General features: G+C 74.2%; 52 protein-coding genes and 2 pseudogenes (1 of these 54 running past the window's edge). 28 read left to right on the top strand and 26 right to left on the bottom strand.

The window, feature by feature from the left end; genetic code table 11:
- On the bottom strand, positions 1-113 hold the start of the coding sequence (locus GC157_18055) for a biotin/lipoyl-binding protein (GenBank protein MBI1379359.1). The gene continues 1645 nt to the left of window position 1, outside the view; only the first 113 of its 1758 coding nucleotides appear in the window; its start codon is at positions 111-113; the stop codon falls past the left edge of the window.
- A 275-nt stretch (positions 114-388) separates the two neighbouring features.
- On the opposite strand from GC157_18055, the gene GC157_18050 reads away from it, so the two are divergent.
- Positions 389-1909: an acyl-CoA carboxylase subunit beta gene (locus GC157_18050; protein ID MBI1379358.1), complete on the top strand. Its 1521-nt coding sequence runs from the start codon at positions 389-391 to the stop codon at positions 1907-1909.
- Positions 1910-1935: 26 nt separating this feature from the next.
- On the opposite strand, the gene GC157_18045 is transcribed toward GC157_18050, so the two are convergent.
- On the bottom strand, positions 1936-2427 hold the full coding sequence (locus GC157_18045; protein MBI1379357.1) for a hypothetical protein: 492 nt from the start codon (positions 2425-2427) through the stop codon (positions 1936-1938).
- 164 nt (positions 2428-2591) lie between these two features.
- Here GC157_18045 and GC157_18040 point away from each other — a divergent pair, with 164 nt between their 5' ends.
- The 3 genes from GC157_18040 to GC157_18030 all read left to right on the top strand — a co-directional run bounded on the left by GC157_18040 (position 2592) and on the right by GC157_18030 (position 4162).
- A complete protein-coding gene (locus GC157_18040) occupies positions 2592-3419 on the top strand; it encodes a phytanoyl-CoA dioxygenase (GenBank protein MBI1379356.1) in 828 nt (275 codons plus the stop codon).
- A 2-nt stretch (positions 3420-3421) separates the two neighbouring features.
- Positions 3422-3766 carry a DUF1801 domain-containing protein gene (locus GC157_18035; GenBank protein ID MBI1379355.1) on the top strand — a complete coding sequence of 115 codons (345 nt, stop codon included), beginning with the start codon at positions 3422-3424 and terminating at the stop codon, positions 3764-3766.
- Positions 3767-3862: 96 nt separating this feature from the next.
- Positions 3863-4162, top strand: coding sequence for a hypothetical protein (locus tag GC157_18030; protein ID MBI1379354.1), 300 nt, complete (start codon positions 3863-3865; stop codon positions 4160-4162).
- 83 nt (positions 4163-4245) lie between these two features.
- Here GC157_18030 and GC157_18025 read toward each other — a convergent pair whose 3' ends face one another.
- Genes GC157_18025 through GC157_18010 form a run of 4 tightly spaced genes read right to left on the bottom strand, consistent with a single transcriptional unit; the run spans position 4246 to position 7528 of the window.
- Positions 4246-5040 carry a hypothetical protein gene (locus GC157_18025; protein MBI1379353.1) on the bottom strand — a complete coding sequence of 265 codons (795 nt, stop codon included), beginning with the start codon at positions 5038-5040 and terminating at the stop codon, positions 4246-4248.
- Positions 5027-5692, bottom strand: coding sequence for a septum formation inhibitor Maf (locus GC157_18020; GenBank protein MBI1379352.1), 666 nt, complete (start codon positions 5690-5692; stop codon positions 5027-5029). Before GC157_18020 ends, GC157_18025 begins: the two co-directional genes overlap by 14 nt.
- 10 nt (positions 5693-5702) lie before the next feature.
- Positions 5703-5921 (bottom strand): acyl-CoA carboxylase subunit epsilon, encoded by a 219-nt coding sequence (locus tag GC157_18015; protein ID MBI1379351.1) that lies wholly within the window; start codon positions 5919-5921, stop codon positions 5703-5705.
- Positions 5918-7528 (bottom strand): methylmalonyl-CoA carboxyltransferase, encoded by a 1611-nt coding sequence (locus GC157_18010; protein ID MBI1379350.1) that lies wholly within the window; start codon positions 7526-7528, stop codon positions 5918-5920. The genes GC157_18015 and GC157_18010 overlap by 4 nt, the downstream gene beginning before the upstream one ends.
- Here GC157_18010 and GC157_18005 point away from each other — a divergent pair.
- The 4 genes and pseudogenes from GC157_18005 (at position 7418) to GC157_17990 (ending at position 11402) form a co-directional block, all read left to right on the top strand.
- Positions 7418-8443: a biotin--[acetyl-CoA-carboxylase] ligase gene (locus tag GC157_18005; GenBank protein ID MBI1379349.1), complete on the top strand. Its 1026-nt coding sequence runs from the start codon at positions 7418-7420 to the stop codon at positions 8441-8443. The two genes, GC157_18010 and GC157_18005, sit on opposite strands and share 111 nt — an antisense overlap.
- Positions 8444-8511: 68 nt before the next feature.
- A complete protein-coding gene (locus GC157_18000; protein ID MBI1379348.1) occupies positions 8512-9057 on the top strand; it encodes a PH domain-containing protein in 546 nt (181 codons plus the stop codon).
- Positions 9054-10067, top strand: coding sequence for an adenylate/guanylate cyclase domain-containing protein (locus tag GC157_17995; protein MBI1379347.1), 1014 nt, complete (start codon positions 9054-9056; stop codon positions 10065-10067). The genes GC157_18000 and GC157_17995 overlap by 4 nt, the downstream gene beginning before the upstream one ends.
- Before the next feature lie 90 nt (positions 10068-10157).
- Positions 10158-11402, top strand: a pseudogene (locus GC157_17990) (diguanylate cyclase).
- A 70-nt stretch (positions 11403-11472) separates the two neighbouring features.
- Here GC157_17990 and GC157_17985 read toward each other — a convergent pair.
- Positions 11473-11643: pseudogene (locus GC157_17985) on the bottom strand (cellulose-binding protein).
- Between the two features lie 345 nt (positions 11644-11988).
- Between GC157_17985 and GC157_17980 the strand changes: the two are divergent.
- Both GC157_17980 and GC157_17975 read left to right on the top strand, forming a co-directional pair.
- Positions 11989-12672 carry a response regulator gene (locus GC157_17980; protein ID MBI1379346.1) on the top strand — a complete coding sequence of 228 codons (684 nt, stop codon included), beginning with the start codon at positions 11989-11991 and terminating at the stop codon, positions 12670-12672.
- 2 nt (positions 12673-12674) lie between these two features.
- Positions 12675-14108, top strand: a complete 1434-nt coding sequence (locus tag GC157_17975) for a HAMP domain-containing protein (protein ID MBI1379345.1) — start codon at positions 12675-12677, stop codon at positions 14106-14108.
- Here GC157_17975 and GC157_17970 read toward each other — a convergent pair.
- A complete protein-coding gene (locus tag GC157_17970) occupies positions 14039-14518 on the bottom strand; it encodes a GtrA family protein (GenBank protein MBI1379344.1) in 480 nt (159 codons plus the stop codon). The genes GC157_17975 and GC157_17970 overlap by 70 nt on opposite strands.
- Positions 14519-14725: 207 nt before the next feature.
- Here GC157_17970 and GC157_17965 point away from each other — a divergent pair, with 207 nt between their 5' ends.
- Genes GC157_17965 through GC157_17945 form a run of 5 tightly spaced genes read left to right on the top strand, consistent with a single transcriptional unit; the run spans position 14726 to position 20494 of the window.
- The gene (locus GC157_17965; protein ID MBI1379343.1) at positions 14726-15883 is read left to right on the top strand and encodes an acyl-CoA dehydrogenase; all 1158 of its coding nucleotides are present in this window, start codon (positions 14726-14728) and stop codon (positions 15881-15883) included.
- Positions 15880-16842, top strand: coding sequence for an aldose 1-epimerase (locus tag GC157_17960; GenBank protein MBI1379342.1), 963 nt, complete (start codon positions 15880-15882; stop codon positions 16840-16842). The genes GC157_17965 and GC157_17960 overlap by 4 nt, the downstream gene beginning before the upstream one ends.
- A complete protein-coding gene (locus tag GC157_17955) occupies positions 16839-18029 on the top strand; it encodes a 5-(carboxyamino)imidazole ribonucleotide synthase (GenBank protein ID MBI1379341.1) in 1191 nt (396 codons plus the stop codon). The genes GC157_17960 and GC157_17955 overlap by 4 nt, the downstream gene beginning before the upstream one ends.
- Positions 18022-18549, top strand: coding sequence for a 5-(carboxyamino)imidazole ribonucleotide mutase (purE, locus tag GC157_17950; protein ID MBI1379340.1), 528 nt, complete (start codon positions 18022-18024; stop codon positions 18547-18549). The genes GC157_17955 and purE overlap by 8 nt, the downstream gene beginning before the upstream one ends.
- 1 nt (position 18550) lies before the next feature.
- The gene (locus GC157_17945) at positions 18551-20494 is read left to right on the top strand and encodes a hypothetical protein (protein ID MBI1379339.1); all 1944 of its coding nucleotides are present in this window, start codon (positions 18551-18553) and stop codon (positions 20492-20494) included.
- 18 nt (positions 20495-20512) lie between these two features.
- On the opposite strand, the gene GC157_17940 is transcribed toward GC157_17945, so the two are convergent.
- The gene (locus tag GC157_17940) at positions 20513-20950 is read right to left on the bottom strand and encodes a CoA-binding protein (GenBank protein ID MBI1379338.1); all 438 of its coding nucleotides are present in this window, start codon (positions 20948-20950) and stop codon (positions 20513-20515) included.
- A gap of 9 nt (positions 20951-20959) precedes the next feature.
- The gene (locus tag GC157_17935; GenBank protein MBI1379337.1) at positions 20960-22306 is read right to left on the bottom strand and encodes a nucleotide sugar dehydrogenase; all 1347 of its coding nucleotides are present in this window, start codon (positions 22304-22306) and stop codon (positions 20960-20962) included.
- 185 nt (positions 22307-22491) lie between these two features.
- Between GC157_17935 and GC157_17930 the strand changes: the two genes are divergently transcribed.
- Positions 22492-23664, top strand: coding sequence for an acyl-CoA dehydrogenase (locus GC157_17930; GenBank protein ID MBI1379336.1), 1173 nt, complete (start codon positions 22492-22494; stop codon positions 23662-23664).
- Positions 23665-23686: 22 nt separating this feature from the next.
- Here GC157_17930 and GC157_17925 read toward each other — a convergent pair whose 3' ends face one another.
- The 7 genes from GC157_17925 to GC157_17895 form a co-directional block, all read right to left on the bottom strand.
- Entirely contained in the window at positions 23687-24373 is a 687-nt protein-coding gene (locus GC157_17925; protein ID MBI1379335.1) for a response regulator, read from the bottom strand.
- On the bottom strand, positions 24370-26862 hold the full coding sequence (locus tag GC157_17920) for a DUF4118 domain-containing protein (protein MBI1379334.1): 2493 nt from the start codon (positions 26860-26862) through the stop codon (positions 24370-24372). Before GC157_17920 ends, GC157_17925 begins: the two co-directional genes overlap by 4 nt.
- 47 nt (positions 26863-26909) lie before the next feature.
- Positions 26910-27497, bottom strand: a complete 588-nt coding sequence (kdpC, locus tag GC157_17915; GenBank protein MBI1379333.1) for a potassium-transporting ATPase subunit KdpC — start codon at positions 27495-27497, stop codon at positions 26910-26912.
- On the bottom strand, positions 27494-29554 hold the full coding sequence (gene kdpB / locus GC157_17910; protein ID MBI1379332.1) for a potassium-transporting ATPase subunit KdpB: 2061 nt from the start codon (positions 29552-29554) through the stop codon (positions 27494-27496). The genes kdpC and kdpB overlap by 4 nt, the downstream gene beginning before the upstream one ends.
- Positions 29551-31212, bottom strand: a complete 1662-nt coding sequence (kdpA, locus tag GC157_17905) for a potassium-transporting ATPase subunit KdpA (GenBank protein MBI1379331.1) — start codon at positions 31210-31212, stop codon at positions 29551-29553. Before kdpA ends, kdpB begins: the two co-directional genes overlap by 4 nt.
- A complete protein-coding gene (gene kdpF / locus GC157_17900; GenBank protein MBI1379330.1) occupies positions 31212-31301 on the bottom strand; it encodes a K(+)-transporting ATPase subunit F in 90 nt (29 codons plus the stop codon). The genes kdpA and kdpF overlap by 1 nt, the downstream gene beginning before the upstream one ends.
- A 259-nt stretch (positions 31302-31560) precedes the next feature.
- Positions 31561-32445, bottom strand: coding sequence for a LysR family transcriptional regulator (locus GC157_17895; protein ID MBI1379329.1), 885 nt, complete (start codon positions 32443-32445; stop codon positions 31561-31563).
- Between the two features lie 153 nt (positions 32446-32598).
- On the opposite strand from GC157_17895, the gene GC157_17890 reads away from it, so the two are divergent.
- A complete protein-coding gene (locus GC157_17890) occupies positions 32599-33459 on the top strand; it encodes an EamA family transporter (GenBank protein MBI1379328.1) in 861 nt (286 codons plus the stop codon).
- Positions 33460-33622: 163 nt separating this feature from the next.
- The gene (locus tag GC157_17885) at positions 33623-33976 is read left to right on the top strand and encodes a hypothetical protein (GenBank protein ID MBI1379327.1); all 354 of its coding nucleotides are present in this window, start codon (positions 33623-33625) and stop codon (positions 33974-33976) included.
- Here GC157_17885 and GC157_17880 read toward each other — a convergent pair.
- Positions 33957-35225 carry an EAL domain-containing protein gene (locus GC157_17880; GenBank protein ID MBI1379326.1) on the bottom strand — a complete coding sequence of 423 codons (1269 nt, stop codon included), beginning with the start codon at positions 35223-35225 and terminating at the stop codon, positions 33957-33959. The two genes, GC157_17885 and GC157_17880, sit on opposite strands and share 20 nt — an antisense overlap.
- Before the next feature lie 81 nt (positions 35226-35306).
- Here GC157_17880 and GC157_17875 point away from each other — a divergent pair, with 81 nt between their 5' ends.
- From GC157_17875 to GC157_17865, 3 genes are all read left to right on the top strand, one after another.
- Complete coding sequence (locus GC157_17875) at positions 35307-36479, top strand: aminotransferase class V-fold PLP-dependent enzyme (GenBank protein ID MBI1379325.1); 1173 nt, start codon at positions 35307-35309, stop codon at positions 36477-36479.
- Between the two features lies 1 nt (position 36480).
- Positions 36481-36927, top strand: coding sequence for a pyridoxamine 5'-phosphate oxidase (locus tag GC157_17870; protein MBI1379324.1), 447 nt, complete (start codon positions 36481-36483; stop codon positions 36925-36927).
- 83 nt (positions 36928-37010) lie between these two features.
- Positions 37011-38021 carry an SDR family NAD(P)-dependent oxidoreductase gene (locus tag GC157_17865; protein MBI1379323.1) on the top strand — a complete coding sequence of 337 codons (1011 nt, stop codon included), beginning with the start codon at positions 37011-37013 and terminating at the stop codon, positions 38019-38021.
- Positions 38022-38028: 7 nt separating this feature from the next.
- On the opposite strand, the gene GC157_17860 is transcribed toward GC157_17865, so the two are convergent.
- Positions 38029-38337, bottom strand: coding sequence for a DUF4031 domain-containing protein (locus GC157_17860; GenBank protein ID MBI1379322.1), 309 nt, complete (start codon positions 38335-38337; stop codon positions 38029-38031).
- A 15-nt stretch (positions 38338-38352) separates the two neighbouring features.
- On the opposite strand from GC157_17860, the gene GC157_17855 reads away from it, so the two are divergent.
- Complete coding sequence (locus GC157_17855) at positions 38353-38874, top strand: acyl-CoA thioesterase (protein MBI1379321.1); 522 nt, start codon at positions 38353-38355, stop codon at positions 38872-38874.
- Between the two features lie 7 nt (positions 38875-38881).
- Here the strand turns inward: GC157_17855 and GC157_17850 are convergent, their stop codons facing one another.
- Positions 38882-40312 carry a LytR family transcriptional regulator gene (locus tag GC157_17850; GenBank protein ID MBI1379320.1) on the bottom strand — a complete coding sequence of 477 codons (1431 nt, stop codon included), beginning with the start codon at positions 40310-40312 and terminating at the stop codon, positions 38882-38884.
- A 164-nt stretch (positions 40313-40476) separates the two neighbouring features.
- Here GC157_17850 and GC157_17845 point away from each other — a divergent pair, with 164 nt between their 5' ends.
- From GC157_17845 to GC157_17835, 3 genes are read left to right on the top strand one after another with little or no spacing between them, the layout of a single operon-like run.
- Positions 40477-41544: a glycosyltransferase gene (locus GC157_17845; protein ID MBI1379319.1), complete on the top strand. Its 1068-nt coding sequence runs from the start codon at positions 40477-40479 to the stop codon at positions 41542-41544.
- Between the two features lie 29 nt (positions 41545-41573).
- On the top strand, positions 41574-42530 hold the full coding sequence (locus GC157_17840) for a hypothetical protein (GenBank protein MBI1379318.1): 957 nt from the start codon (positions 41574-41576) through the stop codon (positions 42528-42530).
- Positions 42531-42555: 25 nt separating this feature from the next.
- Positions 42556-44946, top strand: a complete 2391-nt coding sequence (locus GC157_17835; GenBank protein ID MBI1379317.1) for a glycosyltransferase — start codon at positions 42556-42558, stop codon at positions 44944-44946.
- A 25-nt stretch (positions 44947-44971) separates the two neighbouring features.
- On the opposite strand, the gene GC157_17830 is transcribed toward GC157_17835, so the two are convergent.
- The 5 genes from GC157_17830 to GC157_17810 all read right to left on the bottom strand — a co-directional run bounded on the left by GC157_17830 (position 44972) and on the right by GC157_17810 (position 50307).
- Positions 44972-46048: a glycosyltransferase gene (locus GC157_17830; protein MBI1379316.1), complete on the bottom strand. Its 1077-nt coding sequence runs from the start codon at positions 46046-46048 to the stop codon at positions 44972-44974.
- Between the two features lie 9 nt (positions 46049-46057).
- Positions 46058-46852, bottom strand: coding sequence for an ATP-binding cassette domain-containing protein (locus GC157_17825; protein ID MBI1379315.1), 795 nt, complete (start codon positions 46850-46852; stop codon positions 46058-46060).
- Positions 46839-47717 (bottom strand): ABC transporter permease, encoded by an 879-nt coding sequence (locus GC157_17820; protein ID MBI1379314.1) that lies wholly within the window; start codon positions 47715-47717, stop codon positions 46839-46841. Before GC157_17820 ends, GC157_17825 begins: the two co-directional genes overlap by 14 nt.
- Before the next feature lie 5 nt (positions 47718-47722).
- On the bottom strand, positions 47723-48985 hold the full coding sequence (locus tag GC157_17815; protein ID MBI1379313.1) for a nucleotide sugar dehydrogenase: 1263 nt from the start codon (positions 48983-48985) through the stop codon (positions 47723-47725).
- Between the two features lie 107 nt (positions 48986-49092).
- Entirely contained in the window at positions 49093-50307 is a 1215-nt protein-coding gene (locus tag GC157_17810; GenBank protein MBI1379312.1) for a glycosyltransferase, read from the bottom strand.
- Between the two features lie 618 nt (positions 50308-50925).
- Between GC157_17810 and GC157_17805 the strand changes: the two genes are divergently transcribed.
- From GC157_17805 to GC157_17795, 3 genes are read left to right on the top strand one after another with little or no spacing between them, the layout of a single operon-like run.
- Entirely contained in the window at positions 50926-52032 is a 1107-nt protein-coding gene (locus GC157_17805) for a UDP-N-acetylglucosamine 2-epimerase (non-hydrolyzing) (GenBank protein MBI1379311.1), read from the top strand.
- A complete protein-coding gene (locus tag GC157_17800; GenBank protein MBI1379310.1) occupies positions 52029-54377 on the top strand; it encodes a hypothetical protein in 2349 nt (782 codons plus the stop codon). The genes GC157_17805 and GC157_17800 overlap by 4 nt, the downstream gene beginning before the upstream one ends.
- Entirely contained in the window at positions 54374-56593 is a 2220-nt protein-coding gene (locus GC157_17795; protein ID MBI1379309.1) for a glycosyltransferase, read from the top strand. Before GC157_17800 ends, GC157_17795 begins: the two co-directional genes overlap by 4 nt.
- A gap of 141 nt (positions 56594-56734) precedes the next feature.
- Here the strand turns inward: GC157_17795 and GC157_17790 are convergent.
- Positions 56735-57395: hypothetical protein (locus GC157_17790; protein MBI1379308.1), on the bottom strand; the 661-nt coding region annotated here is incomplete at its 5' end.

Raw genomic sequence — 57395 nt, 5'->3', positions numbered from 1 at the left:
GCGTCGCGGTCGGGGTCGGCGTAGACGGCGACGCTCGACAGCCCGGAGTCGCGGCAGGCCCGCGCGACGCGGATGGCGATCTCGCCTCGGTTGGCGATGAGGACCTTGGAGATGGTCATCGCAGGTGCGCTCCTGACGCCGGGTGCCGATCGGTCGGGCGGGTCGTGGCCCTCGCGGAACCGCGACCGACCCCCCGTCACCTTGCCAGAACGGGGCCCCGTCACGCGGGGCGGGGCGCAGGTCCGTGCGCCCGCGCCGCGCGCACCCGCCGGGTGCCGTCCGCGCGGCCCGGAGGGGCTACGGTCGCGGTGCGGGCCGACGACGGAGTCGGCCGCGAGGTCGGGCGGGCGGCCACGGCGTCCCGCCCCGGTCCGGAGGGGGTCGACCCGTGAGCGACGACGCGATCCGGGCCGCGCGGGAGGCGACCCTCGCGGTGCCCCCCGCGGCGGCCGCGAAGCTCGCCGCCGCCGGCAAGCTGCACCCTCGCGAGCGCCTCGCGGTCCTGCTCGACCCCGGCTCCTTCGTCGAGGACGGCCAGTTCGCCCACGCGCTCGTGCCCGGCCTGCCGGCCGACGGCGTCGTCACCGGCCGGGGGACGGTGGACGGGCGGCACGTGCTCGTGGTGGCCAACGACCCGACGGTCAAGGCCGGCTCGTGGGGCGCCCGGACGGTGGAGAAGATCGTCCGCGTCACCGAGGTGGCGCTGCGCGACGAGCTGCCGGTGTTCTGGTTCATCGACTCCGCCGGGGCGCGCATCACCGACCAGGTCGACCTGTTCCCGGGCCGGCGCGGGGCCGGTCGCATCTTCCGCAACCAGGTGGCGCTGTCGGGCCGGGTGCCGCAGATCTGCTGCCTGTTCGGGCCGTCGGCGGCGGGCGGCGCCTACATCCCCGCGTTCTGCGACGTCGTCATCATGGTCGAGGGCAACGCGTCGATGTACCTCGGCAGCCCGCGGATGGCCGAGATGGTCGTGGGCGAGAAGGTCACGCTCGAGGAGATGGGCGGGGCGCGCATGCACGCCACCGTCTCCGGCTGCGGGGACAACCTCGCCCACGACGACCACGACGCGATCGAGCAGGCCAGGCTCGTGCTGTCCTACCTGCCCGGCTCGTGGCGCGAGCAGCCGCCGGTGTACGCCGCGGAGCCCCCGGCCCGCGAGCTGACCGCGGAGCTCGTGCCCATGCCGGAGTCCAAGCCCTTCGACGTGCACCAGGTGGTGGAGGCGCTCGTCGACCACGAGTCGTTCTTCGAGATCAAGCCGCTGTTCGCGGCCGAGATCGTCGTCGGGCTCGCCCGCATCGAGGGCCGGCCGGTCGGCGTGGTCGCCAACAACAGCGCGGTGCGCGGCGGCGTGCTCTTCGGCGACAGCGCCGACAAGGCCGCGCGCTTCATCTGGTGGTGCGACGCGTTCAACGTGCCGCTGGTGTACCTCGCCGACGTCCCCGGCTTCATGATCGGCTCGCGGGTCGAGCGCGAGGGGATCATCCGCCACGGCGCCAAGATGATCACCGCGGTGTCGGAGGCCACCGTGCCGCAGGTGTCGGTCGTGCTGCGCAAGGCCTACGGCGCCGGCCTCTACGCGATGGCCGGCCCGGGGTTCGGCCCGGACGCCTGCCTCGCGCTGCCCACCGCGCGCATCGCGGTGATGGGCCCCGAGGCCGCCGTCAACGCCGTCTACGCCAACCGCATCGAGGCGATCGAGGACGACGCCGAGCGGGCGGCGTTCGTCGCCGAGCGGCGGGCCGAGTACGAGGCCGACGTCGACCTGCTGCGGCTGGCCAGCGACCTCGTGATCGACGCGATCGTGGAGCCGGGGGAGCTGCGCCGCGAGATCGCGCTGCGCCTGGCCGCCGCCGCGGGCAAGGACCGGTCCTTCAGCGCCCGGCGGCACGGCGTCCCCCCGGTCTGACCCGGCTGCCCACGGCGTCAGCGCGGTCAGTGCGGCTTGAGCAGGATCTGCAGCCCGATCACGAGCAGGCCGACGACGCCGCCGCTGGCCGCCGCGGCCCACCAGCGCCAGCCGGTGAGCCCGGCCATGCGCCCGGCGACCCCTGACACCACGACGAGCGTGGCCACGGCGGTCCACAGCAGCACCCGGATCGTGCTCAGCACGTCCAGGGGGCTGAGCCAGCCGATGCCGAGCACCACCAGCGGGGGCAGCGCCGCGACGAACCACGGCGCCTGGTCGACCGTGAGCTCCCACCACTCCGGACGGGTGAGCGGCCTGCGGAGCTCGGCGTGGGCGTGGAGCACCTCGGCGAACAGGTGCGCGAGGGCCAGGGCCACGAGCGGACCGAGGATCACCCCGAGGACGCCGAGGAACGTCGCCAGCCCCTGCCAGCCGTCGTAGACGGCGAGCACCGACATCAGCACGACGGTCGCGTACACGAGCCGGTCGAGCCGGAGCCGCCACGCGCCGATCTGCACGCCGACGTCGTCACCATGGTCCACGCGGGCATTGTGTCCCCACACCCGCGGCGGTACGGACGGACCCACGAGTCCCCGGCCGCATCCACCGGTCCGGAGCCTCCGCGGACGCGACGCGGCGGTACGGCTGCCCCTAGCGTGGGCCGCGGCCCGAGGAGGAGCCCATGACGACCGCACTCGACCTGTCCGTGGTCGACGACGCCAGCGTGGCGCAGTTCCGCGCGCAGGGGGCCACGGTGGTGCGCGGCCTGTTCGACGCCGACGAGGTGGCGACCATCGAGCGCGGCATCGAGCGCAACCTCGCCGAGCCGGGTCCGCTGTTCCTCACCGCCAGCCGCGATGACGACCCCGGCCGCTTCGTGGAGGACTTCTGCGGCTGGCAGCGGATCGAGGAGTACCGCGACATCGCGTTCGGCTCGCGCGCCGCCGACGTCGCGGGGGCGCTCATGGGCAGCCGCGAGGTGCGGCTCTACCACGACCACATGCTGGTGAAGGAGCCCGGCACGCGCCAGCCCACGCCCTGGCACCAGGACCAGCCCTACTACAACGTCGACGGGACGATGACCTGCTCGATGTGGGCGCCGGTCGACCCGGTGCCGCGCGAGTCCACCCTCGAGTTCCTCGCCGGGTCGCACCTGCAGGGGTGGCGCATGCCGCGCACGTTCCTCGACGCCCAGGCGAAGTGGTTCCCGGAGGGCAGCCTCGCCGAGCTGCCCGACATCGAGTCCGACCGCGCCTCCTACGACATCCTGGGCTGGGAGCTGCGCCCGGGCGACGCCGTCTTCTTCCACATGCTCACGCTCCACCACTCCTACGGCGTCCCGGGGCCGGGCAGGCGGCGCGCGTTCTCGCTGCGGTTCCTGGGCGACGACGTCACGCACGCCCCGCGGCCCTGGCGCACGTCCCCGCCGTTCCCGGGGCTGGAGGACGAGCTCGCGGCCGGCGCCCCGCTCGACCACCCGCTGTTCCCTGTCCTGCGGCGCCGGGGCTGAGCATGGGCACGGTCGACGACTACCTGGCCGGGCTCGACGAGCCCGCGCGCGCGGCGTTCGCCCGCGTCGTCGAGATCGCCTGCGCCGTGGCGCCGCAGGCCGAGCAGGGCACGAGCTACGGCATGCCGGCGCTGCTCGTCGACGGCCGGCCGCTGCTCGGCGTCAAGGCCGCCTCGGGGCACCTGAGCGTGTACCCGTTCAGCCCGGCCGTGATCGAGGCCGTCGCGGACCGGCTCGCCGGCTTCGCGCTGAGCAAGGGCACGCTCCGGTTCTCGGCCGAGCGGCGGCTGCCGGACGACGTCGTGCGCGACGTCGTGCGCCTGCGGCTGGCGGAGATCCTGCGCTGAGGCCGCGGACTCACCCGTCCGGCGGGTCGGTCGCGCGGCGCGGGAGGTCGATGTCGGAGGGGTCCGCGCGTCCTACCCCCGGAGGAGGCCCCCCCCATGAAGCGCGCCCCCCTTGCCGTCGCCCTCGTCTGCCTCGCGGCAGCCCTCACCGTCCCCGCCGGCGTCGCGCTCGCCGACGACTCCGGCCGCACCGGCGGCGCGATCACGACCCCCGAGTCGCCCATGCCGGCCAACGGCGGCGACCAGGGCTGGGGCAACTGCGGCCACAACTCCAGCGGGGGCAACCCGCACACCGGCGACAACGGCAACGGCGGCGGCAACGGCGGCGACGTGAAGGCCGACTGCGTCACGGCCACGCCGACGCCGAGCGACACGAGCACGCCGCCGGCCACCTGACCGGGCGCCCGGGGTACCGGCCGCGCCCGCCCGTCGGGCCGCGGCCGGTCGCCCGGGCGCGCCCCGCGCGCACCGTCTGCGCGTCAGCGCAGCGGCGGGAGGAGGCGAGCGGCCTCCTCCTCGGTCACGCGCACGTCGAGCTCGTCGGCGAGCAGGTCGCGCAGCTCGTGGTCGGGCACCGACCGCCGCTGCTCGCCCGTCGCGCGCACGACCCGGTACTCGCGGTCCTGCAGCGAGCGCACCTCGTCGTCGAGGATCAGCGAGGCCACGAAGCGGTTCACGAAGCTCGCGCTCGGGTGCCGGTGCGACCAGAAGTGGCCGATCTCGCAGTCGCTCTGGCCGTACTCGAGCAGCTCGAACCGGTACAGCGACGTCCAGTCGCCGTCCTCGAGCTTCTGCATCGTCCAGTGCTCGGGACGCAGCTCGACGACGCGGAAGCTCCGCCAGGACGACCCCACCACCGCGCCGCCGAGCGGCACCGGCAGATGGGGGCCCGGGGCGCCGAACCCGACGTCGACCACGTGCGGCGTGCCGTCGAGCTCGACGACGTTGATCCGGTGGGTCAGCCCCGGGTGCGGGTTCCCGCTCAGCAGCACGCGGCCGAGGCACAGGCGCGGGCGGAGGCCGAGCTCGTCGAGCACCTCGTGCACGAGCCCGTTGTGCTCGAAGCAGTAGCCGCCGCGCCGGCGCACGACGATGCGGTCGAGCAGCTCCTCGGGTGCCAGCGGCAGCGGGTCGCCGAGGCGCGGGCCGACGCTGGTGAAGGCGAGCGTCGCGACGTGCCGGCGCACCACCTCGGGCAGCAGCCCCGGGCCGCGCTCGGCCCCGTCGAGGCCCAGGGCGGCCAGGTACGCCGTGGTCAGCTCACTGCGGTCCACGCGTGCCTCCGTGCCAGAGGTCGGTCCACGGCACGCCGAGGCCGGCGAGCAGGCGGCGCAGCAGCGGCAGGCTCAGGCCCACCACGTTGCTGGGGTCGCCGTCGATGCGCTCGACGAACGGGCCGCCGAGGCCGTCGAGGGTGAACGCGCCGGCGACGGCCAGCGGCTCGCCCGTGGCGACGTAGGCCTCGACCGTCGCGTCGTCGAGGTCGGCGAACTCCACTGCGGTGGAGGCGACGCCCGAGGCGGTGCGGTCCTGCGCGGGCGCCGCGCCGAGCACCAGCACGGTGTGCCCCGTGCGCAGCCGCCCGGAGCGGCCGCGCATCGCGTGCCAGCGGCGCACCGCCTCCTCGGCGTCGTGCGGCTTGCCCAGGGCGACGCCGTCGAGGTCGAGCACGGAGTCGCACGCCACCACCACGGCGCCGGGCAGCTCCGCGCGCACCGCCTCCGCCACGGCCGCCGCCTTCGCCGCGGCCAGCGCCGCGGCCACCTCTGCGGGATCTGTACGGCCGGCGGCAGCCATCGCCGCCTCGAGGGCGTCCTCGTCGACGCCGCTCACCCGCACCACCGGCTCGATCCCGGCGGCGCGCAGCAGGGCCCTGCGCGCAGGGGAGGCGGACGCGAGCACCACGGTGCGCGTGGAGCCGGTCACCAGCGCCGCCTCACCGGGGCGCGTAGGTGGCGCGCCAGCCGCCGGCGGGCAGCGCGTGGCGCAGCGACCGGGCCGGGTCCGCCCACGCCGACCGGGCGCGCCGCGGAGCCGGGTCGCCGCCGCCGCTCGCCGCGACGACGGCCACCAGCGCCGCGATCTCGGTGGCGTCCGGCTCGCCGCGCACGACGCGCAGCACCGGCCGCTCCACGGCCTCCGGCTCGTCGCTCACAGCGGGATGTTCCCGTGCTTCTTCGGCGGCATCGCGGCGCGCTTGGTGCGCAGCGCCCGCAGCGCCCGCGTGACCTGTGCCCGCGTCTCGCTCGGCCGGATGACCGCGTCCACGTAGCCGCGCTCGGCCGCGACGTAGGGGTTGGCCAGCGTGCGCTCGTAGTCGGCGATGAGGGCCGCGCGCTCGGCGTCGGCGTCCTCGGACGCCGCGAGCTCGCGGCGGTAGAGGATGTTGACCGCGCCCTGCGCGCCCATCACCGCGATCTGCGCGGTGGGCCAGGCGAGGTTGACGTCGGCGCCGAGGTGCTTGGACCCCATGACGTCGTAGGCGCCTCCGTAGGCCTTGCGGGTGATCACGGTGACCAGGGGCACGGTGGCCTCGGCATAGGCGTAGATGAGCTTGGCCCCGCGCCGGATGATGCCGTTCCACTCCTGGTCCGTGCCGGGCAGGAACCCGGGGACGTCGACGAAGGTGAGCACCGGCACGTTGAAGGCGTCGCAGGTGCGCACGAAGCGGGCGGCCTTCTCCGACGCCTCGATGTCGAGCGTGCCGGCGAACTGCATCGGCTGGTTGGCCACCACGCCCACCGAGCGGCCCTCGACGCGGCCGAACCCCACGATGATGTTGGGCGCCCAGAGCGCCTGGATCTCGAGGAAGTCGGCGTCGTCGAGGACCGACTCGATCACCCGGTGCATGTCGTAGGGCTGGTTGGGCGAGTCCGGCACGAGCGTGTCGAGGGCGAGGTCGCTCTCGGAGGGCGCGAGGTCCGCGTCGACGTCGAAGGCCGGCGCCTCGTCGAGGTTGTTGCTGGGCAGGAAACCGAGCAGCGCCTTGACGAAGTCCATGGCCTCGGCCTCGTCGGCCGTCATCGCGTGCGCGACGCCGGACTTGCTGTTGTGGGTGCGCGCGCCGCCGAGGTCCTCGAAGCCGACGTCCTCGCCGGTGACCGTCTTGATGACGTCCGGCCCCGTGATGAACATGTGCGAGGTCTTGTCGACCATCACGGTGAAGTCGGTGATGGCGGGGGAGTAGACCGCGCCGCCGGCGCACGGGCCCATCACGAGCGAGATCTGCGGGACGACGCCGGAGGCGAGCACGTTGCGCCGGAAGATCTCGCCGTACAGGCCGAGCGAGACGACGCCCTCCTGGATGCGGGCGCCGCCGGAGTCGTTGATGCCGACGACCGGCACGCCCGTCTTGAGCGCGAGGTCCATGACCTTGACGATCTTCTCGCCGAAGACCTCGCCGAGGCTCCCGCCGAAGACGGTGAAGTCCTGCGCGAACACGCACACCTGGCGACCGTCGACCGTGCCGTAGCCCGTGACGACGCCGTCGCCGTAGGGCCGGTTGTCGGGCAGGTCGAAGTTGTTCGACCGGTGGCGGGCGAGGGCGTCGAGCTCGACGAACGAGCCCTCGTCGAGCAGCATCTCGATGCGCTCGCGGGCCGTGCCCTTGCCGCGCGCGTGCTGCTTCTCCACCGCCTTGGCCGACGCCGCGTGCGAGGCGGCGTCGCGCCGCGCCTCGAAGTCGGCGAGCTTGCCGGCCGTGGTCTTGGGGTCGTCCTCGGGCGCGGTCCCCGTCGTCTCGAGCTCCGGCGCAGCGGTCACCGGGTCACCTCTCGTCCGTCTCGGTCCCGTCGGCGCGGGCCTGTCTCGTACCTTAGCCAGGTGACCTCCCCCGACTCAGCGGACGGTGACGGCCGGCCGGAGGACCCCCGCGAGTGGCGCGACGACGTCCTGCGCCGGGCCCTCGACGGCGCCGGCGACGGGGGCTGGGGACCGGTCGTGGTGCTCGGGTCCACCGGTTCCACCAACGCCGATGCCGCCGACCAGGTGGCCGAGGGTGCGCCCGAGGGCTTCACGGTCGTCGCCGACGAGCAGACCGCGGGACGAGGCCGCCTCGACCGCACGTGGACCTCGCCGTACGGCGCCGGCCTGGCGATGTCGGTGGTGCTGCGACCGGTGGTGCCGGACGAGTCCTGGGGGTGGGTCCCGCTCACGGCGGGCCTCGCGGTGGTCGAGGCGCTGGCCCGGCAGGGGCTGCGCTGCGGGCTCAAGTGGCCCAACGACGTCGTGGTGCCCGGGCCGGACCGCGCGGGCGGCCCGGGCCCGCGCAAGCTCGGCGGGATCCTCGTGGAGCGCGTCGGGCGCGCGCTCGTGGTGGGCATCGGCGTCAACACCGGCCTGCGCGCCGACGAGCTCCCGGTGCCCACGGCGACCTCGGCCCGGCTCGAGGGCGTGGCGGTGTCGCGCGAGCGCCTCGTCGTGGACGTGCTCGACGCGCTGCGCGGCCGCTACGCGCGCTGGCAGCAGGGGCAGGGCGACGCCCGCCGCACAGGTCTGCTCGACGAGTACGGCGCCGCCTGCGTCACCCTCGGCGCCGAGGTGCGCGCACTGCTTCCGGGCGAGCGCTCCGTGGAGGGCACGGCGTACGCGATCGACGACCAGGGCCGGCTGCTCGTACGGACCGGCGGGGGCGGGACGGAGAGCGTGTCGGCGGGCGACGTGACCCACCTCCGCTGACACCGTGCGGCCCGGCAATCCCCGCGGTCCCCGCGCCCGATCCCCGGGCGGCGTGCCACGATGCGGCCATGGCGTACCCGAAGAAGCTCCTGGCCGACGACGAGCAGATCGTCTACGAGCTGCGCCCGCACTGGCGCGCGCTCGTCGCTCCCGCGTTCGTCTTCCTCGTGACGCTCGGCGTCGGCTTCTTCCTCCTCGCGAAGTTCGACAACGCCGCCGTGCGCTGGATCGTCGCCGGGGTGATGGTGATCGCCCTCGTGGTCTGGGTGGTGCGCCCGTTCGTCTACTGGTACTCGACCCAGTACGTGTTCACCGACCACCGCATCATCGTGCGCACCGGCATCATCGCCCGTAAGGGCCGCGACATGCCGCTGTCGCGCGTGAACGACGTGTCGTTCTCGCACTCCTTCATCGAGCGCTTCCTCAACTGCGGGACCCTCCAGGTCGAGTCGGCCGGCACCCAGGGCCAGCTCGTCATCACCAGCGTCCCCAATGTCGAGCAGATCCAGCGCGACATCTACCGGCTGCACGACGAGGACGACATGCGCCGGCGCCAGCAGTACGAGCAGCGCCCCGGTCCGCCGCCGCCGGTCCCCGGCCCGTCGTCCGAGTGACCGAGCCGGGCGGCGGGGGACGGCGCAGCGACGAGGTCGTCGACGAGCTCGTCGACGTCGTGCTCGGCGCGCCGCGCCGGCTGCGGCGCGAGCAGGTGGCGCACGACGCCGGCGTCCCGCTGCCCGAGGCCCGGCGGCTGTGGCGCGCGCTCGGCTTCGCCGACGTCGGCGACGCGGTGGAGTTCACCGATGCCGACGCCGACGCCCTCCGGCTGCTCGGCACCCTGCTGCGCCGTGGGGTGCTCGACTGGGGGGTCGCGGTCGAGGTGGCCCGCAGCCTCGGCCAGACGGCGGCCCGGCTGGCCGACTGGCAGACCGACACGTTCGGCCGTCTGCTGGTCGAGCGCGGTGCCGTCGACCGGCGCGACCCGCTGTCCGAGGAGTCCGCGGCCGCTCTGTTCCGCGAGCTGGACCTCCTGCTCCCAGTGCTCGAGCGGCTGCTCGTGCACGGCTGGCGGCGCCAGCTCGCCGCCGCGGTCGAGCGCGCGCTGGGGGACGCCGAGCGCGAGGGCGCGGTCGAGACCGGCCACCTCACGGTGGGCTTCGCCGACCAGGTGGGGTTCACCCGGCTCTCGCGCCGCCTCGAGGAGCAGGAGCTCGCCGACCTCGTCGACCGGTTCGAGTCGAGGTCGGCCGACGTCGTCGCCGCGGCCGGCGGACGGCTGATCAAGACCCTCGGCGACGAGATCCTCTTCGTCGCCGACGCTCCCCGCGCCGCCGCCGAGATCGGGCTGCGCCTCATCGAGGAGCACCGCACCGACCGGCGCGTGCCCCGGCTGCGGGTCGGCCTCGCGACCGGGGTCGTCGTGGCGCGGCGCGGCGACGTCTTCGGCACCACCGTCAACCTGGCGAGCCGGCTCACCGCCGAGGCCCGGCCCGACTCCGTGCTGGTGGACCCGGTCACCGCCGTGGCGCTGACGTCCGCTCCGGGCGTGCGGGTGCTGCCGCTGCTCCCGCGGCCGGTGCGCGGGCTCGGCCTGGTGGCGCCGGCGGTGCTCCAGCGGGCCTGACCGCCCGGGCCCGCCCCCGGTAGTCGGACGACGGAGGGTCGGTCGGGCGGTTCGGCAGACAGGGGCCCGCCGCCGTGCTGTCGTGCTCGCATGCCCTCGCGCCGGTCCCGCCGAGCGACGGGGGTCATCCGTTCGGGCCAGCGGACCACCGGAACGGGTGAACGGCTGCCGGGCCCGCCTGCCGATACAGACCTCGTGCGGGACGGCGCGGACATCGATCCGGGGTCCGGGCACGCGGGCGTGCCCGCGGCCGACCTCGGCTTCCGGCTGCGCTCGCTCATCGAGTTCGTCTCGCTGGTGTCCGCGGCGCGCGGCTACGCCGACCTGCTGCGGGTGATGGCGGCGGAGGGCCGGCGCGCGCTCGAGGCGTCCTGCGTCTCCCTCTCGCACTGGGAGCGCGACCGCGGCCGGCTGCGGACCCTGGTCAACGACGGCGAGCTCGGGCCCGGCCAGGTCCACGACCCCGTCGACGAGACCTACCTGCTCTCGGAGTACCCGCTCGCCCGCAAGATGCTCGCCGACGGCGTCGGCTACGCGCAGAGCCTCGACGACGAGGACATCGACCCGGCCGTGCGGCGCATCCTGGTCGAGGAGGGCAAGCACTGCGCCCTGGCCGTGCCGATCATGTACGAGGGCCGGATGTGGGGCGAGCTGTGGGCGTCCCGGTCCGCGGGCCAGCCCGTGTTCACCGACGACGACGTCGACTTCGCCCGCATCGTGTCCGCCCAGGTGGGCGCCGGGATCGCGCAGGCCGAGCACCTGGCCCGGGTCGAGCGCCTGGCCTACACCGACGACCTCACCGGCCTGGCGAACCGCCGTGCGTTCGAGGACCGCCTCGACGAGGCGCTCTCGCTCTACCGCAGCCACGGGTTGCCGGTGGGGATCGTGGTGGTCGACGTCAACGGCCTCAAGCGGATCAACGACCGGCACGGGCACGTGGCCGGGGACTCCTCGCTCCTCACCTTCGCCAGCGAGCTGTCCGCCGCCGCCTCGACGTACGCCGACGCCCTCGCGGCCCGCCTCGGCGGCGACGAGTTCTGCGTCCTCGTGATGGGGTCCAGCGGCGACGACGTCGTGGCGCTGGCCCAGGACATCTGCCGCCGCGCCTCCGGCGTGCTCGACGAGGGCGTGGCCTGCGGCGTGGCCACCACCGACGACCTGCCTACCACCGCGGTGACGCCGTCCCGCTTCCTGCGGGCCGCCGACGCCGCGCAGTACCGGGCCAAGCGCGCGGGGCTCCAGGCGCCCGTCGTGGCCGGCCGCACCTCGTCCCTGCCCGGCGACGCCGACGGTGACGAGGACCAGCCCGAGCGCCGGCAGTTCCGGGGGCGCGGCGCGCTCGGCCCGGGCCCGGTGCTCGACGAGGTCGTCCGCCGGCTCGACGCCAGCGTGGAGCACGACCCGCTCAAGCGCCTCGTGGTCGTGGCGGAGGTGCTCGCCGAGAGCGTGGACGCCTCGAGCTGGTTCGTCTCGCGCATGGCGGCGGGCTCGCGGACCGTCCGCACCGAGGCCTCGGCCGTCTCGCGCGGGGTCGAGGGGGCGGAGTACTACGTCGTCGACGACTACCCCGTCGAGGAGTACCCGGCCACCTACGCGGCCCTCACCGGGCACCACGTGATCGTCGACGTCGACGACCCGCGCAGCGACCCGGCCGAGGTGTCGCTGCTCATGCTCGCCGGCCAGTCCGAGATGCTCATGAGCGGCCTGGCGGACGGCGCCGGCGACCACTGGGTCGTGGAGATCCTCGGCGACGAGCTGTCCGCGCCGGTGCGCCCCTACGCCGCCGTGCTGCGCGCCGGCGTCGCCCTCGCCCTGTGCCGCTGACCCGGACCGGGCACCTGCCGGGCGGGGCCCTCCCGCGGTCCGCGGCGGCCTTCCGCGTCGGTCCTCCGTGCCCGGCGGACGGCCCTATCCTGGCCGCGTGAGCGCCGCGCCCAACCGCGTCCTCGTGGCCGAGGACGACGCCGACATCAGCGAGCCGCTGGTGCGGGCCCTCTCGCGCGAGGGCTACGACGTCACGCTGGTCACCGACGGGTGCGCCGCCCTCGCCGCGGCGCTGTCCGGCTCCTCCGACCTCCTCCTGCTCGACCTCGGCCTGCCGGGGATGGACGGCCTGGAGGTGTGCCGGGCCCTGCGCGGCCAGGGCAGCACGCTGCCCGTGCTGGTGCTGACGGCGCGCACCGCCGTGCCGGACCTCGTGGTGGGCCTCGACGCCGGCGCGGACGACTACGTGAGCAAGCCCTTCCGGCTCACCGAGCTCCTCGCCCGCGTCCGCGCGCAGCTGCGCCGGGCGCCCGCGCCCGAGCCCGAGGCGCTCCGCGCGGGCGGCCTCGTGGTCGACCTCAAGTCCCGCCGGGTGAGCGTCGACGGCGTCGAGGCGGCGCTGACCCCGAAGGAGTACGACCTGCTGGTCGTGCTGCTGCGCCGGGCCGGCTCGGTCGTCCCCCGCGAGCAGCTCATGCGCGAGGTGTGGCAGACCGAGTGGTTCGGGGCCACCAAGACCCTCGACATGCACGTGTCGACCCTGCGCCGCAAGCTCGGCTCCGCCGGGTCGTTCATCGCCACCGTGCGCGGTGTCGGCTTCCGGCTCGACCGGCCGGAGTGACCGTGCGCCGCCGTCTGCTCCTCCTCGTCTTCTCCACCACGCTGCTGGCGCTGACGATCCTCGGCGTCGTCCTCATGACCGTGATCTGGGCGGCGATGTCCAGCGCCAAGGACGAGCACGCCCATGACACCGCGAGCTTCGTGGCGAGCTACCTCCAGGACTCGATCGTCGCCAACGACGGCGCCGCCCACATCACCGAGTCGACGCTCATCCGCGTTCCTCGCAACGACGCCTGGCTCCAGGCCGTCCTCCCCGACGGCCGCGTGGTGCAGACCGGTCCGGTCCCCGACGGGGGCGGCTTCACCGGGACCGGCACGGCGGGCTCCGGGCCCACGCGGGTGACCGTCACGGCCGTGATCCCGCGCAGCCTCCTGGTCGGCGAGGTCGTGCAGGAGGGGCTCATCGTCGTGGCGCTGTCGCTGCTCGCCCTCGGCGTGGCGATGGTCATCGCCTCGGTCTACGCCCGAAGGCTCACCCGGCCGCTCGAGGACTTCGCCGAGTCCGCCGAGCTGCTCTCGACCGGCGACCGCCGCGCGGTGGGGCGGCGGTACGGCATCGAGGAGCTCGACGCCGTCGCCGACGAGCTCGACCGCGCGGTCACCAGCTTCAACGACGTCCTCGAGCGCGAGCGCCGGGTCACCGCCGAGGCCAGCCACCAGCTGCGCTCGCCGCTCACCGCGCTCTCGCTGCGGCTCGAGGAGATCCTCGCCGCCGACGACCTCGACGTGGTGCACGCCGAGGCCACCGCCGCGCTCGGCCAGGTGGAGCGGCTCTCCGGCGTCGTGGACGACGTGGTGTCCGTCGGGCGCGGCTTCCCGCTCGAGGCGGCGTCGCGCTACCCGATCGACGACCTCGTGCGCGGCCAGGTGGTGGAGTGGACCCCGGCGTTCGAGGCGCAGGGCCGGGAGCTGGAGGCCCTGGGCAGCGTCGGGCTCTGGATCACCGGGGCCCGCGGCGCGCAGGCGCAGGTGCTGGCGACCCTCATCGAGAACTCGCTGGTGCACGGCGGCGGCCGCACCATGGTGCGGGTGCGCGCGTCGGGCACCTGGGTGGTGATCGAGGTGGGCGACCAGGGCGCCGGGGTGGCGCCGGAGGTGGAGCGGCGGGTCTTCGAGCGCAGCGTGAGCGGCGGCGGGGGCTCGGGCCTCGGGCTGGCGCTCGCGCGCACGCTGGTGGCCGCCGACGGCGGCCGGCTCGAGATGATCTCCGCCCGCCCTGCGGTGTTCGCGATGTTCCTGCCCACCCGGCGCAGCCGTGCCTCCGACCAGCCGGGGCCGGAGACGTCGGGGGAGCCGGCGCTCCCGGCCCCCGCGGAGCCGTCCGCGCAGGCGCAGGACGGCGCCGCTGCCGCGGTCGCGGAGCCGGGTCAGACGGAGGTGGAGATGGCCGCCTCGTCCGCCGCGGCGGGGTCCGCGGGGAACACCCAGCGCCGGTAGGACCAGAAGCGGAACAGCGTCCCGAGGCCGAGGCCGACGACGTTCGCGCTGATGTTGTCGGCGACCGGCCCGGTGAGACCGAGGGCGTAGTGGCTGAACCACAGGCAGGCCACGGAGATGCCCAGGCCCACGCCGTTGAGCACGAAGAACAGCAGGTACTCGCGCCGGAACGTGGTGCGGCCGCGGTTGCGGAAGGTCCAGTAGCGGTTGCCGAAGTAGGCCACCGTGGTGGCCACGGTGACGCTGATGACCTTGGCGGTGAGCGGCTTGTCGTAGAACGGGCCCTCGCCGCCGGCGAAGCGCAGCACGTTGAACAGGCCGACGTCGACGACGAGCGCGACGATGCCGACGACCCCGAACTTGGCGACCTCGTGCAGCAGGCTGCCGAGACGCTGGGAGAGGCCGTGCATCAGCGACCGCTGGCGGGGGGTCTCGGGCACCGGCCGAGTCTACCTTCCGTCACCGGCCGATCCCGCGCCCGCAGCGGGCGCCGGCGGACGCCTCCACCCGGCCGTCCGGGGCGCCTGCGGGTAGCCTCGGCCCACCCGGGAACCGGGGTGGGGGAGCACGGTCCGCGCCGCACGACCTGCGGCGGGACCAACGGACAGGAGGACGACGTGGACCTGCGTCTGCCCGAGGAGCTCGAGGCGCTGCGGCGCACCGTCGAGGAGTTCGCGCACGACGTCGCGGCCCCGGTGGTGGGGGACCTCTACGCGCGCGGCGAGTTCCCGTACGAGCTGGTGGCCGCGATGGGGCGGATGGGCCTGTTCGGCCTGCCCGTGCCGGAGGAGTACGGCGGCATGGGCGGCGACTACGTCGCGCTGTGCGTCGCGATCGAGGAGCTGGCCCGGGTCGACTCCTCCCTGGCCATCACCCTCGAGGCGGCGGTGTCGCTCGGCACGATGCCGCTGCTGCGCTTCGGCACCGAGGCCCAGAAGCGGGAGTGGCTGCCCCGGCTCGCGACGGGCGAGGCCCTCGGCGCCTTCGGCCTCACCGAGCCCGGCGGGGGCACCGACGCCGGGGCCACGCGCACCACGGCGGTGCTCGACGGCGACGAGTGGGTGGTCAACGGCAGCAAGGCCTTCATCACGAACTCGGGCACCCGCATCACGGGGTTCGTGACCGTCACGGCCGTGACGGGCACGACCGGCGACGGGCGCAAGGAGATCAGCACGATCCTGGTGCCCAGCGGCACCCCGGGATTCACTGTGGCGCCGTCGTACCGCAAGGTGGGCTGGGACTCCTCGGACACCCACGAGCTGGCGTTCGACGACGTGCGGGTGCCCGCGGAGAACCTCGTGGGCGAGCGCGGCCGCGGCTACGCGCAGTTCCTGTCGATCCTCGACGAGGGCCGCATCGCGATCGCGGCGCTGGCGACCGGGCTGGCCCAGGGCTGCGTCGACGAGTCGGTCCGCTACGCCGCCCAGCGCGAGGCGTTCGGCCGGCCGATCGCGGCCTACCAGGCCGTGCAGTTCCTCGTGGCCGACATGGAGGTGCGCGCGCACACGGCCCGCCTCGCCTGGCGCGACGCCGCCGCCCGCATGCTGGCCGGCGACCCGTTCAAGCGGCAGGCGGCGATCGCCAAGCTGCACGCCTCCGAGGCGGCGATGGACAACGCGCGCTGGGCCACCCAGGTGCACGGCGGCTACGGCTTCATGATCGAATCGCCGGTGGGCCGGTTCTACCGGGACGCGAAGGTCCTCGAGATCGGCGAGGGCACGTCGGAGGTGCAGCGCATGCTGATCGCCCGCGATCTGGGGCTCGAGACCTCGTGACCGGCTACGCGGTGCGCCGCGGGCCCGACCCCGAGGTCGGCTCGCTCGAGCGGGTCACCCTGGCCTCGCCCGAGGGTCTCGAGGTCGCCTTCGTGCCGGGCGCCGGCATGGTGGGCACCTCGATGGCCCTCGACGGCGTCGAGCTGCTGGCGCGCCGCGGAGGACTGCCCGCCTACCTCGCCACCGGCTCCACGTACGGCATCCCCCTGCTGGCACCGTGGGCCAACCGGGTCGCGCAGCCGCGCCAGGAGGCGGCCGGCGTCGTCTGGGAGGTCGTCCCCGGTGCCGTCGGCGTGCACCTCGACGAGTGGGGCCAGCCGATCCACGGCCTCATGCCGGGCCTGTCGTGGGACGTCGAGGACGTCGTCGCCAGCGGCGACGCCGCCGTGCTCGTCGCGTCGCTGGACTTCGACGGGCGGCTCGACCGCTTCGCCTCGTTCCCCTTCGAGCACCGCCTGCGGGTGGAGGCGGCGGTGCGCGGCCGGGTGCTGCGCGTGACGACCTCGCTGACCGCGACCGGCTCCACCGCCGTGCCGGTGGCGTTCGGGTGGCACCCGTGGCTGGACTTCCCCGGCGTGCCGCGCGCCGAGTGGGACCTCGACCTGCCCTTCACCCGTCGCGCCGTCCTCGGCCCGACGTCGATCCCCACGGGGGAGGTGCGCGACGACCCGGTGCCCGTGGGCCCGCTCGGCGGTCTCGCCCTCGACGACGTGTACGTCGACCTGGCGGACGGGACCACCGGCACCGTGCGCGGCGGCGAGCACGCGGTGGCCTTCCGCTACGTCGAGGGCTACCCCGTGGGAGTGGCGTTCGCGCCGCTGGACCAGGACGTCGTGTGCGTCGAGCCGATGACCGCCCCCACCGATCCCTTCGCCGGCCGCTTCCCGCTGCGCACCGCGGCCCCCGGCGAGACGGTGACGGCGGTGTTCGAGATGACGGCGATTAGGCTGCGCGGGTGAGCCAGAGCCCCGAGGTCCCGGCGGCGCACGTCGCACCGGGGTTCCCCGTGGTGGGCGTCATCGGGGGTGGGCAGCTCGCGCGGATGATGCAGCAGCCGGCCATCGCCCTCGGGGTGGGGCTGCGGGTGCTGGCCACCTCGCTGGAGGAGAGCGCAGCCCAGGCCGTGCGCGACGTCCGCATCGGCCGCCACGACGACCTCGACGACCTGCGCGCGTTCGCGGCCGGGTGCGACGTGGTGACCTTCGACCACGAGCACGTGCCGCCCCTCCTGCTCAAGACGCTCGAGGACGAGGGCGTCGCGGTGCGACCCGGAGGGCGCGCGCTCGTGCACGCGCAGGACAAGATCATCATGCGCGAGGCGCTCACCGCGGCGGGCGTCCCGTGCCCGCTGTGGGCCGCGATCGACGAGGTGGGCCAGCTCGAGGCGTTCGGCGCGCAGGCCGGCTGGCCGCTCGTGCTCAAGACCTCGCGCGGGGGCTACGACGGCCGCGGCGTGTGGGTGGTGGGCTCCTTCGACGAGGCGGCGGCCCTCCTCGCGTCCACCACGCTGGCGCCCGGCGCCCGCTGGCTGGCGGAGGAGCGGGTCGACTTCGTGCAAGAGCTCTCGGCCCAGGTGGCCCGCAGCCCGCACGGGCAGGCCGTCGCCTACCCCGTCGTCCGCACCGTGCAGACCGACGGGATCTGCACCGAGGTGGTGGCGCCGGCGCCGGGCCTCACCGACGACGAGGTCGTCGCCGCGCAGCACGCCGCCCTCACCGTGGCCGGCGCGCTCGACGTCGTCGGCATGCTGGCCGTGGAGATGTTCGAGACGCGCGACGGGCGCGTGCTGGTGAACGAGCTCGCCATGCGGCCGCACAACTCGGGCCACTGGTCGATCGACGGCGCGGTGACCTCGCAGTTCGAGAACCACTTGCGCGCCGTGCTCGACCTGCCACTGGGCGACCCGTCCGCGATCGCACCGCACGCCGTGATGGTCAACGTCCTCGGCACGGACAAGGGCGACCTCTACCACGCCTACCTGCACTGCATGGCCCGCGATCCCGGGCTCAAGGTCCACATGTACGGCAAGGCCGTGCGTCCAGGGCGCAAGCTGGGCCACGTCACCGTCGTCGGGGACGACCTCGACGAGCTGCTCTCCCGCGCGCACCACGCGGCGGACTACCTCTCCGGAGTCATCGATGAGTGAGAGCCCCCTCGTCGGGATCGTCATGGGCTCGGACTCGGACTGGCCCACCATGTGCGAGGCCGCCAACGTGCTCGCGGAGTTCGGTGTGCCCTACGAGGTCGGGGTCGTCTCGGCGCACCGCATGCCCGAGGAGATGGTCCGCTACGGCCGCACCGCCGCCGAGCGCGGCCTGCGGGTCGTCGTCGCCGGCGCGGGGGGCGCCGCGCACCTGCCCGGGATGCTCGCGTCACTGACCCCGCTGCCGGTGATCGGCGTGCCGGTGCCGCTCGGCGTGCTCGACGGCATGGACTCGCTGCTCTCGATCGTGCAGATGCCGGCCGGGGTGCCCGTGGCCACGGTGGCGATCGGCAACGCGCGCAACGCCGGGCTGCTCGCGGTGCGGGTGCTCGCGGCGGCCGACGACGAGCGCGGCGCGGGACTGCGCGCACGCATGGCCGAGTTCCAGGAGTCGTTGCGCGCCACGGCCACGGCGAAGGGCGAGGCGCTGCGCGAGTCGCTCGGGGGCGCGCGCGAGGCATGAGGTGACCACGGTCTGCATCCTGGCCTGGCTGCTCGTCGCGCTCGTCCCCGGGGCCGCGCTGCTGCTCGCGGCCCGGCCCACGGCGAGCCCGGCGGTGGTGCTCGCGGCGTCGCCGCTCGTGTCGCTGGGGCTGGTCCACTCGTGGGCGCTCGTGCTCGACGCCGTCGGCGCGCCCGTCGAGGTCGCGACTGTCGTGCCGGTGGTGGTGCTCGTGCCCCTCGCGGTGGCGGCGGTCGTGCTGCGCCGCCGCGGCGCGCTGCTCGCGGGCCGGATGCGGCTCGGGCGGCCGGAGGCGTGGATCGTGCTCGGCGTCTGCGTCGTCGCGGTGGTCGTGTGGTGGGACGTCACGCACGGGCTGTCGCTGGTGCCGCCCAACGAGGACGGCACCCACCACGGCCTCTACGCCACCCGCATCCTCGAGCTGCGCACCGTGGACCCGAGCCGGGTGGTCGTGGGCGACGTCCTCACCGACGACCCCTCCGTCGCCTACTACCCGCTGGCCCTGCACACCGCGGCCGCGCTCGTGAGCTCGATGAGCGGGGCACCGGTCGCGGTGTCGCTCGACGTGGCCCTGGTGGTGGGCGCGGCGGTCCTGCTGCCCGTCGGCATGGCCCTGCTCGCCCGCCGGCTCTTCCCGGCCTGGAGGTGGGCGGCTCCCGCCGCGGCGGCGCTGTCGATCGCGTTCCCGGCGTTCCCCTACTACCCGTCCTACTGGGGCGGCCTGCCGCTGGTGATCGGCATGGCCCTGGCGGCGCCGCTGCTGGTGCTGCTGCTCGACGTCCTCGACGACGCGCGGCCGCTGCTCGTGGTGGCCGCGTCCGGGGTCGTGACCGGGGCGGCCTTCGTCGGGCTGTTCGGCCTGCACAGCAGCGAGGTGGTGACCGCGCTCGCGTTCGCCGCCGTGCTGCTGGCCACCGATCTCGCGCGGCGCCGCTCCTGGCCCATGGCGCGGGTGCTCCTCGTGCACGGCGGGGTCGCGGCGGTGGTGCTCGCCGCCTACCTGGCCCCGCAGCTGGCCGTCCTCGACAGCACGACCCAGCTGCGCGCGGACGTGGCGCAGATGCCGCAGGTGCCGCTGCTGGCGCAGATCGGCAACGCCGTCACGGTGTTCTTCGGGGTCTCGCCGACGATCAACGGCGACCAGCAGGCGTTCCTCGGCCACCCGTCGGCCCTCAGCGACGCCGTCGCGAACGCCGGGCTCCTGGTGCTGCTCGCGCTGCTCGTCGTCGGCGTGGTGGTCACCGTGCGGGCCCGCGTGCGGCCCGAGTGGACGCTGTGCGGGCTCGGCGTCGTGGTGCTCACGGTCTGGTCCGGCATCCACGCGCCGGGGGGCGAGGCGCTGACCGTGCCGTGGTACTCCCGCTGGGACCGGGTGGTGCTCAACGAGATCTGGTTCGTCGCCACCTTCGCGGCCGTGGGCGCGGCGGTCGTCGGGGCGTGGCTGGTCCGACGGCGCACCGCGGTGGCCGCGGCGGGCGTGACCATGGCGCTGGCAGTGCTGCCGGCACTGCCGCAGCTCCAGCGCTCGCACGCGACCGCCACGTTCGGCTTCGACAGCTCCAGTCTGGCGGACCCGCGCGCGCGGGCCGCGTTCGAGTACCTCCGCGAGCACGTGCGGCCCGGGGAGCGCGTGCTCAACGAGCTGACCGACGGCTCGGGGTGGATGTACGCGCTGGACGGCGTGACCCCCGTGTTCGCCTCGGCGGAGCAGGCGATGTCGGGGTGGGGCGAGCGGCACTACCTGCGCGAGCACGCCGCGCACGTCGACGACGACGCCCGGGCCAAGACAGCCGCCGACCAGTGGGACGTGCAGTGGCTCTACCTCGGGCCCAGCCTCATGCCGTTCCGCCTGCCGCTGCTGGACCGGCAGGCGATCCTCGCCTCGCCCGCGTGGCGCGTGGTGTTCGACGACGGCGGCGCGCTGGTGCTGCGCCGCGTGGGCTGACGCCCCGTCCGCTCCCGGTCAGGCGGCCGGGTGGCGGCGCCACTCGATGGCCGGGCAGCGGTCCATGACGACCTCGAGGCCGGCGTCGCGGGCGCGGCGGGCCGCCTGCTCGTCGATCACGTCGAGCTGCGTCCAGACCGCCTTGGCCCCGACGGCGATCGCGTCGTCGATCACCGCGCCGACGCGGGCGGAGTTCACGAAGCAGTCCACGACGTCGACCGGACCGACCTCGAACACCGCGTCCGCGAGGGTGGCGTAGCCGCGCTCGCCGTGCACGGTGCGCGCCGTGGGGTGCACGGGCACGATCCGCTTGCCGTGCGCCTGGAGCACGCGGGCCACGCCGTAGGCCGGGCGGATGGTGCTGTCGGAGAGCCCCACGACGGCCCACACCGAGTGCTCGCGCAGGATCCGCGCGACTCGCTCGTCGTCGCCGTAGAGGTCGGGGTCGCGCGGCACGTGTGCAGGCTACGTCGCCGGCACGACCCGCGCCGCACGGCGCTCCACCAGCGGCCTCCCCAGGGCGCGCACGTCCCAGCCGGCTGCGAGGTAGGCGTCGACGTCGAGGGTGTTGCGGGTCTCCAGCAGGCGGCGACCGCGCACCGCGGCACCGAGCTCGGCGGGGTCGAGGTCGCGGTAGACGTGCCACTCGGTGGCGTGCACCACGAGGTCGGCCTGGTCGCACGCCTCCAGCACGTCGTCGACGTAGGCCGGGCCGGGCCGGTGGCGCCGCGCGTTGGCCAGCGCCTTGGGGTCGGTCACGCGCACGTCGGCGCCGAGCTCGTGCAGGGCCGCGGCGACGTCGAGCGCGGGGGAGTCGCGGATGTCGTCGCTGTCGGGCTTGAACGCCGCCCCGAGCACCGTGACCCGGCGACCGGCGACGTCGCCGCCGAGCATCGTCGTGGCGATCTCGACGGCACGACGGCGGCGGCGGATGTTGATGTCGTCGACGTCGCGCAGGAAGGCCAGCGCCTGGTCGACGCCGAGCTCCTCGGCGCGCGCCATGAAGCCGCGCAGGTCCTTCGGGAGGCACCCGCCGCCGAACCCGAGGCCGGCGTTGAGGAAGCGCCGTCCGATGCGGGCGTCGTGACCGATCGCGTCGGCCAGGGCAGCGACGTCGGCGCCGGTCGCCTCGCACAACTCGGCCATCGCGTTGATGAACGAGATCTTCGTGGCCAGGAAGGCGTTGGCGGCGTTCTTCACCAGCTGGGCCGTGGCGAGGTCGACCACGACGTAGGGCATGCCGTGGTCGAGGACGGGTGCGTAGAGCGCGGCGATCTCCGCGGCGTCGCGGTCGTCGTCGACGCCGACCACCACGCGGTCCGGCGCGAGCGTGTCCTTGACCGCGAACCCCTCGCGGAGGAACTCCGGGTTCCACGCCAGCCGCACCGCGTCGCCGGCCGGCGCCAGGGCGTGGAGCCGGTCGCGGATGTCCTCGGCCACCCCGACGGGGACGGTCGACTTGCCGATCACCAGGCAGGGGCGGGTGAGCAGCGGACCGAGCCCCTCGACGGCAGAGTCGACGTAGCGCATGTCGGCCGCGGTCGAGTCGGCCTTCTGGGGCGTGCCCACGCAGATGAAGTGGACGTCGCCGTGCTCGGCGGCCTCGTCGTAGGAGGTCGTGAACCGCAGCCGGCCGGTCGCGAGCGCCTCGGCCAGGAGGTCGTCGAGGCCGGGCTCGAAGAACGGCGCGGTGCCGCCGGAGAGCTGCTCGACCTTCTCGGCGTCGACGTCGAACCCGACGACGTCGTGGCCGATCCGTGCCATCGCCGAGGCGTGCACCGCTCCGAGGTAGCCGCACCCGACGACGGTGATCCTGCGGGGCGCGAAAGCCGGGCGGTCGTCGGTCACGGCCAGACTCTAGGGGGTCGCGCGGGCCGGTGCCGCTCCGGCGTCGCCGGGGCGGACGATCCCCCGCGGGCGACGGGGAGGGGCCGCGCGTAGCCTCGAAGCGCACGCACGGGCCGCCGCCGCGGCCGCGACGGAAGGGACGACTCGCGATGGGCACGCACGGGGACCCGACGTTCGACCTCTATCGGCTCTCGCCCGAGCACGACCTGCTCCGCGAGAGCGTGCGGGCGCTGGCCGAGGACAAGATCGCCCCGCGCGCGGCGGAGATCGACGAGACCGGCGAGTTCCCCCACGACGTGCTCGACGCCCTCGTGGCGAACGACCTGCACGCCATCCACGTGCCGGAGCAGTACGGCGGGGCCGGTGCGGACGCGCTGGCGGTGTGCATCGTCATCGAGGAGATCGCACGGGCGTGCGCGTCGAGCTCGCTCATCCCCTCGGTGAACAAGCTCGGCTCGATGCCGCTCATCCTGGGCGGCTCGGACGAGGTCAAGGACCGCTACCTGCCCCCGCTCGCCCGCGGCGAGGCGATGTTCTCCTACGCGCTGTCCGAGCCCGAGGCGGGCAGCGACGCCGGGGGCATGCGCACGCGGGCCGTGCGCGACGGCGACGACTGGGTCCTCGACGGCGCCAAGCGATGGATCACCAACGCCGGAGTCTCGGACTACTACACCGTGATGGCGGTGACCGACCCCGACAAGCGCACCCGCGGCGGCATCACGGCGTTCGTGGTCGAGAAGAGCGACGAGGGGTTCACCTTCGGCGCCCCGGAGCACAAGCTCGGCATCAAGGGCTCGCCCACCCGCGAGCTGTACTTCGACGGCGTGCGCATCCCCGACTCGCGACGCGTGGGCGAGGTGGGCGAGGGCTTCGCGCTGGCCATGCGCACGCTGGACCACACGCGCATCACGATCGGCGCCCAGGCCATCGGGATCGCGCAGGGCGCCCTCGACTTCGCCGCCGCCTACGCCAAGGAGCGCCGGCAGTTCGGCAAGGCGATCGCGGAGTTCCAGGGCCTCCAGTTCATGCTCGCCGACATGGCGATCAAGCTCGAGGCGGCCCGGCAGCTGGTCTACGCGGCCGCGGCCCGCAGCGAGCGCGACGACGACGACCTCACGTTCTTCGGGGCCGCCGCCAAGTGCTACGCGTCCGACGTGGCGATGGAGATCACCACGGACGCCGTGCAGGTGCTCGGCGGCTACGGCTACGTCAAGGACTACCCGGTCGAGCGGATGATGCGCGACGCGAAGATCACCCAGATCTACGAGGGCACCAACCAGATCCAGCGCGTCGTGGTCGCTCGCCAGCTGCTCGGTCGCTGACCGGTCTGCCCGCGCCGACCGGTCAGCTCGGCTCCAGCCGGTAGCCGAGCCCAGGTTCGGTGATGATGTGCCGTGGGTGTGACGGGTCCACCTCGAGCTTGCGACGCAGCTGGGCGACGTAGACGCGCAGGTAGTGGGTCTCCTTCTCGTAACCAGGACCCCAGACCTCGGTGAGCAGCTGCTGCTGGGGCACGAGGCGCCCGAGATGCCGCACGAGGACTTCGAGCAGGTGGTACTCCGTGGGGGTCAGCCGGACGGGCTGCCCATCGCGGGTCACCCGGCCGGCGGCCAGGTCGACGGTGAAGGCCCCCACGTCGACGGAGTTGGTCGTGGTGTCGGAACCGGAGAGAGCGCCCCGGCGGACGGCCGCCCGAACGCGGGCGAGAAGCTCGCTCATGTCGAAGGGCTTGGTGACGTAGTCGTCCGCTCCCCGATCGAGCGCCTCCACCTTCTCGTCGCCGGTGGTGCGGGCCGACAGCACGAGCACGGGGACCGGGCTCCAGCCGCGTATGCCTTCGAGCACCTCGAGCCCGTCGATGTCAGGCAGACCCAGATCGAGGACGACGACGTCCGGGCGGAACGTGGCGACGAGGTCGAGGGCGGACCGACCGTCGGCGGCCGTGGCGACCTCCAGGCCCCGTGCTCGGAGGTTGATCGACAGAGCGCGGGCCAGCGCCGCCTCGTCGTCGACGACCAGTACGCGTGTCATGACGCCACCTCGGCCAGCGGGATCGACACGACCATGGTGAGTCCACCACCCGGGGTGTCCTCGACGTCGACGGTGGCGCCGACGGCGTCGGCGAGACCGGTCGCGACGGCCAGGCCGAGTCCGACTCCGGTGCCGGCCGGGCTGTCTCCCAGGCGTTGGAACGCCTGGAACATCCGCTGCCGATCCGCGAGCGCCACGCCGGGCCCCCGGTCGAGCACGAGCAGGCGGAGCCGACCGTCGGACACGTGCGCATCGAGACGCACCGGGAGGCCGGAGGGAGAGTGGCGCACCGCGTTCTCGACGATGTTGGCCACCACCCGCTCGAGCAGGCCCGCGTCCGTGAGGACGAGCGGGAGGTCCTCGAGGGTCGCGTCCTCGACGGCACCCGGCGGCACCGCCTGCAGCGCTCGGTGCAGCACCTCGTCCAGGGAGACGGGAGCCATCACAGGTCTGACGGCCCCTGTCTGGAGGCGGGAGAGGTCGAGCAGGTTGGCCACGAGCGCGTCGAGCCGGTCCGTCGCCTCGGCAGTGCTGTCGAGCAGCTCGTCGCGGTCGGCCGTCTCGAGGTGGAGCGAGTGGTCACGGAGGGTCGCGATGCTGGCCTTGATGCCGGCGATCGGTGTGCGCAGGTCGTGCGAGACGGCAGCGAGCAGTGCTGTTCGGACCGCGTCCGCCTGCTCGAGGCGGAGGGCGTCAGCGGCGCGGGCGGCGAGGCGGTCACGGTCCAGGACGGCCGCCGCTTGCACGGCGAAGGCGTCGAGCATGCGGCGGTCCGACGCCGGCAGGGCCGCTCCGGAGAGCGCGAGCACCAGGCCGGGACCGGCGTCCACCACGACCGCAGCGCCGTCCGGGCTGCGCGGCGGTGACGCCCCGGACACCTCGACGATGTGCGCCGGTCCGCCGGCCGCCGGAACCTCGAACAGCGCCGCGCCAGGGGCGCTGAACGTCTCGCAGGCCTGGTCCAGGAGGGCCCTCACGCCGTCCCGCCGACGAAGGACACCTGCCGACAGCGATGCGAGCACGGCTGCTTCCGCGCCACGGTGTGCCGCCTCTCTCGCACGCGTGGCGCTGCGGTCGACGACGGTGGCGACGGCCGCGCCGACGGCGACGAACACGGCGAGAGCGAAGGCGTTCTCCGGGGCCGCGATGGTCCAGTAGCCCACGGGAGGCGTGAAGAAGTAGTTGGCGAGCAGGCTCGCGACGACGGCGGTGAGGACAGCCGGGGCGAGCCCTCCCACGAGCGACGACGCGACCACCCCGAGGAGATAGGCGAGGACGACGGTGGTGAGGGCCAGCCTCTCGGCGAAGGGGCGCAGCCCCAGCGTGAGCACCAGAGGGATGGCCACGGCGAGGACCCACGGGAGCCAGCGGGCGGGCAGAGCGGGGCCATGAACGCGGAAGCGGCGGCTGCCTGCGTGCTCATGGGTGACGACATGGACGTCGATCTCTCCCGACGAGCGCACGATGGAGTCGGCGGTGCTGGGCGAGAACGCCATGGCGATCCGGCTCTTGCGGGACGCTCCCACGACGACCTGGGAGGCATTGACGGATCTGGCGAACTCGAGCACGGAGAGTGCGACGTCGTCGCCGACCACCGTGTGGAAGCTGCCACCCAGGTCTTCGGCGAGCCGGCGGAGGCGAGCCACCTTCTCGGCGGGGGCGGTGGCTGTCCCGTCGCTACGCAGCACGTGCACGGCGACGAGTGTGCGGCCGGCCGTCCGGCCGGCGATGAGGGCGCCACGGCGCAGCAGGGTTGCGCTCTCCGGTCCGCCGGTCACCGCGACCACGATCCGTTGCCGAGCGGCCCACGTGGCATCGATGCCCTGCTCGGCCCGGTAGCGTTCGAGGCCCTCGTCGACGCGGTCGGCCACCCACAACAGAGCGAGCTCCCTCAGCGCCGTGAGATTGCCGACACGGAAGTAGTTGGACAGCGCCGCATCGACCTTCTCCGGCCTGTAGACGTTGCCGTGGGCGAGCCGGCGCCGCAGCGACTCCGGGCTCATGTCGACCAGTTCGATCTGGTCGGCGGACCGCACCACCGCGTCCGGCACGGTCTCCCGCTGGCGGACGCCCGTGATGGCCTCGACCACGTCGTTGAGCGACTCGAGGTGCTGGATGTTGACGGTGGAGATGACGTCGATGCCCGCGTCGAGCAGGACCTGGACGTCCTCCCACCGCTTCTCGTGGCGACTCCCCGGAACGTTGGCGTGAGCGAGCTCGTCGACCAGGGCGATGGCAGGTCGGCGGGCGACGACCGCGTCAAGGTCCATCTCCTCGAACGCGGTACCGCGGTACTGCAGCATGCGTCGGGGCACCACCTCGAGATCTCCGATTGCCGCCTCGGTGTGGGGGCGTCCGTGCGTCTCGACGAATGCGGCGACGACGTCGGCGCCGCGCAGCTTGCGGCGGTGACCTTCGCCGAGCATCGCGAAGGTCTTGCCGACGCCTGGGGCGGCGCCGAGGTAGATGCGGAGGCGTCCGCGTGTCACGCCTCCAGTGTGGCGGTCGGGCACGTGCCCCGCCTCGGACCGCGTGCTCACCCGAGCGAGTCCAGCGCGAGGTTGAGCACGACGACGTTGACGCCGGGTTCACCCATGAAACCCAGCGACGGTTGGTCGGTGCTGCGCTCGACGAGGGCGCGTACCTCGGCCTGGCTGATGCCGCGCACCCGGGCAACCCGCGGGATCTGCAGCTCGGCGTATGCCGGGCTGATGTGCGGGTCGAGGCCGCTGCCGCTGGCGGTGACGGCGTCGGCCGGGACCTGGTCGGGTGATACGCCCTCCCGCGCAGCGACCTGGGCACGGCGCTGTGCGATCGCGTCGACGAGGTCAGGGTTGTCGGCAGCCAGGTTGGATCCGCCCGACGACAGCCCGTCGTATCCGTCGCCGGCGGCGGACGGACGGGGGAGGAACCACTGGTCGCCCTGGAAGCGCTGTCCGATCAGCCGCGACCCCACGACAGTGCCGTCCGGCCGTGTGAGGAGGCTGCCGTCGGCCTTGTCCGCCACGAGGCGCCCGATCACGGTGATCAGGGTCGGGTATACGACGCCCACGATGAGGGTCGTCACGAGGAGCAGGCGCACCCCCACCCAGGCCTGGCGCAGTGTCGCGGTCACCGCTGTCACCCCAGCCCCGGCAGCGCGGACACGATCAGGTCGATGAGCTTGATCCCGACGAAGGGGACGACGAGGCCGCCAAGCCCGTAGATCCAGAGGTTGCGCCGCAGCAGCTGCGCCGCGCTCGACGGCCGGTACCGGACACCGCGCAGGGCGAGCGGGATCAGGGCGACGATCACCAGTGCGTTGAACACGACGGCGGAGAGGATCGCCGACTCAGGGCTGGACAGCCGCATGATGTTGAGCGCTGCGAGACCGGGGTACGCGACGGCGAACATAGCCGGGATGATGGCGAAGTACTTGGCGATGTCGTTGGCGATGGAGAACGTCGTGAGCGCCCCTCGGGTGATGAGCAGCTGCTTGCCGATCTCGACGATGTCGATCAGCTTCGTCGGGTTGCTGTCGAGGTCGACCATGTTGCCCGCCTCCTTGGCCGCAGATGTGCCGGTGTTCATGGCGACGCCCACGTCTGCCTGAGCCAGTGCCGGGGCGTCGTTGGTGCCGTCACCGGTCATGGCCACCAGCCGTCCGCCCTCCTGCTCCCTGCGTATGAGGGCGAGCTTGTCCTCGGGTGTCGCCTCGGCGAGGAAGTCGTCCACCCCCGCCTCCTCCGCGATGGCACGAGCGGTCATGGGGTTGTCCCCCGTGATCATCACGGTCCTGATTCCCATGCGGCGCAGTTCGTCGAAGCGATCCCGCATGCCCGATTTCACGATGTCCTTGAGGTGCACGACACCGAGGATCCGGTCGTCGACGCAGACGACGAGCGGCGTGCCGCCCGAGCCCGCGATCGCGTCCACCGTGGCAGACACGGCGTCAGGGACGGTCCCACCCAGCGCGCGGACGTGGGCGAACACCGCACCCGCAGCGCCCTTGCGGATCGCGCGTCCGTCCAGGTCGACGCCGCTCATCCGGGTCTGCGCAGTGAACGGGACCCAGGTCGCGTGCCCCAGCTCGCCCTCGTCGCGCGCCCGCAGCTCATAGCGGTTCTTGCACAGCACCACGATCGAGCGGCCCTCCGGTGTCTCGTCCGCGAGGCTCGACAGCTGGGCCGCGTCGGCGACCTCCTCCTCCGGCACCCCGGGCGCCGCCAGGAGCTCGGTCGCCTGTCGGTTGCCGAGGGTGATGGTCCCGGTCTTGTCGAGCAGGAGGGTGGCGACATCACCGGCCGCCTCGACGGCGCGCCCGGACATGGCCAGGACGTTGCGCTGCACGAGCCGGTCCATCCCGGCGATCCCGATCGCGGACAGAAGGGCGCCGATCGTCGTCGGGATCAGGCAGACGAGCAGGGCGACCAGGACGACGACGCTCTGCGGGGCACCGGAGTAGACCGCCAGAGGCTGCAGCGTGAGGATCACGAGAAGGAACACGATCGTGAGCGAGGCCAGCAGGATGTTGAGGGCCAGCTCATTGGGCGTCTTCTGCCTGTTGGCCCCCTCGACGAGGGCGATCATGCGGTCGATGAACGTGGATCCCGGTGGGGCGGTGATCTGCACGACGATCCGGTCCGAGAGGACCTTGGTGCCACCTGTCACGGCGCTGCGGTCACCTCCGCTCTCGCGGATGACAGGGGCGGACTCGCCCGTGATGGCGGACTCGTCGACGCTCGCGACGCCGTCCACGACGTCGCCGTCGCCCGGTATCACGTCGCCGGCCTCGCACACGACACGGTCGCCCAGTCTCAGCTCGGTGGCAGCCACGGGCTCCTCCGCACCTGACGGGAGGAGGCGACGCGCGACGGTGTCCCGACGAGTCGCCCGCAGCGTTGCCGCTTGTGCCCGACCGCGCCCCTCCGCCACTGCCTCCGCCAGGTTCGCGAACACGACGGTGAGCCAGAGCCAGATCGTGATCGACCAGGCGAAGACGCTGGGCTGGACCCCGGCGAACCAGGTGGTCAGGACCGCACCGACCAGCACGACGAAGGTGACAGGAGTGCGCCACATGTGGCGCGGGTCGAGCTTGCGCAGCGCGGCGGGCAGCGCCGTCACCATGGAACGGAAGTCGAACGCGCCAGCTCCTACCGCTCGCGCCGAGGCGCGCTCCGGCGCGAGCACCGGTGTGGTCATGACAGTCCTTCCGCGAGCGGCCCGAGGGCAAGGACAGGGACGAATGTCAGCGCGGCGACGATGACGATGACGCCGGCGAGCAGCCCGCCGAAGAGGGGCGTGTGGGTCTGAAGCGTTCCGGCAGTGGCCGGTGTCACCGGCCGCGCCGACAGCGATCCGGCCAGGGCCAGGACGAAGCAGATCGGCAGGAAGCGGCCGAGCGCCATCGCGACGGCCAAGGCCGCGTTGTAGAAGTCCGTGTTCGCCGACAGCCCAGCGAACGCGGACCCGTTGTTGTTCGACGCCGACGCGAACGCGTAGAGGACCTCGGACAGGCCGTGCGCGCCGGGGTTGAGGATCGACGACCTGCCGGTCTCCGTGGCCATCGCGGCACCGACGCCGAGGAGGACGAGGGCAGGCGTCGTGAGGATGTACAGCGAGACGAGCTTCATCTCTCGCGCCTGGATCTTCTTGCCCAGGTACTCGGGCGTCCGGCCGACCATGAGGCCGGCGACGAAGACCGTCACGATCGCCGCCATGAGCATGCCGTACAGGCCGGATCCGACGCCGCCGGGGGCGACCTCGCCGAGCAGGATGTTCACGATCGCCGCTCCACCGCCGTACGCGGTGAAGCTCGAGTGCATGGAGTCCACGGCGCCGGTCGACGTAGCCGTCGTCGCCGACGCCCACAGTGCGGAGATCGGGACGCCGAAGCGGACCTCCTTGCCCTCCGTCGCTGCCCCGGCGAGCTGCAGCGCAGCGCCCTGTTGCTCCAGCTCCGCCCATACGGCGATCGCGGTCATGGCGGTGAACAGGGCCGCCATGACCCCGAGGATGGCGCGGCCCTGCCGCATGTCGCCCACGAGCGTCCCGAAGGTCCGAGTGAGACTGAAGGGGATGACCAGGAGCAGGAAGATCTCGAACAGGTTCGTGAACCCGGTCGGGTTCTCGAACGGATGAGCGGAGTTCGCGTTGAAGATGCCGCCGCCGTTGGTCCCGAGCTCCTTAATGGCCTCCTGGCTAGCGACGGGGCCGCCGGGAAGCACCTGAGTTCCGCCGCTCAGCGTGGTGACGACGGTGTCACCTGACAGGTTCTGGATGACGCCGCTCACGAGGAGCACGACCGCGGCCAGGGTCGCGAGCGGGAGGAGGATGCGCATCAGGATCCGGGTCAGGTCGACCCAGAAGTTGCCCACGCGATCCGTCCGCGTGCGTGTGAACCCGCGCACCATCGCTGCTGCGACGGCGATCCCGACCGCGGCCGAGACGAAGTTCTGCACCGCGAGCCCAGCAGCCTGCGCCGTGTAGCCAAGCGCCTGCTCGCCCGAGTATGACTGCCAGTTGGTGTTGGTGACGAAGCTCACGGCCGTGTTCAGTGATTGCAGTGCGGGCATGCCCTCCCGGCCGAGCGAGTACGGCAGCCACGTCTGAAGGCGCAGTATCCCGTACAGGACCACGATGGAGACCAGCGAGAGAGCGAGCACCGACCGCAGATACACCGGCCACCGCTGGTCGGCGTCCGGTGCGACTCCGCCGATTCGGTACACGACCTGCTCGATACGTGTGTGGTGTCGCGATGCCAGCACGCGCGCCATGTAGTCACCCAGTGGCCGCCAGGCCCCCGCGAGCGCCACGACGAGCGCGACCACCTGCAACGCGGCAGTCAGCGACGTCGGCATCAGAAGTCCTCAGCGCGCAGGAGCGCCACCACGAGGTACACCAGGAGCGCCGTACCGATCAGAAGGGAGACCAGGTCCTCCCAGCTCACAGCTTCTCCAGCTTCGCGCTGACGACGAGCAGGACGAGCCCGACTGCTGCGAGGACGCCTGCGGCGATGAGATCGTTCATCGGTCACTCCGTCTGTCGGCCCGGTTCCGGGCACCTGCGACCGATCTCACCGGTGTCCACGGGTCCGCGCGAGCGTCGCTTACGGTCTGTTGACGCGGGCCTGGTGATCTCATACGTGTCCTTGACGGCCAGGCGCCCGGAAGGGGTGGGCGCCGCCCGGACCTGTCGCCCGGTGGTCGTCAGCGAGCGGTCCGTGGCTGCCCCGGCGCGGGCTCGGCGTAGGCCGCCAGGACGAGGTCGACGAGGTCGCCCACGTCGTGCGGCGGGTCGTCGCGGCGCCACGCGATGCTGACCGGCACCGGCGGGGCGTCGCGCACCGGGCGGAAGACCACGCCCGGCCGCGGGTGCTGGTGCACCGTCGCCTCGCTCGTGATCCCCACGGCGAGGCCGGCCTCGATCACGGTCAGCCACTCGTCGATCCCGCTGGTCTCGCGCACCTCGGCGGGCGTGCCGCCCGCGCGCCACAGCTCCGGGCCGGTGGAGCCGGTGAGCGCGTCGAGGGCCACCGGGCGCCCGGCGACGTCGTCGAGGCGCACCGTGCGGCGCCGGGCGAGCGCGTCGGACGCCGGCAGCGCCGCCCACCGCGGCTCGACGCCCACGAGCATGCTGGTCAGCCTCGGGTCGTCGACCGGGCGACGCAGCACGGCCACGTCGGTCAGCCGCTCGGCCAGCCCGGCCGTGCGGGTGTGGGCCAGCACGAGCAGCAGGGTGGTGCCGGGGTGCTCCTGCGACCACCGGCGCAGCACGTCGGTGGTGCGGCGTCCGAGCGCGGCCCACGCGTACCCGAACCGCAGCTCGTCCACGCCGCTGGCGGCCAGCCGGCGCAGCGACTCGACGTCGTCGAGCACCCGGCGCGCGTGCTCGACCACCCGGACCCCTACGACGGTGGGGGACACCTCTCGGGTGGTGCGGTGCAGCACCCGGGTGCCCAGCGCCCGCTCGAGCGAGGCGACGGTGCGCGACACCGAGGCCTGGGAGACGCCGAGCGCCGCGGCGGCGTCGGTGAAGGTGCCCTCGTCGACGACGGCGAGCAGGGCGCGCAGCTGCCGCAGCTCGATATCCATGCGTCCAGCGTATGACAGATGCATGTTCTGCATTTCCCGCATGAGTGGGCCGGGGCGCATCATCGGCCGGTGAGCACGGCCGACGGCACCGTCGCGCCGCCGGCGTCCCCCGGGCCGACGGCGCGACGGTCCGTGCTGGGCTCCGTGGGGATCATGCTCACCAGCTCGACGAGCAGCCAGGTGGGCGCGGCGATGGGCGCCCACGCGTTCCCGACGATCGGCCCCGCCGGCGTGGTGGCGGTGCGCCAGTTCGTGGCGGCGGCCGTGCTCGTCCCGGCCGCGCGGCCCCCGCTGCGCCGGATGACATGGCCGCAGTGGTGGCCCGTGCTGCTGCTCGCCCTGGTGTTCGCCACCATGAACCTCTCGCTCTATGTCGCGATCGACCGGCTCGGGCTCGGCCTCGCCATCACCCTGGAGTTCCTGGGGCCGCTCTCGGTGGCGCTGCTCGGCTCGCGCGGGCGGCGCGACCTGCTGCTCGCGCTCGCGGCCGCGGTCGGCGTCTACGTGCTCGTGCTGCCGAGCCCCTCGAGCGACTGGGTCGGCGTCGGCCTGGCGCTGGTGGCCGGGGTGTGCTGGGCGGCCTACATCCTGCTCCAGCGCGTCGTCGGCGGACGCCTCCCGGGCCTCCAGGCACCGGCCGCCGCGACGTCGGTCAGCGCGCTGGTCTACCTCCCGCTGTTCGTGAGCCTGGTGGTCTCCGGCCGCATGACCGCCGCCGCCCTGGGCTACTCGGTCGCGGCCGGGGTCGGCTCGTCGCTCATCCCGTACGTCGCCGACATCACCGCGCTGCGCCGCGTGCCGCCGCGGCTGTTCGGCGTCTTCATGAGCGTCAACCCGGTGCTCGCGGCGCTGGCCGGCTGGGTGATGCTGGGCCAGGTGCTGGCGCTGCACGAATGGGCCGGGATCCTCCTGGTCGTCACCACGAACGCCGTCGCCGTCCTGCTCGCGCACGCCGAGCCCTCGGCAGACGCGCTGGCGGACGAGCCCGCCTTCGACGCCGCGGTCCAGACCTGACGACCGCGCCCGGGATGCGGTTCCGGCGTGGCGGGCGGGCACCGCGCGGTGACGGATCGGGCACGATGAGGGCTCGACCGAGGCCAGGTGTCGAATCCGGCCCGCGCCGTTCGTGCAGAGGGTGGGGCGGGCGCCGGGCCCGCCGAGCCGGGAGAGGTGGCCGATGGCCGAGTACCTGATCTTCTTCAACCAGCAGTGGGTGGGCGACCACCCGGAGGAGTGGTTCGCCGAGCGCGGCCCCCTGGCCCGTGCCGTGCTCGAGGAGATGAAGACCGCCGGCGTCTACGTGTTCGCCGGTGGCCTGGAGGAGGAGGTCGAGTCGGCGTTCAGCGCCGACGCGACGAGCGGGTCCGTGCTGGTGACGGACGGGCCCTACATCGAGACCAAGGAGTGGCTCGGCGGGCTGACCGTGGTGGACGTGCCGGACCGGGCCGCCGCCGAGCACTGGGCCGGCAAGGTCGCGGTCGCCTGCGGCTGGCCGCAGGAGGTGCGGCGCTTCAAGTCCGGGCCGTCCTGACGCTGGCCGGCGGCGCGGGCGACGTGGCGTCTGCCGGGGCAGGGGTGCCGTAGGCCGTCGGGGCCAGGTCCGCGGACGGGCCCGGCCGGCCGAACCACCAGCCCTGGCCGAGGTCGACGTCGAGCCCGCGCAGCCAGGCGGCGTCGTCCTCGGTCTCGATGCCCTCGGCGACCACGCGCGCGCCCGCCCCGCGGGCGAAGACCACCAGCGAGCGCACGAGCGTCGAGAGCACCTCGTCGCGGCTGACGCCGTCGACGATGGAGCGGTCGAGCTTGATGACGTCCGGGTGGGTGAGCACGATGTGCCGCAGCGAGGAGAACCCGGCGCCGACGTCGTCGATCCCCAGGCGCATGCCCATGCGCCGCAACGGTTCCAGCGCCGCGCCGAGCTCGTCGTAGTCGTCCACGGGGTCGTGCTCGGAGAGCTCGAGCAGCACGCGGTCGAGCGGGAGCCCGCGCAGCAGCTCCTGCGCCTCCGCGGTCAGCAGCGTGGCCGGCGAGACGTTCATGGCGACGTACCCGCCCACCTCGTCGAGCGCCTCGGCGGCGCGGGTCAGCGCCAGCAGCTCGAGCCGGTCGCCGAGGCCGACGCTGTGCGCCTCGGCGAAGCACACGTCCGGGGGCAGGCCCCATTCGGCGGGGAACCGGCTCAGCGCCTCGGCGCCCGCCCGGACACCGGTGGCGAGCTCCACGATGGGCTGGAACACCACGACCGGGCCGCCCTGGACCTCCATGAGTGGCAGCAGGCGCTGCTCGATCTCCTCGCGGCGCTCGCGGTCGCGGATGCCCGGCTCGAGCACGAGCGCCGCCGCCTTGGCCAGCACCTCCATGAGCGCCTGGTCGCGCTTGGACAGGCCCTTGTCGCTGGTGAGGCCGGCGGCGCAGAAGGTGCCGTAGAGGGTGCCGTCCGAGAGCGTCACGGGCACCGAGACGTAACTGCGGATCCGGGGGATCCGCGCGGAGGGCAGGCTCATGGCGACGGGGTTGCGGGCGACCTCCGGGATCACCGGCGGGAGCCGGCCGTCGAGGATCGCCTGGCAGAACGTGGTCTCGCGGCGCTGGGTGACGCCCTGCTTGAAGAACAGCGACGCCGGGCCGGAGGACTCGACGACCTCGAGGTACTGGGTGTCCTCGTCGAGCCGGCTGAGGAACGCGACGCTGAGGTGCAGCGACTCCTTCGCCGTCCGCAGCAGGTCGGAGATCTGCCGCTCCGCCGCGGGGTCGACGGATCCTGGCGTGCGGCGGCCCATACCCCCTCATCGGCCAGGACCGCCCCCGCCTGAACCGGTCCGGGTGGGGTCGTCCGGGGGCGGGGCTGGCAGGATCCGCGCATGACCGCTGACGTCCGCTCCCGATTCCCCGGCCTGTCCGACGGCTGGGTCCGCTTCGACGGTCCCGCGGGGACCCTCCCGGTGGACTCCTGCGTGGACGCGATCGCCGACTACATGCGCTCGCCGGCGCCGGCCAACCTCGGCGGGCTGTTCGCCGCGAGCATCGAGAGCGGGGCCGTGGTCGACCGCGCGCGGGCCGCCACCGCCCGGCTGGTGGGCGCCGAGCCCGAGGAGATCGTGTTCGGCCCCAGCACGACGAACCTCATGTTCTCCTTCACCCGCGCGCTCGCCCGCCAGTGGCAGCCCGGCGACCGGATCGTGTGCACGCAGCTCGACCACGACTCCAACGTGACGCCGTGGGTGCTCGCGGCGCGCGACGCCGGCGCCACCGTGGAGATGCTCGAGGTGGACCCGGTCGACGGCACGCTCGACGTCGAGCCGCTCAAGGGCCTGTGCGCGGACGGCCGCACCCGCTGGGTGGCGATCTGCGGTGCGTCCAACCTCACCGGGCACGCGCCGGACCTCGAGCGCGCCGTCGCCCTCGCCCGTGAGCACGGCGCGCGCATCCACGTCGACGGCGTCGCCCGCGTGCCGCACCTGCCCACCGACGCCGCGGCCCTCGACGTCGACTCGCTGTCGACCTCGCCCTACAAGTGGTACGGGCCGCACGCCGGCGCGCTGGCCGTGCGGCACGGGATCCTCGCCGAGGTGGAGCCCTACCGCGTACGCCCGGCCGACTACGTCGGCCCGTTCCGGTGGGAGACCGGCACCACCCAGATCGAGGTGCTCGCGGGGGTCGCCGCGGCCGCCGAGTTCATGCTCTCGACGCCGATCGCGGAGGAGTCCGAGCGCGAGACGCGGCTGCTGGCGCAGCTGCAGGAGGGCCTGCACGACATCTCGGGCGTCACGGTGCACGGGCCCTCGGTCACTCCCGACCGCGCCCCCACCGTGGTGTTCACCGTCGCCGGGTTCACGCCCGAGCAGGTCGACGCCCACCTCGCGCAGCGGCGCATCGCCGTGTGGCACGGCGACAACTACGCCTGCGAGCTGGTCGACGCCCTCGGGCTGCGTGCCGGCGGCGGCGTCGTGCGCGCGGGCATCGTGCGCTACACCACCGCCGACGACGTCGACGCCCTCCTCGCCGCGGTCGCCGAGCTCAGCGCGGGCCGCTGACATGGCCGGCCTCGGCTGGGACGAGGTCGCGGCGCGCTTCGCGGCAGCGGCGAACTGGTGGGTCGCCACGTCCGGCCCGGCCGGGCCGCACGCCGTGCCGGTGTGGGGCGTCGTGGTCGACGACGTCCTGCACTTCTACGGCGACCCGAACGCGGTGCGGTCGCAGAACCTCGCGGCCGACCCGCGCGTGGCGCTGCACCTCGAGAGCGGGTCCGACGTCCTCCTCGTGCACGGCGAGGCCGTCGCGCTCGGCCCGGCAGGTGGGGTGGACGCCGTCAACGCCGCGTACGCCGCGAAGTACGCGGCGCCCGACGACGCGCAGTACCTGCCGGACGCGCCGCTCAACGACGCGTCGCTCCTGTACGGCGTGCGGCCGGAGCGCGCCCTGGCGTGGTCGCTCGGCGGCGAGGACTCGATGCGGATGCGCCGCTGGGCGCCGGGCGGCTGAGCACCTCGGCGGTCGCCGTGGCGGGCAGGGGCGTGCGCCGTTACGGTCGTCGGGTCCGCGACGGCCAGACCACGGAGGACGACGTGCAGGGAACCTCAGGGCGCACACCCGCACCGGGGACGACGCCGCAGCAGCCGGTAGGCTCCGGCTTCGGCCACGGCAGCACGGCCCGCGACGTCCTCTCGGGCGTGGACCTCTCCGGTCGCACGGCGGTGGTCACGGGCGGCTACTCCGGCCTCGGGCTGGAGACCACCCGGGCCCTCGCGGGCGCGGGTGCGCACGTGGTCGTCCCGGCGCGCCGGCGATCCACGGCCGAGGAGGCGCTGGCCGACGTGGACGGCAGCGTCGAGGTGCACGAGCTCGACCTCGGCAGCCTCGACAGCGTCCGCGCGTTCGCGTCGGGGGTCGTGGGGTCCGGGCGGGCGGTCGACCTCCTGGTCAACAACGCCGGCATCATGGCCTGCCCCGAGACCCGCGTGGGCGACGGCTGGGAGGCGCAGCTGGCCACCAACCATCTCGGCCACTTCGTCCTCACGTGCGGGCTGTGGCCGGCGCTGGTCGCCTCCGGCGGTGCCCGGGTGGTGTCGCTGTCGTCCACGGGGCACAAGCTCTCCGACATCCGCTGGGACGACCCCATGTGGCACGCGGAGCCCTACGACAAGTGGCGCGCCTACGGCCAGTCGAAGACGGCGAACAGCCTGTTCGCCGTGCACCTCGACGCCCTCGGCGCGGCCGAGTCGGTGCGCGCGTTCGCGGTGCACCCCGGCGGCATCATGACGCCGCTGCAGCGCCACATGGCCCGCGAGGAGATGGTCGCCCTGGGGTGGATGGACGAGCAGGGCAACGTGCGCGAGGGCTTCAAGACCCCCGAGCAGGGCGCCGCCACGTCGGTGTGGGCGGCCACCTCCCCGGCGCTCGAGAGCCGTGGCGGGGTCTACTGCGAGGACTGCGACGTCGCCGAGCCCACCGATCCTGCCTCGCCGCTCGCGCGCTACCGCGGCGTCGACGCGCACGCCGTCGACCGCGACTCCGCCGCCCGGCTCTGGGACCTGTCCGTGGCCCTCACCGGCACCGACCTCCCGCCGGTGGGCTGAGGCCGGTTCAGGCGACCGGGCGGCCCTTGGGCCGGCGCAGGCCGGCCGCGCGCAGCCGCGTGACGAGCTCCTTGCTCGGCACCAGCGCCGCCCCGGCCGCGATGGCCTCGGGGTGCAGCGCCTCGGGGATGTCGTAGTGGTCGCGGTCGAACCCGCGGCGCGGCACCCCGAGGCGGGCGGCGAAGTCGTGCAGCTCGTCGTAGGACTCGTCGCTGACCATGTGCCCCCACCACCGCTCGCGGTGCCACCACTGCGGCGGGTCGATGAGGATCACCGACGCAGGGTACGACGAGGCCCGTGGCCGGGGGACGCGCATGGCTAGGCTCCGCGCATGAGCGAGCAGCCCCCGTTCGCGCCCACGCCGACCTCCTTCAGCCGGGTCACCCTCGCGCGGATCATGGAGGACGTCGACGCCAACCTGCACGGCAACGTGCACGGCGGGGTCGTGATGAAGGCCGTCGACGACGCCGCAGGGGCCGTCGCCGCACGGCACACGCGGGGCAAGGCCGTCACGGCCTCCATGGACGAGATGGTGTTCCTCGAGCCGGTGCGGGTGGGCGACATCCTCACGTGCAAGGCGCAGGTGAACTGGACGGGCGCGACGTCGATGGAGATCGGCGTCCGCGTCACCACGCAGCGCTGGGACGACGCCGAGGTCGAGGGCCGCCACGTGGCGTCGGCCTACCTCGTGTTCGTGGCCATCGGCGACGACGAGCGGCCCCGCCCGGTGGTGCAGGTGGTGCCGGAGACCGACCTGGACCGGCACCGGTTCGCCGAGGCCCAGATCCGGCGCGAGTCGCGGCTGGCGCGTCGCGACGCGATCCTCGCGCGCCGGGCGGCCGGCGGGGACTGACCCGGCGTCAGGACTTGCAGATGTCGTCGGCAGCCGTGCGGGGCGCGGGCGACGAGGACGACGGCGACGGCGCCTTGGCGACCGTCACCTTCTGGACCCCGGCGTAGGACGTCCCGACGGTCACGCGGATCGTGCGACCGAGGCCGGCCACCGGCGTGAGCGTGGAGCCGGGGATGGCGGCCGCGACCGTCTTGGCGGACTGGTCCCACCGCGGGTCGTAGCTGACGACCGTGGCGGACCCGACGGGCGACGTCGCGTTCTGCGCCGGGCCGGCGATCGAGAACTTCAGGCCGGCGAGGTCGTTCGCCGCCCGGGCACCGAGCCCCGTCGTGCTCGTGCCGTTGAGGACGGCGACCGAGATCGCGCTGGGCGCCACCGTCACCGTGGTGGCCGACGCCGACGCGCTCGGGGCCGGCGCGACGATCGGCTGGTCGTTCTTGAGCGCGGTGAACAGCGCCGCGGCCTTCTTCTTGTCCCACGTGAGCACGTCGCCGATGCCGGGGATCTTCTCGGGCGCGCCGAGCGGCACCGTCTCGAACGCGACGTTGGAGGGGCTGGTGCCCTTGAGGCGGTCGGCGAGGTCGAGCATCTGGTCCTTGCCGAGCCCGGAGTCCGTCGTGATGCTGTGCGCCACCGCGGTGAGGAACGAGTCGAGCCGCACGGGGTTGAGCAGGGTCCCGGCGCTGGTCGCCTTCTTCACGATGGACGCGATGAACTTCTGCTGGCGCTTCATGCGCCCGAGGTCGGACGTGGGGTCGACGTAGCGGGCGCGCACGTAGGCGAGGGCCTGCGCGCCCTGGATCGTCTGGCGGCCGGCGGGCAGGTCGAGCCCGGAGTTCTTGTCCTTCAGCGCCGTCGGCAGGCACACCTCGACGCCGCCCACCGCGTCGACCATGCGCAGGAAGCCGCTGAAGCTGATCTCGACGTAGTGGTCGATCTTCAGCCCGGTCATCGACTCGACCGTCGCGACCATGCCGGTCGGGCCGCCCTCGGCGAAGGCGGCGTTGAGCTTGGCCTGGTGGGCCTGGTGCTTCTTGCCCTGCGCGTCGGTGTAGGCGGGCAGGTCGGCGAGCGTGTCGCGGGGCAGCGAGATGACCGACACCGAGCCGGCGTCGGCCCCGATGTGGACGAGCATCATCGTGTCGGTGCGGGGGGCGCCGTAGTTGTCGTGGCCGAGGTGCAGCTTCGCCGCCTGCGACCGGGTGATGCCGTCACGGCTGTCGCTGGCGACCAGCAGGATGTTCATCGGGTCGCTGTGCCCGACCTCGCCGCCGAGGCCGGGGATCTGGATCCGGGTGACGCCGGCGTCGAACTGCGCGACCCCGGCCCAGGCGACCCCGCTCGTGAGCAGCACGAGGGTGGAGGCGACCGCCGCCACGGCGCGCAGCCCGCGTCGCGGCGCGGGCGCGAGGCCGGGTCGCGTCGTCGGCGAGGTCACGGGAGGTCCTCCGGCGTTCGGGGGGTCGGGGCCGGGCCGTGCCGGGGGGACCGACAGGGCTCGTCCACGGTACGACGCAGCGCGGGCGGCCCCGGTGCCGCAACGCCGGGTGAGGTGGGTCACGCGTCCGGTGGCCGGGGCGGCGTCGACTACGGTCTCCCGTGATGTCGACCTCACCCGACGCGCCGGGCGACCCGGCCCAGCCGCCCTCACCGGGCCGCAGCGCGGCTCCGGGCGTCTCGGTGGTGGTGCCGGTGCTCAACGAGGAGCGCCACCTCGCCGGGGCCGTGGGCCGGCTGCTCGGCCAGGCCTACGACGGCCCGCTCGAGGTGGTCCTGGCGGTGGGCCCCAGCCGCGACCGCACCCACGAGATCGCGTCCTCGCTGGCCGCCGCCGATCCTCGTGTTCGCGTCGTCGACAACCCCACCGGGCGCACACCGGCGGGCCTCAACGCGGCCATCGCGGCGGCCGCGCACGACGTCATCGTGCGCGTCGACGGCCACGCCCTGGTGCCCGCGGACTACGTCGCCACGGCCGTGGAGGTGCTCGAGCGCACCGGCGCGGACAACGTCGGCGGGATCATGGGCGCCGAGGGCGAGACCACCTTCGAGCGCGCGGTCGCCGTGGCCATGACCTCCCCGCTGGGCGTCGGCGCGGCGGCGTTCCACACCGGTGGCGAGGAGGGGCCGGCCCCCACCGTCTACCTGGGCGCCTTCCGGCGCTCGGCGCTCGAGCGCGTCGGCGGCTACGACGAGAGCATGGTGCGCGCCCAGGACTGGGAGATGAACTACCGGATCCGCGAGTCCGGCGGGCTGGTGTGGTTCACCCCGCGGATGCGAGTCACCTACCGGCCCCGCCCCACGCTGCGCGCCCTCGCACGGCAGTACCACGACTACGGCCGCTGGCGCCGTGAGGTGGTGCGCCGTCACCCCGACACGCTCAACGCCCGCTACCTCGCCGCGCCGGTGGCGCTGCTCGGGGTGGTGCTCGGCACCGCCGCCGGCCTCCTCTCGCTCGGCGGGCCGACCTGGCTGGCGATCGGCTGGGCGGCCCCGGTCGGCTACGCCGTGCTCGCCGTCGCCGGCGGCCTGTGGATCTCGCGGCGCCAGCCCCTCGCGGTCGCCGTGCGGGTGCCGGCGGTGCTCGCGACCATGCACGGGTCGTGGGGCCTGGGCTTCCTCACCTCGCGCACCGGCCCGTCGCGGGCGTGGGCGCGGCGGCCTGCTAGGTGAGCGGCGGGACGCCGGATAGCCTCGCCCGCATGGCCGCCCGACCTCCCGTCCTGTCCCGCGCCCGGCGCGCCGTCGGCGCGCGCTGGGACGAGCTCGCCGCGCGGCGGGCCCGCACCATCCTCGACCGCTCCCGCCGCGACGGCGTCGACCCGCGCACCCGCGCGCTCGCGGCCGACCTGCGCAGCCACGGGGCCGTCGCCGACGCGTCCGGCTCGACGGCGGACCCCCTCGAGCGGCTGCGCGCCATCGGCGAGCAGCGCGCCAAGGCCACGCCCGAGGAGGTGGAGGTCATCTCGCGCGCGTTCGCCGGGCTATACCACCCCCGCGGCATGGGGCCGGCGAACCCGCCGGCGGTGGTGCGCCAGACCATCGCCGACCAGTTCCACCTCCTCTACTACCACCAGCGCCCGAGGGTGTGGCAGCGCACGTTCTACCGAGGCATCCCGATCCTCAAGATGACCTCGGACCTGTGGATCTACCAGCACCTGCTCGACCGGCTTCGGCCCGGCCTGGTGATCGAGACGGGCACCCGCTTCGGCGGCTCGTCGTACTGGATGGCCGACCAGATGAGGCTGCTCGGCACCGGTCGCATCGTCACGATCGACATCGACCCGATGCCCGACCGGGTCGCGCACCCCGACGTCACCTACCTGCTCGGGTCGTCCAGCGACCCGGAGGTGCGGGCCCGGGTCGAGGAGCTGCTCCCCTCCGACGGCAGCCCGGTGATGGTGGTGCTCGACAGCGACCACAGCCGCGACCACGTGCTGGCCGAGCTGCGGCTGTGGGCCGACCTCGTCACCTCCGGCTCCTACCTCATCGTCGAGGACACCAACATCAACGGCCATCCGGTCTACGCAGACTTCGGGCCCGGCCCCTACGAGGCGGTCGAGCAGTTCCTCGCCGAGGACGACCGCTTCGAGGTCGACGAGGAGTGCGAGATGTACTACGTGACGCAGAACCCGCGCGGCTACCTGCGCCGGCGGTGAGGGGCGGCTGGGGCGTGGCACGGGCATGACCTCGCTCGGGAAGGTCCCCGGCGTCGGCGGCGCCCGCCGGCGCGCGGGCCGGCTGCGCGAGGACGCGCAGGACTGGTGGGCCGACCGCGCCCCGGTGGCCGCCCTGCGCGACGCCGGCGCCGTCGACGTCGCGTGGTACTCGGCGCTGGTCGGCGAGGACTTCCGCGGCGAGGCGGCCGCCGCGCGGCACTGGCTGCACCACGGCGGGCCGGCCGGCCTCCCGCCGCACCCGCTGCTCGAGCCGTCGCTCGTCGACAAGGAGGGCGGCAAGGAGGCCGGCACCGCCGCGGTGCTCGCGCTCCTCGCGGGGGAGCGGTCCGCGGACCTCCCGCACCCGGTGTTCGACGACGCGGCCTGGGTGGCTGCGCACCCCGAGGCGGCGGCGGTGACGGGCGGCCCGCTCGTGCACTTCCTGCAGACCGCGCGCGCGGACACGCTGCTCCCGGTGCCCGAGGGCTACGCCGGGCCGGCACCCGCGTACGGGCCGTGGCGCGAGCGGATGCTCGGCGTCGCCCGCGAGTGGGCGCAGCGCCGCACCGCCGGGCGCACCCCGGACGAGCCCGACTGGGCGGCCGCCGAGGCGGCCCTGCCCGCCCGTGTCGAGGGCCGCGTCTCCGTGGTCGTGACCGTGCGCGAGGACTGGGCCCGGGTTCAGGAGACCGCGGCGTGGCTGGCCGGTCAGGACGACGTCGAGCTCGTCGTGCTCGACGACGCCTCGTCGCGCCTCGGGGCCTTCCTGCTCGAGGCGGTCGTCGGCGGGCTCGAGCGCGTGGTGCTGCGGCACCGGGTGGGCAAGGTGGGCCGCCAGCTCGCGCTGGGGCACGCGGTGGTGGCCTCGACCGGCGCCGTCGTGGTCGTCCTCGCCGACCACCTGGCCCCGCTGCCCGGCTGGACCGGGCCCCTGCTCGAGGCGCTGACCGACGAGTCGGTCGCCGGGGCGCAGCCCCTGGTCGTGCACCCCGACGGCACCGTGCGCAGCGCCGGCTTCGTGCTTCCTGGCGGGGGCGGCCTGCCGGCGTACTACCTGGCCGAGCACCCGGTGTCCGACGTCCGGCGCGCGGGACCGGTGCGCGTGCGGGCGCTCAACGGGCTGGCCCTCGCGCTGCGCGCGGACGACGTGGTCGCCGTGCAGGGTCCGGACCCGGCCGCCGACGGGTGGGCCGAGGTCGACCTCTGCCTGCGGATCGCCGAGCACCGCGGCGGCGGCGCGTTCGCCGTCGTCGACACGGCCCGGGTGGAGTCGCACGCCAGCCGGATGTTCGGTCGCGACCGGCTGCGGGTGGGCGACCCGGCCGTCCTGCGCGAGCGCTGGGCCGAGGTGCTCGACCGGTCCGACGACGCGCTGTGGGACCGACTCGACCTCGACGTGGTGGGCGCGGAGGACGAGACCGACCCGGCCAACGCCGGGAGCCCGGGCGCGTTCGTCCCCCGACCGGTGCTTGCCCACCGGGTGCGCCGCACGGCCGACGGCGTCCCCCGCCTGCGCTGGTCGGTGCGGATCGCGTCGCGTTCCGGCCCGCGCGGGGACACCTGGGGCGACACGTTCTTCGGCCACGACCTCGCCGCGGCGCTCGAGCGGCTCGGCCAGCACGCCGGCGTCGACCGCCGCGACGCCTACACCCGCCGCACCGCGCACCTCGACGAGGTCACCGTCACCGTGCGCGGCCTGGTCGACGTCACGCCGTCGCCGGGCGCGGTCAACCTGCTGTGGGTCATCAGCCACCCCGACCTCGTGACGCCGGAGGAGGTGCGTCGCTACGACGCTGCCTTCGCCGCCAGCATCCCGTGGGCGGCCGGGATGAGCGAGCAGGCGGGAGTGCCGGTGCAGCCGCTGCTCCAGGCCACCGACCCCGCCCGGTTCCACCCGCGGCCCGGGCCGACGTCGCGCGTGGTGTTCGTCGGCAACCACCGTGAGGACCGCCGGATCGTGACCGACGCGCTGGCCGCCGGGATCGACCTGGACATCTACGGCCGGGGCTGGCGCGAGGCGGGACTCGGCGACCACGTCCGGGCGGAGTTCGTGCCCAACGACCGGCTCGGCGAGCTCTACGCCGGCGCCGACGTCGTGCTCTGCGACCACTGGGCCGACATGGCGCGCGAGGGGTTCGCGGCCAACCGGCTCTTCGACGCGGTCGCCTCGGGCACCCGGGTGGTGTCCGACGACGTCGCGGGCGCCGCCGAGGTGTTCGGCCCGCTGGTGCACGTCTACCGCGACCGCGACGACCTCGCGGCCGTGGTGGGCGCCGCACGCGACGAGGCGTTCCTGGCGGACGACGAGCGACGCGCGCGCGCCGCCGAGTTCGGGGTGGCGCACTCGTTCGACGCGCGCGCCGCCACCCTGCTCGAGCACGCCCTCCGGGTGCGGCGCGATCGCGGGATCGACTGAGCCGCAGGCCATCGCGGGCCGCGGATCAGGCCCGGGCGAACGACTCCAGCGCCGCGACGAAGGCCGGCCCCTGCACGCGCCAGTCGTAGCGCTCGCGCGCGGCTCGGTGGCCCTCGAACCCGAGGGCGACGCGCCGCCCCACGCCCTCGCGCAGCTCGCGGACCGCGCCGACCACGGCGTCGACGTCCCCGAACGGCACGACGATCCCGCAGTCCGCGGACTCGACGATGTCGACCGCAACCGGCAGGGGCGTGGTGATCACGGGGACGCCGTGCGCCATGTACTCGATCACCTTGGTGGGCCGCGAGTGCCGGTAGTTGGGCTCGTCGTGCAGCAGCGAGAGCCCGGCGAGCGCGCCGTCGAGCATCCGGACGGCCTCGTCGTTGGGCACGAAGCCGTGCGCCACGACGTGACCGGCCGCGTGCGCGCGGGCCACGGCGTCGGCGACGTCGGCGGCCACCGGGCCGATGAGCTCGACGCCCACCTCGCCGGCGAGCCGGCGCCCGACCTCCACCATCTCGAGCGCGCCCCGGGCGCGGGTGACCGACCCGAGGTAGACGACCCTGTCGGTGCCCGGGGCCGGCACCGTGTCCGGCACGGTCGTCGTGTTCGGGACGACGGCGTGCCGGCCGGCGAAGCGGGTGGCGTAGCCGTCCTCGGCCAGCAGCAGCCCGACGCGGCGCTCGGCCGAGCGCTCGAGCCGGGCCACGGCCGCGGCCGCCGTGGGGCGCAGCGGACCGGGGATCCACGACTTCATCGACACGGCGGCGGCGGTGTCCTCGTGGACGTCCCACACCACGGGGGTGGTCACCGAGCGCGCGACCGCGAGCAGCAGCTCCGGGTCGTGCAGCAGCACGACGTCGTGCGCCGGGGCCTCGGCGGCGACCAGGGCGCGGGCCCGGCGCAGGGCGGCGAGCCGGGCCCGGCCGTGGGCGCGCGGCAGGTCGAGCGCCCGCACGCCCACGGGCCGGTCGGCGCCGTAGGCGGTGAACGGCGCGGCGAAGGTGACGGCGTGCCCGGCCGCCAGCAGCGCGGGGATCTCGCGGTGCGCGATCCGGGCGTCGCCGGGGTGGTGCACGACCGTCACCACGAGCACGCGCACGCGGTCCCCCTATCGCTCGACGATGGCCTCGTAGGCGTCGAGGACGTGCTCGACGTCGCCGTCCATCTTGATCTGGCCCTTCTCCAGCCAGATCGCGCGGTTGCAGGTCTCGCGGATGACGCCGAGGCCGTGGCTGACCACGAACACCGTGCCGGCCTCCTCGCGCAGCTCGCGGATGCGCTGCTCGGACCTGCGCCGGAACTCGGCGTCGCCGGTGGCCAGCGCCTCGTCGATGAGCAGGACGTCGTGCGAGACCGACGCGGCGATCGCGAACCTCAGCCGCGCGCTCATGCCGGAGGAGTACGCGTTCATGGGCAGGTCGATGAAGTCGCCGATGCCGGAGAACTCCACGATCGAGTCGTACTTGGCGCGGACCTCCTCCGGCGTCATGCCCATGGCGAGGCCGCCGAGGATGACGTTCTGCTGGCCGGAGAGCGTGTTGACCAGAGCGGCGTTGACGCCGAGGAGCGAGGGCTGGCAGTCGGTGTAGACGGTGCCGCTCTCGGGCGGCAGGAGGCCCGCGATGGCGCGCAGGAGCGTGCTCTTGCCCGAGCCGTTGCGGCCGATGAGCCCGATGGCGTCGCCGTGGTTGGCGGTGAACGACACCCCGCGGATCGCGTGGATCTCCCGGAGACCCGGCGACGGCCGGCGGGTGAGCACCCTCATGAGGGCCGAGGAGGCGTCCTTGTGCACTCCGGCCTTGCGGGCGCCCACCACGCGGTAGACCACGTGGAGGTCGTCCACGATCACGGTCGGCCGGCCGGTCTTGGCCGTGCGGGCCGCGCGTTCGTCAGCCGCGACCATAGGACGTCTCTCCGCGGTAGAAGAACAGGAATCCGCCGAACAGCGCCACGACCGCCCAGCCGAGCGCCAGGTACCAGTAGGTGATCGGCGCGGGCTCCGAGGCCATGAAGGCACCGCGGATGATCGCGAGGTAGGCCACCGCCGGGTTGACCCTGAGGAGGAAGTCGATCCAGGGGTGCGAGTCGTGGGTGTTGACGAACGTGGTGATGGAGTACATCACGCCGGACAGGTACATCCAGATGCGCATGGCGAACGGCAGGAACGAGGCCACGTCGCGGATCGAGGCGGTGAGCCGGGCGAAGATGAACGCCACGCCGACGCTGAACATGAGCTGGAGCAGCACGGCTGCCGGGAGCTGGAGCCAGGTCCAGCTCAGCGGCTCGCCCGTGAGCAGCACGATGGCCGCGAGCAGGACGTAGGACGTGCCGGTCCTGAGCAGCTCCTCGATCGCGGAGGAGATCGGGAGCAGGGCCCGGGGGAAGTGCAGCGCCCGGATGAGCCCCATGTTGCCCGTGATCGACCGGGCTCCCGCCAGGATCGTCTTCTGCGTGAAGCCGAACGTGAACACGCCGACGATCAGGAAGGCGATGAAGTTCTGGATGCCTTTGCTGGCGTTGAGGATGACGTGGAAGATCAGGTAGTAGACGGCTGCGTTGAGCAGCGGGTTGAGCAGCTGCCACAGCTGGCCGAGACGGTTCTCGCTGTTGTCGGCCTGCAGCTGGCTGCGCGCGAAGGCCAGGCCGAAGTGCCGCCGGTCCCAGAGCGAGACGAGGTAGGCGCGCAGAGTCGGCTTCTGCCCGATCGGGCTGAGGCCGTAGTGCGCCGCCTCCGCGGCAGCGGGGCTGAGGCTCATCTCGGTCGTCACGTGGCTCAGAGCCTCTCGACGTTCGGGCCCGAGGCCTTGCCGCGCGTGTCGAGCAGGAGCGGGGCGCGGCCGGCGACGACGGCGAGGTCGAGCACGCTGTGGTTCTGCACCAGGATCGCGAGGTCGCACGCGGCGAGGCCGGCCTCGAGGTCGTGCACCTTGGTGGTGTCGACCCCCGGCACGTGCCAGTCCTCGACGTAGGGGTCGAAGAACGAGACGCGCGCGCCCATCGCGGCGAGGTGCTGGGCCAGCGGCTCGGCGGGCGACTCTCGCTGGTCGGCGATGTCGGGCTTGTACGTGACGCCGAGCACGAGCACGGTCGCGCCGTTCATCGCCTTCCCGACGGTGTTGAGCAGGTCCTGCGCGCGGCGGGCGACGTAGCGCGGCATCCCGTTGTTGACCGCCTGCGCGATCTCGATGAACTGCGAGGGGGCGCCGAGGCGGGCCCGCACCTGGTAGCTGAGGTACATCGGGTCGATCGGGATGCAGTGCCCGCCGACGCCGGGACCCGGGTAGAAGGCCTGGAAGCCGAACGGCTTGGACTTCGCCGCCTCGATGACGTCCCACAGGTCGATGCCGAGCTCGTGGCAGTACTGCGCCATCTCGTTCATGAGGCCGATGTTGACCTGGCGGTAGGTGTTCTCCACCAGCTTGGCCATCTCGGCCTCGCGGGTGCCCTTGGCCTCGACGACGGTGTCGACGAACCGGCGGTAGAACGCGGCGGCGCGCGCGGTGCACGCGGGGGTGTGCCCGCCGACGACCTTGGGCGTGTTCTTCATGCCGTAGACCGGGTTGCCCGGGTCGATCCGCTCGGGGGAGAACGCGAGGTTGAAGTCGGTGCCGGCGGTGAGGCCGGTGGCGTCCTCGAGGATCGGGCGCACCTGCTCGTCGGTGGTGCCCGGGTAGGTGGTCGACTCCAGGACGACGAGCGTGCCGGGCTTGAGGTGGTCGCCGACCGTGCGCGCGGAGGTGAGCACGTAGGCCAGGTCCGGGCCGCCCTCCGAGCCCAGCGGGGTGGGGACGCAGATGACCACGGCGTCGGCGCCGGAGATGACGGAGGGGTCCGTCGTCGCGGTGAAGCCGCCGGAGAGCATCGCGGCGATGTCGTCGTCGGAGAGGTCGTCGACGTGGGAGCGGCCGGCGTTGAGCCCGTCGACGATGCGGGACGAGACGTCCAGGCCGACGACGGCCAGCCCGTTGCGGGTGGCCTCCTGCGCCAGGGGCAGGCCGACGTAGCCGAGGCCGATGACGACCAGATCGACGGACACGGTGTCGCTCCCTGCGATGACGGTGGAGGCCGGGTCGGTCGGCCACGGTGCTCGACGCCCGGACGGTCCTGGTGGTTCCGGGGTCCCGGGGGAGCCGGCGGACCCGGTCACCGAGCACCGAGGTGGGCGTAGGCGTCGCGGTACCGGGAGGCGACCTGGGACCAGGTGCGGTGCTCCGCGACCCAGCTCCGGGCAGCGTCTCCGAGACGGCCACGCAGGTCCAGATCGTACAGGAGCGGGGCGATCGCACCGGCGAGCGCGACGGCGTCGTCGGGCTCCACCAGCACCCCGGTGACGCCGTCCGAGACCACCTCGCGCAGGCCCCCCACGTCGCTCGCGACGACGGCCCGCCCGGTGGCCATCGCCTCCACCGGCTTGAGCGGGGTCACCAGGTCGCTGACCCGGGCCCGGATCCGCGGGACGCAGAAGACGTCGACCGCGGCGTAGTACTCGTGGACCTCGGCGAAGGGGACCCGGCCCGTGAGCAGCGTCCGGTCCTCGATCCCGGCCTCCTGGACCCGGTGGCGGATCGCGTCGCGCTCCGGCCCGTCGCCGACGACGAGCAGCCGCACCCGGGGGTGGTCGGGCAGCAGCCGGGCCACGGCGTCGACCAGGGTGACCACGCCCTCGTGCCGGTAGAGGGTGGACACCACGCCCACCGTGACCTCGTCGTCGGCGATGCCGAGCCGGCGCCGCAGGGGGCGGGCGTCGGGGGAGGCCGTGAGGAATCTCTCGTCCACCGCGTTGGGCGCCACCAGGACGCGGTCGGGGTCGACGCCGCGCGCGACGATCTCCGCGCGCATGACCTCGCCGAGGGTCGTCACGAGGTCGGCCTCGCGCATCACCCAGGTCTCCAGCTCGCGCTCGAGCCGGTAGCGGTCGGTGCTGCTGCCCTCGTCCTGGTCGCCGTCGCGGCGCGAGAGCCACGACTCCTCGAGGAATCCGCGCACCTCGTAGACGACCGGCAACCCGAGGCGCTCGCGCAGCGCCAGCGCGACGCGGCCGTTCCAGTGGTTGGACGCCGCGTGCAGCACCTCCGGCCGCAGCCGCTCGACGATGCCGGCCGCGGCGTCGATCTCGGCCGCGAGGCGCGCCGTCGCCCGGCGGGGCAGGGGCCGCGCGGGCAGCGACCGGTGGTAGGGCACGCCGTCGACGACGTCGAGCGGGGCCGCGGCGAGCGCGCCCTGCGCGACCGGGAACCCCAGCCGGGTGAGCGCGTGGGGGTCGAGGCCGATCCCGCGCTGCGCCAGGAGGATCTGGTGCGTGCGGGTGGTGTAGCCGGCGTTGGCGTACGGCAGCGAGTTGGTGACCAGGTGCAGCACCCGGCCCGGCACGGGCCGGTACGCCAGGGGCCGGCGCGGGCCGAGCCGCGGGGGGCGCAGCACGTCCAGGTCGTCGGCCATCGCGTCGCGCAGCCGGACGTCGCGCCGCGACGTGGCGTCGTGGGCGAGGTCCTCGCTCGCCTGGAGGAGGTGGCCCCGCTTCCAGTCCAGCCGCGCGGTGAGCCGGGGACGGGCCGGGTCGTCGAGCGGCAGCCGGGCCAGCAGCTCGCCGGCGAGGTCGGTGCGGTTGCGGGCCGTGGCCACCGAGACGAGGCGGCGCAGGGTGGCCGGGTCGGCCGGGGTGAGCGACCTCACGTCGGGGTCGTCCTCGAGCAGCAGCCGGGCCTCGGGCCGGGCCGCGAACCGACCCAGGACGCCGTCGGGCAGGCGCTCCGCGAGCCGGACGGCGGTCTCGACGGGGTCGACCCCGAACCGGCGCACGGCCACCGACGCGGCGAGCGGGGAGTTGCGCGCGGCGTGCGCGCCGCGGGCCGCGATCGCGCGCAGGTCCGGCACGTTTCCACACTCCAAGCCCACGGGTCGCGGTCGCCTATGCTAGTCGCCGCACCAGCAGCCGCGGCGCCATGGACGGCCCGACGTGCGCGACGAGAGGTATCCATGAGCGCCGCACCTGTGATCCACGTGACCGGAGCGCGCCCCAACTTCCCCAAGGCGGCGCCCGTCCTGGCCGCGCTCCGCGCGCTCGACGTGCCCCAGCTGCTCGTGCACACCGGTCAGCACTACGACGACCGCATGTCCGAGATCTTCTTCCGCGAGCTCGACCTGCCGACCCCCGACGTCAACCTCGGCGTCGGCTCGGGCAGCCACGCGGTGCAGACGGCGGCCACGATGGTGGGGCTCGAGGAGCTCTTCCTCGAGCAGGCGCCCCCGCTGGTGGTCGTCTACGGCGACGTCAACAGCACCGTGGCGGCCGCTCTCGTGGCCGCGAAGCTGCACATCCCCGTGGCGCACGTCGAGGCGGGCCTGCGGTCCTTCGACATGACGATGCCGGAGGAGGTCAACCGGCTGCTCACCGACCAGCTCTCGGACCTGCTGCTGGTCACGAGCCCGGACGCCATCGCGCACCTCGCGAACGAGGGGATCGACCCCGGGCGCATCCACTTCGTGGGCAACCCGATGATCGACACGCTGCTCGCGCACCTCGACCGCTTCGACGTCGAGAAGGCCACCGCCGAGCACGGGCTCACCGGCCGCTACGCCGTCGCCACGCTGCACCGCCCGGCCAACGTCGACTCGGTCGAGTCCGCCCGCGAGCTGGTGCGCGTGCTGCACGCGGCCGCCGACCGGCTCGACGTCGTCTTCCCGCTGCACCCGCGCGGCCGCGCGATGCTCGAGTCGCAGGGACTGCTCGACCACGGCCGTCTGCACGTCGTCGACCCCCTGGGCTACATCGAGTTCATCTCGCTCGTGCGCGGGTCGTCCGCCGTCGTCACGGACTCCGGCGGCGTGCAGGAGGAGACCACCGTGCTGGGCGTGCCGTGCCTCACCCTGCGACCCAACACCGAGCGTCCGATCACCATCTCGAGCGGGACCAACCGCCTGGTCACCACCGCCACCGTCATCGACGCGCTCGACGAGGCGCTCGCGCGGCCGGCCGGCGCCGGGCACAAGGTGCCGCCGCTGTGGGACGGCCACGCCGGGCCCCGCATCGCCGAGGTGGTGTCGGCGTTCCTCGGGTCCCGTGCCGCACGGGCGGGCGCGTGAGGACCCGGATCCGCGACCTGGTCGCGGGCAGCGGCGTGTCCTGGACCGCCGTGGTCGACGCCGGTGGCGCCGGCATCGACCTCGCGACGTTCGTGGGCGACGACGTCGCCCCCGTGCGCGCCGACGACGGCTCGGCCATCGGCACCGACGTCCTGCTGACGGTCGGCGCGCGCCCGGACGCGGAGGCCGGCGGCCTCGGCGACGCGGTCGCCGCCCTGGCCCGCGTGCCCGAGGGCGGCCACGCGCTCGTGCTCCTCGGGTGGCCCCCGGCCGACCTCGTGGAGGCGCCGGTGGCCGGTGCGCTGGCCCAGGCCGGCCTCGCGCCGGTCCGTGCGGTCGCGACGCCCTACCCGGACCTGCCCGTCGCGGTGCTGGTCGTGCGCGCCGCGGCCGGCGCGGAGTCAGCCCCCGCCGGTGCCGCGGCCGACGGCGCCGAGCAGCCGTCGTGGTCGGAGGTGACGGCGGAGGCGTTCGAGACCGCGCTCGGCGCCGCCGCCGCGATGTGGGCCGAGCACCCCGAGCCCGCGGGCCGCGCCCGCAGCGTGGGCCGCGGCGTCGACCCGGAGGCCGACGCGCAGCTCGCCGAGCTGGCGCGCGAGCGGGCCGCGCTGGCCGCGTCGCTGAGCCGCACCGAGGCCGAGCTGAGAGCGGCGCGCGACCGCGTCGCGCGGCTGGAGGCGTCCACCTCGATGCGGGTGGGGCGCGCCCTGGTGAACGCGGCCAAGAACCCGCGGTCGGCCGCGAAGCTGCCGCGCCAGGCCCTGCGGATGTGGCGCATGCGCGGCGGCCGCGCCGGGCTCGCCGAGGCGCGGCGCCGGTCGGGGGAGAGCACCGCCGCGGCGTCGGCCGTCGGCGAGTCCGCCCGGCTGGTGGCCTGGCGCGGGGCGTCGCTGGAGCCGCGCACGCGCGTCAGCCTGCTGGGCGTCGTGCGCGAGGAGACCGAGGCCGCGCTGGCGCGGCACTCGTTCGTCGTCCGCGCGATGCCCGACGACGCCCGCCCGCTCTTCGACCGGGCCGACCCGGACCTCGTGCTCGTCGAGACCGCTGTGTCGGCGTCGTCGTCGCCCTGGGCGTACCTCGGCAACCCGGTCGCGACCGAGCGCGAGCGCCGCCTGCTCGGGCTCGTCGACGCCGCCCAGGCGGTCGGGCGGCCCGTGGTGCTCTGGCGCAACACCCCGGTGCACGAGACCGCGGCGCTCGGCGACTTCGCGGCCAGGTGCGACCTCGTCGTCGACTCCGCCCCGGCGCGCTCGGGCGGGGTGGCCTGGTCGGTCGGGGTGTCCCTCGGCGACGCCGTGGACCTCGGGGCCGAGCGCGACAGCCGCACCGCGGTGCTCTACGCCGGCGGGTTCGACGCGCGCGACACCGCACGCCGCCGCGCGCTGCTCGTCGAGGCGCTGGAGGCGGCCGGCGCCGCGCTGACCATCCGCCCCCGACGCGGCGGCGTTCCTGCCCACGGGTTCCCCGGGCTGCTGGGTGCGGCCGTCGGGCGCGAGGTGGACGCCCATGGCTACGCCGAGGCCTGCCGCCGCGCGGCGGTCGTCGTCGCGGCGCCGTTCGTGGTGCCGGACTCCTCCCTCGGTCTGCGCGACGACGACCTGCTGGCGCTGGCCTCGGGCGCGCGGCTGGTGACCGGTCCCAACCGCGACCTCGAGGCCCTCGGGCTCGGCGGCGCGGTCCGCGTCGCGCCGGCGGACGACGTCGCGGGAACGGTGCGCCAGGCCGTCGCCGACGGGCCGCTCACCGGCGCGGAGCACGTGGCCGTGCTGCGCGCCCTCGCCGAGTCGCACACCGTGGCGGCGCGGCTGCGCCGGCTCGTCGACCGGCTCGGGATCGACGCCGAGGTGGGGCACGAGCGCGGGGTGGCCGTGGTGGTGGCGCCCGGCACGCACATCGACGTGCCGCGCCTGGTCGAGTCCGTGCTGCGCCAGCGGCTGCGGCCCACGGAGCTCGTCGTGGCGCGCGCCGACGTCGGCTCGCCGTCCGACCTGCTCGAGCTGAGCGCCTCCGGCGTGGCCGTGCGCACCGTCACGCGGCCCGTCGTCGGGTACTCCGACCTCGCCCGTGCCGTCGACGCGCCGTGGCTCGCCCCGTGGCGCCCGGGCGCCGCGCAGCCGTGGGCCGACACGCACCTGCTGGACCTCGTGGTGGGCGCGGAGGCCGGCGACGCCGACGCCGTGACCCTCGCCGCGTCGGGAGGCGTGCGAGGCACGTCGGCGCTGGGCGAGGACGTGCTGCTGCGCCGCTCGCTCGTCGTGTCCGACGACCTCGACGTGCTCGACCTCGCGCACTGGGCGGGCCGCGGGCGCACCCTGGTCGCCGTCGGATCCGGAGACGCCTCATGACCCGCGCGCTCGTCTACGGCGACGTCAACCTCAACGTGCTCGACGGCTCGGCCATCTGGGTCCAGTCGATGGTCGAGGCGCTGAGCCGGTGCGACGTCGACGTCACGCTCCTGCTCAAGGCCCCGGTCACCACGGGCCGCCTCGTCGACCCCATCGCGGCCATGCCGCGCGTGACGGTCGTGCGCCCGCACGAGGAGGGCCTCGTGCCCCGCCGGTCGCACCTGCTCGACCGCGAGCACGCCGTGGAGATCATGCGCCGGCTCGACGAGCAGCAGCGCTTCGACCTCGTCGTCATGCGGGGCCTGCGCGCCGTCGACGTCGCGGCGAAGGACGGCGCGTTCGACGGGCGGCTGTGGACCTACCTCACGGACCACGCGCAGACCGTCACCGCTCTCACGCCCGCAGCGATCGAGCAGCTCGAGCGGATCAGCGCCGCGAGCCGCTTCATGCTCTGCCAGACCGAGGAGCTGCGCTCGTTCCTCGAGTCCGCGGTGTCGGCGGCGTGCGGCCGCAGCGTCCTCTGGACGCCGACCGTGCCCGCACCGGACTTCGAGCTGCCCGAGCGCGAGCCGCGCGAGGGCCGGCCGCTGCGCCTGGTCTACACCGGCAAGTTCGCGCCGCTGTGGAACACCCTGGAGATGACCCGCCTGCCGCAGCGTCTCGCGGAGGCAGGCGTCTCGGCCGAGCTGCACATGGTGGGCGACAAGGTCCACGAGGTGCCGACCGACCCGTCGTGGGCTCCGGCGATGCAGGCGGCTCTGTCGTCGAGCCCCGGCGTCGTGTGGCACGGCGGCATGCCGCGCCAGGAGGCCATGCGCACGTCGGCGGCGATGGACATCGGGCTGTCGTGGCGCGACCCGGCGATGGACGGCAGCCTCGAGCTGTCGACCAAGGTGCTCGAGTTCGGCGCCCTCGACGTGCCGGTGATCCTCAACCGCACGCAGATGCACGAGGACCTCTTCGGCGTCGACTACCCGCTGTTCGTGCAGGGGGAGGACGACGTCGTCGACGCCGTCGCCGCCGTGGCGCAGGACCCGGAGCTCTACGAGTCCGCGCGCACCCGGTGCCGTGAGGTGTCGGCGTCGTTCTCGATGGACGTCGCGGTGGAGCGGATGCGCGGCCACCTCGCCCGGGCGTTCCCCACCGCCGGATCCGCCGCGCCGTCGCTCGCGGGGCGCTCGCGGCGGCTGCGTGTCGGCGTCGCCAGCCACGACCTGAAGTTCTTCAGCCGCATGCTCGACCACCTCTCGGCGCTGCCCGAGCTCGAGGTGCGCGTCGACCAGTGGTCGGCCCTGGCGGTGAACGACCCGGCGCAGTCGCAGGAGATCCTCGACTGGGCCGACGTCATCATCGCCGAGTGGTGCGGGCCGGTCGCGGTCTGGTACTCCCAGCGCAAGCGGCCGGGGCAGCGGCTCATCGTCCGGCTGCACAGGTTCGAGCTCGACGCGGCCTGGATCAAGGACGTCGTCATCGACAACGTCGACCAGATGGTGTGCGTGAGCCCCTTCTACGGCCAGCTCACGGCGCAGCGCACCGGGTGGCCGAAGGACAAGATCGTGGTCGTCCCGAACTGGGTGGACGTCGACCAGCTCGACCGGCCCAAGCTCGAGGGGGCGCAGTTCCACCTCGGCATGATCGGGATCGCGCCCATGCGCAAGCGCATGGACCTCGGGCTCGACGTGCTCGAGCGCGTGCGGCGCCAGGACGACCGGTTCACGCTGTTCGCCAAGTCCAAACTGCCTTGGGACTACTGGTGGATCTGGCGCAAGGCCCACGAGCAGGAGCACTTCGACGAGGTGTTCCGCCGGATCCAGACCTCGCCGCACCTGCGCGGCGCGGTGGTGTTCGACGACTTCGGCGGCGACGTCGCCGCGTGGCTGCGCCGCATCGGCTGGGTGCTCTCGACCTCCGACGACGAGAGCTTCCACCTCGCCCCGGCCGAGGGGATGGCCTCCGGTGCCGTGCCTGCGCTGCTCCCGTGGCCCGGTGCCGACACGATCTACCACCAGCGCTGGATCGACGAGGACGTCGACGCCATGGCCGAGCGCATCCTCACCACGGTGCACGAGGACCGCTGGGAGGCCGAGGGTCTCCGGGCCCAGCAGCACCTGTCGGCCTCGTTCCCGCTCGACGCCGTCTGCGCCGCATGGACCCGCCTCCTCGTCGAGAACGCCTCGCCCGACACGGCGCAGGGCACCCTCGCCCCGGAGGACTGAGAGAGGGCGCCTCGCACGCCGGGTCCGAGGGGTTCTTCGGGCCGCGGATCGACGTCGTAGCTGATCCTGCTCGTGCGCTCGACGGCGACGGCGGTGAGGCAGGGCTCTCGCTCCCACTCGCCGTGACCGTCGTGGTGTGGGTCAGAACGGTGGACGTTCAGGGTCGCCGGCTCCCGGGGGATCGACATCCTGCTGGGGCTGCTCGTGGGTGCCGGGGCGTGCCGGTGCGACACCCGGTGGGGCGGCAGGTGATCCGGTGGGTGCTGGTCGCTCCGGTGGTTCGAGCACGGGCTGGGCAGGGATGCGGATGCGCTGCCGCCATCGGGTCACCCACGTGCCCGAGCCGTCGACCGCGCTGTCCTCGATGGTCGCGTGCCCGGCGGTCTTCACCTGGTGGCAGCGCGAGCACAGCCCGCCGCAGTTCGCCGTGTCGCTGGGCCCCGCGGGGTACGGGAGTGCGTGGTCCATCTCCTGCGCCGTCCGGGTGCAGCCGGGTCGCCGGCAGGTCGGGTCGCGGTGCAGCACGTGCTCACGCAGCGCGGCCGGCAGGTACTGGCGGGTCCCGTAGTCCAGCAGGTGCCCGTCGACCGGGTCGACGACCACCCGGCGCCAGAGCTCGGCGACCCCGGCGACCTCCCGCGCGATCGGCGCCGGGATAGGAGTCCCGTTCAGCAGTGCCAGCCCGTCGCGCTCGCCGCGCAGGGTGTCGAGGTCCATCACCACGTGCAGCTCGGTCTGCGTCCGGGAGGCGTCGTAGACCAGCTCGCCGTCCTCGCCGCGGTCGCCGAGCACGAGGGCGGCG

This window comes from Frankiales bacterium (genome assembly GCA_016125335.1).
Classification (GTDB): domain Bacteria; phylum Actinomycetota; class Actinomycetes; order S36-B12; family CAIYMF01; genus Longivirga.
Note: the sequence above shows the minus strand (reverse complement) of the source record. Positions and strands in the feature narration are given on the sequence as shown.

Coding starts and splice junctions, on each gene's coding strand:
- GC157_18040 (MBI1379356.1), top strand. CDS start 2,592: ATGACGACCGCACTCGACCTGTCCGTGGTCGACGACGCCAGCGTGGCG.
- GC157_18035 (MBI1379355.1), top strand. CDS start 3,422: ATGGGCACGGTCGACGACTACCTGGCCGGGCTCGACGAGCCCGCGCGC.
- GC157_18030 (MBI1379354.1), top strand. CDS start 3,863: ATGAAGCGCGCCCCCCTTGCCGTCGCCCTCGTCTGCCTCGCGGCAGCC.
- GC157_18000 (MBI1379348.1), top strand. CDS start 8,512: ATGGCGTACCCGAAGAAGCTCCTGGCCGACGACGAGCAGATCGTCTAC.
- GC157_17970 (MBI1379344.1), bottom strand. CDS start 14,518: ATGCACGGCCTCTCCCAGCGTCTCGGCAGCCTGCTGCACGAGGTCGCC.
- purE (MBI1379340.1), top strand. CDS start 18,022: ATGAGTGAGAGCCCCCTCGTCGGGATCGTCATGGGCTCGGACTCGGAC.
- GC157_17930 (MBI1379336.1), top strand. CDS start 22,492: ATGGGCACGCACGGGGACCCGACGTTCGACCTCTATCGGCTCTCGCCC.
- GC157_17925 (MBI1379335.1), bottom strand. CDS start 24,373: ATGACACGCGTACTGGTCGTCGACGACGAGGCGGCGCTGGCCCGCGCT.
- kdpB (MBI1379332.1), bottom strand. CDS start 29,554: ATGACCACACCGGTGCTCGCGCCGGAGCGCGCCTCGGCGCGAGCGGTA.
- kdpA (MBI1379331.1), bottom strand. CDS start 31,212: ATGCCGACGTCGCTGACTGCCGCGTTGCAGGTGGTCGCGCTCGTCGTG.
- GC157_17895 (MBI1379329.1), bottom strand. CDS start 32,445: ATGGATATCGAGCTGCGGCAGCTGCGCGCCCTGCTCGCCGTCGTCGAC.
- GC157_17890 (MBI1379328.1), top strand. CDS start 32,599: ATGCTCACCAGCTCGACGAGCAGCCAGGTGGGCGCGGCGATGGGCGCC.
- GC157_17885 (MBI1379327.1), top strand. CDS start 33,623: ATGGCCGAGTACCTGATCTTCTTCAACCAGCAGTGGGTGGGCGACCAC.
- GC157_17880 (MBI1379326.1), bottom strand. CDS start 35,225: ATGGGCCGCCGCACGCCAGGATCCGTCGACCCCGCGGCGGAGCGGCAG.
- GC157_17875 (MBI1379325.1), top strand. CDS start 35,307: ATGACCGCTGACGTCCGCTCCCGATTCCCCGGCCTGTCCGACGGCTGG.
- GC157_17870 (MBI1379324.1), top strand. CDS start 36,481: ATGGCCGGCCTCGGCTGGGACGAGGTCGCGGCGCGCTTCGCGGCAGCG.
- GC157_17860 (MBI1379322.1), bottom strand. CDS start 38,337: ATGCGCGTCCCCCGGCCACGGGCCTCGTCGTACCCTGCGTCGGTGATC.
- GC157_17855 (MBI1379321.1), top strand. CDS start 38,353: ATGAGCGAGCAGCCCCCGTTCGCGCCCACGCCGACCTCCTTCAGCCGG.
- GC157_17845 (MBI1379319.1), top strand. CDS start 40,477: ATGTCGACCTCACCCGACGCGCCGGGCGACCCGGCCCAGCCGCCCTCA.
- GC157_17840 (MBI1379318.1), top strand. CDS start 41,574: ATGGCCGCCCGACCTCCCGTCCTGTCCCGCGCCCGGCGCGCCGTCGGC.
- GC157_17835 (MBI1379317.1), top strand. CDS start 42,556: ATGACCTCGCTCGGGAAGGTCCCCGGCGTCGGCGGCGCCCGCCGGCGC.
- GC157_17825 (MBI1379315.1), bottom strand. CDS start 46,852: ATGGTCGCGGCTGACGAACGCGCGGCCCGCACGGCCAAGACCGGCCGG.
- GC157_17805 (MBI1379311.1), top strand. CDS start 50,926: ATGAGCGCCGCACCTGTGATCCACGTGACCGGAGCGCGCCCCAACTTC.
- GC157_17795 (MBI1379309.1), top strand. CDS start 54,374: ATGACCCGCGCGCTCGTCTACGGCGACGTCAACCTCAACGTGCTCGAC.